Below are 57,671 nucleotides of genomic sequence, written 5' to 3'. Positions count from 1 at the left end.
CTCGAACGCGACGTCGTTGCGCACCTCCAGCCCGAGGGCGTCGCGGTAGAAGGCGAGGGCCTTGTCGTGGTCGTCGACGGCGATGAAGCACTGGGAAAGCTTGATGTCCATGCCCCCGACGCTACGAGGCGACGGCGGATCGCGCTTCTCCGATCCTGACCGGTTCGCGATCTCCGGCCCCGACGGGTTCGCCCCTCCTCGCTCCGGCCGCCGTGTCCCGTCCGGCCCCGGCCGGCTCCCCGCGCCTCGCCGGGGCCGCCCCGGCCGGCCTTGCCGGGTCCACCCCGCCGGGGGCGGCCCCGCCCGGTCCGCCGTGGCGGGACGGCCGGGTGAGGATCTTGGCCACGCAGGCCGGGATCGCGGCACCCGCCTCGTGGGCGCGGGCCCGGTAGGCGCTGGGGCTCTCGCCGACCAGCTCCGTGAAGCGTGAGCTGAACGAGCCCAGTGACGTACAGCCGACGGCGAAGCAGACGTCCGTGACGCTCAGGTCGCCCCGCCGCAGCAGCGCCTTGGCGCGTTCGACGCGGCGGGTCATCAGGTAGCCGTACGGCGTCTCGCCGAAGGCGGCGCGGAAGCTGCGGGAGAAGTGCCCCGGTGACATGAGGGCGACCGCGGCCAGCGCCGGGACGTCCAGGGGCCGGGCGTAGTCGCGGTCCATCGTGTCGCGGGCGCGGCGCAGCCGCGCCAGGTCTTCCAGGGTCACCCGTCCAGGGTCGCACGGGGGTCGGACACCGCCCCGTGGTCCGCTCGCCGGGCCCTGCCCGCCCGGCTGTTCGCCTTGCCTGTGCCTGGTGGGGTGTCTGTGAAGGAAGTGACCAAAGAGGCGACCCGTCGGCCGGGTGGCGAGGGGTATCGTCGGGCCCGCGGCCGGGGCACCGGATCGTGTCGCGGGCTCCGTCCGCCCGGCCATCCGGGCACGAGCCCGTTCCCGTTCCCGCTCCCGTCCGCCGGCCGGCCCGGCGCCGGCCGGCGGACCCGCCCGCACCCTGAACGCCGCACCCGTCCGCACGCCTCACCCGCGTCTTCCCTCGGCCGCCGTCCCCTGCCCGCTGCGGACCCACCGCGACCGGCGGGACGTGCCGGCGACGCCGCGCCCGCCGGCCGTCGGGGCCGAGGACGCGGGCGCGAGCGGACCCGTCTCACGGATGGAGAAACGATGAGCAAGGCCATGAGCCCGAGCACGAGCACGCCCCCGCCCGTACCGCACCCCGCCGACGTGCACGACACGATCCGGGTGCACGGCGCGCGGGAGAACAACCTCCAGGGCGTCGACATCGAGATCCCCAAGCGCAGGCTGACGGTGTTCACCGGGGTGTCCGGTTCGGGCAAGAGCTCGCTGGTGTTCGGCACGATCGCCGCCGAGTCGCAGCGGCTGATCAACGAGACGTACAGCGCCTTCGTTCAGGGCTTCATGCCGACCCTGGCCCGGCCCGAGGTGGACGTCCTGGAGGGGCTGACCACCGCGATCATCGTCGACCAGCAGCCGATGGGCGCCGACCCCCGGTCCACGGTGGGCACCGCCACCGACGTCAACGCGATGCTGCGGATCCTCTTCAGCCGGCTCGGACGGCCGTACGTGGGCCCGCCCGGCGCGTTCGCCTTCAACGTCGCCTCGGTGCGGGCGAGCGGCGCGATCACCGTCGACCGGGGCGTGAAGAAGGCCGAGAAGGTGACGTTCTCCCGCACCGGCGGCATGTGTCCGCGCTGCGAGGGGCGCGGCGACGTCACCGATCTCGACCTCACCCGGCTCTACGACGACAGCAAGTCGCTCGCCGAGGGGGCGCTCGACATCCCCGGCTACAAGCCGGGCGGCTGGAACCACCGGCTCTACGCCGAGTCCGGCCTCTTCCCCGCCGACAAACCGGTCCGCGAGTTCACCGAGAAGGAGCGGTACGACTTCCTCCACCGCGAGCCGGTGCGTATGAAGATCGCGGGGATCAACATGACCTACGAGGGGCTGATCCCCCGCATCCGGAAGTCCCTGCTGGCCAAGGACCGGGAGGCGATGCAGCCGCACATCCGCGAGTTCGTGGACCGGGCGGTCACCTTCACCACCTGTCCCGACTGCGACGGCACCCGGCTCAACGCGGCCGCCCGGTCGGCGAAGATCCAGGGCGTCGGGATCGCCGACGCCTGCGCGATGCAGGTCAGCGACCTGGCCGCGTGGGTGCGCGGGCTGGACGAGCCGTCCGTGGCGCCGCTTCTCGCCAAACTCCGGCAGGCGCTCGACTCGTTCGTGGAAATCGGGCTCGGCTACCTCTCCATGGACCGGCCGACGGGCACACTGTCGGGCGGCGAGGCGCAGCGCGTCAAGATGGTGCGCCACCTCGGCTCGTCGCTGACCGACGTCACCTACGTCTTCGACGAGCCGACCACCGGGCTGCACCCGCACGACATCGCGCGGATGAACGACCTGCTGCTGCGGCTGCGGGACAAGGGCAACACGGTGCTCGTGGTGGAGCACAAGCCCGAGGTGATCGCGATCGCCGACCACGTCGTCGACCTCGGACCCGGCGCGGGCGCGGCGGGCGGCACGATCTGCTTCGAGGGCACGGTGGAAGGGCTGCGGGCCGCCGGCACCCTCACCGGCCGCCACCTCGACGACCGCGTCACCCTCAAGAAGACCGTGCGCGAACCGGCCGGCACCCTGCCGGTCCGCGGCGCGACGGCGCACAACCTGCGGGGGGTCGACGTCGACATCCCGCTCGGGGTGCTGGTCGCCGTCACCGGCGTGGCGGGCTCGGGCAAGAGCTCGCTGGTGCACGGGTCGATCCCGGCCGGCGCGGGCGTCGTCTCGGTCGACCAGGCCCCGATCCGCGGCTCCCGGCGGAGCAACCCGGCGACGTACACCGGGCTGCTCGACCCGGTCCGCAAGGCGTTCGCCAAGGCCAACGGCGTCAAACCGGCTCTGTTCAGCGCCAATTCGGAGGGTGCCTGCCCCGCCTGCGGCGGCGTCGGCGTCGTCTTCACCGACCTGGCGATGATGGCCGGCACCGCCGCCACCTGCGAGGAGTGCGAGGGCAAGCGCTTCGACGCGTCGGTGCTCGAGTACCGCCTCGGCGGCCGGGACATCAGCGAGGTGCTGGCGATGCCGGTGTCCGAGGCCGAGGAGTTCTTCGCCACGGGCGAGGCCCGTACCCCCGCCGCCCACCGGATCCTGCGTCGCCTCAGCGACGTCGGCCTCGGCTACCTCACCCTCGGCCAGCCGCTCACCACGCTCTCCGGCGGCGAACGCCAGCGGCTCAAACTCGCCACACACCTGACGGAGAAGGGCGGCGGTCCGTCCGTCTGCATTCTGGACGAGCCGACCGCCGGCCTCCACCTCGCCGACGTCGAGCAACTCCTCGGCCTGCTCGACCGGCTCGTCGACTCCGGCACCTCCGTCATCGTCGTCGAACACCACCAGGCCGTCATGGCCCACGCCGACTGGATCATCGACCTGGGCCCCGGGGCCGGCCACGACGGCGGCCGGATCGTCTTCGAGGGCACGCCCGCGGACCTCGTCGCGGCCCGCTCCACGCTGACGGGGGAGCACCTGGCGGAGTACGTGGGGGCCTGACGGGGACCGGGCCCTGCCGGGGCGGGGCCCGGTCCCCGCCCCGGGCGCGTGCCGTTGACGCGGGGGTCGGCGCGGCGCGCTGGGCCCGGCGTCCGTCGCGGTGAAGCCGCGGGCGGCGGGGCGGAACGGGCGCGGGCGGTCGCCGAAGCCGCGCCGCGCCACGCGTCGGCGATCGCCATGCGTCGGCGATCGCCATGCGGCGCGTCGCAGGGCGGTGGGGCGGCGAAGCTGCGGGGCGGCCCGGAGAGGGGAGGAGCCGGACCGCCGTCGCCCGGGGTCGGCGCCGTCCGGGCCGCCCCGCCACCCCGCCGCCCTGGAGCGCCGCCCGGCCGGGAACCGGTCAGGACAGGGCGACCAGCTCCCGGTAGTCGTCGCTCCACAGATCCTCGTCGGCGCCCGGCAGGAGCAGGACGCGGTCGGGGCGGAGGGCGTCGATGGCGCCCTCGTCGTGGGTGACCATGACGACCGCGCCCGGGTAGGAGCCGACCGCGGCCAGGACCTCGCCGCGGGACGCGGGGTCGAGGTTGTTGGTGGGCTCGTCGAGCAGCAGCACGTTGGCGCCGGAGTGGACCAGTCCGGCCAGCGCCAGGCGGGTCTTCTCCCCGCCCGACAGCACGCCGACGGGCTTGTCGGCGTCGTCCCCGGTGAAGAGGAACGCCCCGAGCACGCCCCGGAGTTCGCCGTCCGTCAGGTGCGGCGCGGCCGTGGCGAGGTGGCGGAGGACGGTGTGGCCGGGGTCGAGGGTGTCGTGCTCCTGGGCGAAGTAGCCCAGCCGCAGCCCGTGTCCGCGCACGACCCGGCCCGCGTCGGGCGCCACCTCGCCGGCCAGGACGCGCAGCAGCGTCGTCTTGCCCGCGCCGTTGGGCCCGAGGACCACCAGGCGGCTGCCCCGGTCCACGGCGAGGTCCACCCCGTCGAGGACGGGACGGCCGGCGTACGCCTTGGCCAGGCTGACCGCGCCGAGCGGCACCCGGCCGCACGGCTCGGGTACGGGCAGCCGGATACGGGCGGTCTTCTCCGCCCGCCGGGCCGGCTCGAGGGCGGCGAGCATGCGGTCGGCGCGCCGGCTCATGCTCCGGGCGGTCACGGCGGTGGCGGACCGGGCCTTCATCCGGTCCGCCTGCGCGTGCAGGGCGGCGGCCTTCCGCTCGGCGTTCGCCCGCTCGCGGGCACGGCGCCGCTCGTCGCTCGCCCGCTGTGCCAGGTACGTGGTCCAGCCGGTGTTGTGGATGTCGATCGTCGCCCGGCCGGGGTCCAGGTGGAACACCCGGTTGACGACGTCGGCCAGCAGCCCGGTGTCGTGGCTGATCACCACGAGCCCGCCCTGGTGGCCGCGGAGGAAACCGCGCAGCCAGACCGCGGAGTCGGCGTCGAGGTGGTTGGTGGGTTCGTCGAGCAGCAGGGTGCCGTCGTGGCCGGCGAACAGGATGCGGGCCAGTTCCACCCGGCGCCGCTGCCCGCCCGACAGTGTGCCGACCGGCCGGCCGAGCACCTCGTCGGGCAGACCGAGCCCGGCCGCCACCCGGGCGGCCTCCGCCTCGGCCGCGTACCCGCCGCCGGCCTGGAAGGCCGCCTCGGCGCGGGCGTACGCCGCCATGGCCCGGTCCAGCGCGGCGGGCCCGGCGGCCTCGGACATCGCCGCCCCCGCGCTCCGCAGCGCGCGCAGGGCGTGGTCGAGACCGCGCGCCGACAGGATCCGGTCGGTGACGGTCACGTCGGGGCCGGTCGCTCGGGAGTCCTGGGCGAGGAAGCCGACCGGGCCGGTGGCCACCACGCTCCCGGCGGCGGGCCGGGCCCGCCCCGCCAGGACGGTCATCAGGGTGGTCTTTCCCGCGCCGTTGCGGCCGACCAGGCCGACGCGGTCGCCGGGGGAGACGGTGAAGGAGATGTCGGACAGCAGGAGCCGCGCGGCGGCACGCAGCTCGACACCGCGAACGGTGATCATAAGGTAACGCTCCGAATAAGCTCAAGGACACACTTCTGGCGTGGAAGCGGGTCCTCGGCTAGGAGATTCGGGGCGTAGACATGCCCTCACGGTAACCGACGCCTCCGCGGGGGCGCATGCGGTTTTCCGAGCGGTCGCTCCGGTGGTGAGCGGCTGGTGAGCGGCTCGAGTCCGGTCAGTGGCCGGCGGCCACCGCGTCTCCAGGCGTCCCCGGGCGTCCTGGGGCGCCTCCGGCATCCCGGGGCGGATGGCGTGGACGGCCACCTTCGGCCGAGGCGGGGGCCGCGCATGCCGCCCTGTGGGAAGAGGCGGCAGGCGATGCGAAGGGGGAGTTCACCGGAGCGGGCCGGGGTGCTGACGGTGGCGTGGCCGCTGTCGGGGAAGTTCCGGAAGCCGACCGCCGCGTCGAGGGCCGAAGTGAGCCCGAACCGGTTCGGCTTCCGCAGGAAGTGCGCGCGTCACCTCGTGTCGTGCTCCTGTGGCCACTGGCCGGTGACCTTGCCGTCGGGCGTCAGGGTGAACCGGGTTTTGTCCATCACCGCCGTGGCACTGGCTCGCGTGCCGTACGCCTTCAGGGTGAGGTCCTCTGCTTTGCCCATGTATATGTGCGCCTCAGCGGCGTCGCTCCACGAGTTGACCCGCACCTGCACTCCCCAGTTGTTCACTTGAGGCTTCTCGCGCCACGGCCCCCAACTGCTCTGCGGCAGCAGCCCTGTGCCCCGGCCCGAGAACACGTACCAGCTCGCGAGGCCGAGCATGATCGCGGCGGCTACGAGCGCAAACACGGTCGGCCGGTGACGGATGCGGGAAAAGTGAGCCACCTGATGGGTTCCTTCACAGTCCGGAGAGGGCTTCGCCGCAGTCCAAGACGGTCCCCGGCCCGGCCGCGTTCCCGACCGTCGGGAGCAACCGGCTGAACACTCACCTCCCCGGGCCGGATGTCGCGGGGCCGGGAACTCCCCGGCCGACTCCGGAGGAGCGGCGGTGCGTCCTCGCCCCGGCCGTCGGCGGGCAGGCCGGAAGCATGCCTCGGCCGGGCTGTCTGCCACGCCGGCACATCCAGCCGCCGGCACCGGCGGGGTGGGACGCGATGCGCGTCTCCGAGGCGGGGCCCTGACGCCGCTCGGACGCCGCGGCACCTGGAGCTTGCGGCCACCGCGCGCCGCGTCGGCGTACCCGTCGGGGCGCGTGGGCGCGTGGGCGCGTGGACGGGTGGACGCGCGGGCGCCGGGGCTTCGTGTCGCAGCTCCGGGTGTCGGGCCGGTGGGGCGTCGGGATGCCGGGATGCCGGGATGTCGTACGGAGCTACGGACGAAGGGCAACCAACAGGTCGACGACGTACGTCTCCTCGATCGCGCCCTCGGGGAAGGCCGCACTCAACACCTCGCGTTCGACGGCGAAGAAGGCGCCCCGGGCCTCCTCGTCCAGGACGAGGAACGCCGAGCGGCTGCCGATGTTGGCCAGATGCGTGTCGAGGGAGACGACCCGGCTCCAGCGCAGCAGGCGACGCGCGACCCGCAGGCCCGTCAGGCCGGCCAGCCGGACGGCGTCATCGTCGCCGTGGCGGGTGGGGGAGGAGGCCGCATTCCTCCCGCAGCAGCGAGCGACGCGTTCGTGCTGCGCACGGATCCACGGCACGTCGAAGGCCGTGGTGTTCCACCAGACCGCCAGCGCCCCGCCCGGCCGCAGCACGCGCAGCGCCTCGGGGACGGAACGGGCCGGATCGGTCCACTGCCAGGACTGCGCGTACGTGACGAGGTCGAGGGAGGAGCCGGCGAGGGGCAGGGCGTTGCCGTCGCCCTGTACGACCGGTACGTCGGGCGTCGTCTCCCTGCACCGGCGGGCCATGGCCCCACCGGGCTCGACGGCGATCACCTCGGCACCCTTGTCGCGCAACAGCGCGGTGGCGATCCCGGTGCCCGCCCCGACGTCGGCGACCCGAGCGCCGGCCAGGCGGCGACCGGAGAGTTCTTGCACGGTGTCCAGGAGCGAGGGGGGGTAGGAGGGCCGGGCCGCCGCGTACTGGTCGGCGGCCGTGTCGAAGGAGCGGGCGCGGGGGTCGGCGGTCATTGCCTCATCATCCGCTGCGTGCCGGGTACATGGGTCTCGGCTCAGCCGCCGTGGGGCGCCCCCCTGCCGTCAGCACGGCATGTGATTGCCGCTGACGGGCGGTGCGTCCCACGGGGAGGGGTCGGCCGCGCGAGGCTGTCGGGGTCGATGCCGCCGGGAGTCGTGGGGGCGGACGGGGCGGTGTTCGGGGGTGACCACGACCAGCTCAACGCCGCACCCGATCCGGAGTCATGAGACAAGCTTCAGGCGGCCTACGCGGTTGTGGCGATGCCGCCGTCTACGGGGATCACGGCGCCTGTCAGGTATGCGCCTGCCCGGCTGGCGAGGAACACGGCGACACCCGCCATGTCGTCGTCGCGGCCGATCCGGCGTAGTGGGGCCGACGCCGCGATCGCCTCGCCGAACTCGTCGAGGGTTGCAGCCATCATCGTCGACGGGAACGGTCCCGGTGCCACGGCGTTCACGGTGACGTGCTGCGGTCCCAGTTCCTTGGCGAGCACTCTGGTGAGTTGATGCAGTGCGGCCTTGCTGCTGGAGTACGAGTAGTTGGGCCGCTGGGGGATGTGAATGGCGGCGATGCTGCCGATGTTGATGATCCGCGAGGGATCGTCGGCGGTGCCCGCCCTGCGAAGTGCGGGCAGCAGCGCTTGGACCAGCCAGAACGGCGACTTCAGGTTGAGGTCGACGACCGTGTCCCAGGCCGCGTCCGGGAACGTCGCCAGCGGCTCGTCCCACATGGCGCCCGCGTTGTTGACGAGGATGTCGAGACGTTCCGAGTCGGCGGTGACGAGATCGGACAGTCGCCGACACTCGTCGTGGCGGGACAGGTCGGCGGGAATGGCCCGCACCTCACCGAATGTGGAAAGCTGTTCCTGTGCCTGAGCGCACGCTTCTGCGTTGCGTGAGCTGATGACTACGCGGCTGCCCGCCTGGAGAAGGCCACGCGCGATCATCATTCCGATGCCTCGGGTGCCACCGGTGACGAGCGCGCGTTTTCCGCGCAGATCGAAAAGTGCTGCATGCGTTGTTAATTGGTTGTCCACCACTTGCCGCCATTCTCGTCGGTCGTGCGGGGTGAAGCGTCGACGCGTTGGGTGTTCGGTTCAGATGTCTCAACGCTATGACCTTGGAGTGCACTCCAAGCAAGCGGATCCCGGTGCCGACGGATCGCGTCCGCAACCGCTTCAAGCGGGGATCGCGAGGCGGACGGTCGCCCAAGTCCGGCAAGGACGACTACAAGCAGCGGCACGCGGTCGAGTGCGGGATCAACCGCCTCAAGCGCCACCGGACTGTAGCCACGAGGTATGACAAGCTCGTGGTCCGCTACGAGGCGACCGTGCTGGTCGCGGTCCTCAACGAGCGGCTGTGACCAGCACTTCCACAACAGGCGCTGGGCCCCGACAGGCGCCGGAACCTGCCCGTGAACGCACTCCGCCTTGCCTCCGAGCGCACGGAGCGCGGCCCCGGCCCGATGCCCGGTACAGGGCAGACCGCACCGGCGCGGCGCACGGACACAAGACCAGGCACCGGGCCGAGCACCATCCCCATCGCCCCCTGGCCCCCTGGCCGCCTTGGCCCGCGGCCACCACAGGGGGGCACGGAACTAGCCGCCCGGGCGCGCGGTACGGACGCCCGCCCGCCGGACGCACGCCGAGCTCCCCGTTCCCGGTAGGCCGCATCTTCGGCGAACGGGGTAAGCGCCTGGCGACAGACGACGCGACGGTGACGCCCGGCGGTGTTCGGGCCGGTGGGCGGAGCCGGGCGCGGAACGGCAGGCAACACGGAGGACGGGTGATCGTCGATGAGCTTCCTGGACCGGATTCCCCGGCAGGGCCGTACCGAGGAACGGGGGCGGGGCCCGGCGCCGGGTCCGGTGCCGGACCGCGGGGAGGAGCCGGTGAGCGCCCTGGTGTCCCGGGCGTCCGACCAACTCGCCGAGCTGGTACGGGCGGAGATGCGGCTGGCGCGGGCGGAGATGCTGGAGAAGGGCCGGGGTTTCGGGAAGGGCGGCGGTCTCCTCGGCGGCGCCGGCCTGGTCGGGTTCGTGGCGTTCCAGGGCCTGGCCGCGACCGCCGTGGCCGCCCTCTCCCTGGCCTTGCCGGTGTGGGTGGCGGCGTTGATCGTCACCGTGGTACTGGGCGTGTGCGCCGGGGTGTTGGCCCTCATGGGCCGGCAGCGGATTCGTGAGGCTGCGCCGCCGGTTCCCGGGCAGGCGATCGAAGGTGTCAAGAAGGACACCGCGATGATCAAGGAGAGGAGCATCCGATGAGCGCGAGCTCCGAGGACGGGCGTACGGCTCAGACCACCGAGGACCTGCGGGCCCAGGCGGAGGGCGCCCGTGAGCAACTGGGCCACACGGTGGACGCCCTCGCCCGCAAGGCCGACGTGAAGGCCCAGGCGAAGCGGAAGGCGACCGCCGTCAAGGACGCGGCCGGGCAGGCCACGGAACAGGCGCTGGACAAGGGCTCGGAGGTCGTCCGGCAGGTACGGGACCGGGTGCCGGAGCCCGTCCGCGCCCAGGCGGCCACCGCCCGCGCCGGACTGGCGCACCGGACCACGGCGGTCGTCGAGACGGTACGCCGGCGGGCGCCCGAGCCGGTCCTGGCGACGGCCCGGCGGGTCACCGGCGTGCTGCGCGTCGGACGCGGGCCCCTGCTGGCGGCGGGTGCCGTCGTCCTCGTCGTGGGGGTGGCGCGGCGCGCGAGGAGCCCTCGGTGAAGGCGGTGAAGATCGCCTACAAACCGGTCGGGCTCGCCCTCGGCCTGGCCGGCGGCCTGCTCGCCGGGGCGGCCTTCCGCCGCACCTGGAAGCTGCTGGGGCACGACGACGAGGCCCCCGACGCGACCGACGAGGACCGCACCTGGGGCGAGGTCCTGATCGCCGCCGCCGTACAGGGCGCGGTCTTCTCCGTCGTCAGGGCGGCCGTCGACCGCGCCGGCGCCACCGCCACCCGCCGGCTGACGGGCACTTGGCCCGACTGACCCGCCGGCCCGACCGACCCGCTCCGCCCCCCGCCGGGCCCTCCCGGCGGGGGCGGCGCCCCGCCGCCGCACCCTTCGGCCGGCCCCCGTCGGGGAGCGCCGGCCGCTTGTCGTCTCAAGGCGGCTTTTCTCAGGACAGTTTGCCGCCGTAGTCGGGCAGCTTGAAGCCCTTCTCGTAATAGCCGCCCTCGAAGTCGGTGGAGCGGTTGCCGATGTTGGCGGTGATGCGGTAGCCGTCCTCGGTGAGCTCCTGGCGGCAGCGTTCCTTGCCGTCGCCCTTGCCCTCGCCGTGCTCACGGGTGCAGACCGCGTCCACCGGGTAGCCGGCCGCCGCGACATCCTTCCGGGCGGACGACGAGGAGGTACGGGCGGTGACGAAGAGGACGGCGACGTTGTGCTCGTGTGCCCACTCGGCCACGCGCAGCACGGGCTCGTTGGCGCGCCCCGGGTGGTAGTACGTCTCCAGCGCGGTGTTGTCGATGTCCAGCACGACGGCCGGCTTCCCGCCGTGTCCCGCCGCCCGCTCCCGCAGCCAAGGGATCACCGGGGCGACGGCCTTGCGCACGTCGGCCTGCCAGGTGGCGTAACCGGGGACGCTCGCGTCCGGGCCCGGCTGGGCGGCACCGGCGGTGCCCGGCGCCGCGAACGGCAGCGCCAGCGCGGCCAGCGCGGCGAGGGCGGCGGTACGGAACCGCGCGGCGGGCGCGGCGGGCGCGGCGGGCGCGGCGGGGACGGTGGGTGAGGTGGACGTGGGGGGCATCGAACGTGTTCCTTCCGGTGACCAGTGTGACCATCGGACAGGTCAGCAGCACCGGGGGACGCCCAGGCGAATGAACGGTGTCCCGGGCGTGAAGACCGGATGGGCGGACGTCTTGAGGTGCGCACGATCGAAGAGGCAGATCCCAGAAGGCCCGGCTGAAGAGTCCCCTCTCCTGAGGGAAGAGCCGCTTGGGAAGAGGCCCCTGTGCAGAGGCCCGTCCCAAGCAGCGCCACCGAAGAGGACCCCGCCACCCAAGACCCCCTCGTACTGGCCCGCCCGCCCCACCGCACCCACACGCGCCGGCAGACGGCGACCACCCCGCCTTGAACAGACGGACCTCCGGGTATCAGCCCGGTATGAAGAGCCCCGTCGGAGACGTGATCCCCACCCGGGAGCGCCGGGTCCGCACCCTCCCACGACAGACGTCCGGCTCGGCCGGCTCGACCGGCCTGACCGGCTCGGCCAGCTCATCCGGCTTGACCGGTCCGTCGCGCTCGACCGTCCCGGACCGTACCGGCGTCCGCGACTGGCGGAAACGGACGCCCTCGCGCCTCCACCACAGCCGGCCCACGGAACCCGGTTACGTCCGCGTCCGGCACGGGCGCGGTTTCCGTTACCGCGACGCGGAGGGCGCGCCGCTGCGCGATCCCGACGCGCTCGCCCGGATCCGCGACCTCGTGATCCCGCCCGCCTGGCGGGACGTGTGGATCTGCGCCCGGCCCGACGGGCACCTCCAAGCGGTCGGCACGGACGCCGCGGGCCGCCGCCAGTACCTGTACCACCCGGCGTTCCGCGCCGAGCAGGAACGGGCCAAGCACGACCACGTCCTGGACGTCGCCGAGGCCCTGCCCGCCCTGCGGGAGACCGTCGAGGAGCACCTGGCCGACCGCGGCCTCACCCGGCGCCGCGTCCTGGCCACCGCCGTCCGCCTGCTCGACCTCGGTTTCTTCCGCGTCGGCAGCGACCGTTACGCCGAACGGCACAACAGCTACGGCCTGACCACCCTGCTCCGCGAGCACACCCGCCGACGGCGTGGCGGGGTCGTCTTCACCTACACCGGCAAGCACGGCAGGGAGATCGTCCTGTCCGTCGCCGACCCCGACGCCTGCCGCACCCTGACCGCCTTGCTCCGCCGCCGCGACGAAGGCGACCGGCTGCTCGCCTACTGGGAGCGGCGCGCCTGGCACGAGGTGAGCGGCGACGACGTCAACGCCTACCTCAAGGAGCAGGCCGGACTCGACATCACCGCCAAGGACTTCCGCACCTGGCACGCCACCGTCATGGCCGCCGTGGCCTTGGCCGTCTCCCAGGGTGCCGTCCGCAGCGAGACCGCCCGGCGCCGCGCCATCGCCCGCGCGGCACGTGAGGTCGCCGGCTACCTCGGCAACACCCCCGCCGTGTGCCGCGCCTCGTACATCAACCCGCGGGTGATCGAGCTCTACGAAGAGGGCATCACCATCGCCCCCGCCCTCCCGCGGCTCGGCGACGGCGCGCACCCCGGCGCCCCGGCCACCCACGGCCCCACCGAACACGCCGTCCTCCGCCTGCTCCGCACGGGCCGCCCGCCGGAGACCGGCTGACGGGAGACCGGCTGACGCCGGGGCCGCGGCTACGGTCTGCGGCCGTGCCTGGGCCGCCCGGGTGGCGTGCGCGGGCGGGGCGGGGGCGCTGTGCGTAGGCCGTGCCGCAGGGGTTACTCGCCAGGCGAACACGGGTGGTCGGGAGGCGTCGAAGCCGGCGCAGCGGGCAGGCGCTTGATCGTCACGGAACCACCGGTGCCCCGGACGGGCCCGGACGCCGCCGGCGTCCGCCGTGTCGGCGCCGGTGGCCGTGGACCGAGAACCGCCCCGGAACGGAGGACGTCATGCAGGCAGACGACGGCGCCCGGAAGCAGGCCGCGCGGGACCCGCGGGAGGCGCGGGGCGAGCGAGGCGAACGGAGCGGACGACGGCCGGACGAAGGCGCGGCGCCGCGCGCCCGGCCCGCGCCCATCGGCAAGGGCGACACGGCGAACGTGGCCGGCAGCGACGTGCAACAGCCGGAGATCGCCGAGGGACCGGTCGAAGGGCTGCAGCCCGGCGAGGAAGTGCGGCGCGGCCCCTGGCACCCGCCCGTCGAGGTCGACCCGCCGCCCGGTTACGGCCGCCCGCCCGGGGAACGCGCCGGGAAGGCGCGGCACGGGCAGCGCGAACGGCAGCGGCCGGGGCGGGAAGGCGCCCCTGGCTCGAACACCGCCACGAACCCCGGCAAGAGCACCACCGGCAAGAGCACCACCGGCGAGAACGCCACAGGCGAGAACGCCACAGGCGAGAACGCCACCGAAGGGAAGGAGCTCCCGTGACCACCCCTCACGACCCCGGCGTCTCCCCCGAAGACGAGGGCATCCCGGACCTCCAGGACGGTACGCCGGAGCAGCAGCGCTCGAGCGACCCCCAGCGGATGCCCGTACCGGGGGACACCCCCACCGCCGTCACCGAGGAGCGCCCGACCGCCGAGGAGTTGCGCGAGGGCCGGCCGCTGGACGAGCGGCTGCACGAGGAGGAGCCCGAGGCGGACCCCGCCCGGCTCGCCGAGCCCGACCGGCCCGCCCGCGACGACCCCGAACCCGACGAGCCGGCCCCCGGCGCGGAAGCCGCCGTGGAGGAACCCGCCGGGCTCCTCTACGACGAGCCCGACCCGGACCGTCCGCGCGACCAGGACGTCTACGCCCAGGAGGGCACCACCGACGGCCTCTCCGCCGAGGAGGAAGCCGTGCGGATCAGGGACGACGAGGAGTTGTGACGCGCCGTCGGTGCGGCCTCTCCCGGAGACCGCACCGGCTCCGGCCCCCTCCTCCCTCCCCCCGCCGAGCGGACCCCGTCCCCGCCCTCGCCCCTGTCTCCCGACACCCGGACCCCGAGCCGTCCCACCGGCTCGGGGTCTTCGACGTTTCCGGGCCGCCTCGCGGCGCTTCCGTACGGTTCCGCGCCGGCACTCCCCGCCGTGTGACCGGCATCTCATGGCGGCCCTGCGGGCGCGTTGACGTGTGGTCATACAGAAGGCGCATGAGAGATGCGGCCGACGCGTTTGCGGGACCGGCGCTCACTGTATGTAAATGCCATCCAGGCGGTCGCCGGACGCGACCGGACCAGCCGGCCGCTTCCCCGTATTACGGGCCCTGACCGTATCCCGGGCCCTGACCCCGACGGCCGGCCGGCCATCGACGAAACGGACTTGGAACGCCTCGGATGAGCGCCACTCGGACAACGGAAACCCCCACCCCCCACCGACGCGACGGGAACGGCATGTCCATCCCGCTGCTCGCGCTGGGCACGTTCGCGCTCGGCGTGGACGCCTACGTGATGGCCGGGCTGCTGCCCCTGGTCTCGGACGACCTGCGCGTCTCCGCGTCCTCGGCCGGGCAGATGGTCACCGTCTTCACCCTCTGCTACGCGCTGGGCGGTCCGCTCTTCGCCACCCTCCTCGCCGCGCGGCCGGCGAAGACCGTGCTCGGCGTGGCGCTGGTGGTCTTCACCGTCGGCAACGCGGTCACCGCCCTCGCCCCGACCCTGACCGTCCTGCTGATCGCCCGCGCGGTGGCGGGTGTCGGCGCGGGCGTGTACTCGCCCATCGCCGCCGCCACGGCGGCGGGCCTCACCGCCCCGGATCGGCGGGGCCGCGCGCTGGCCACCGTCATGGGCGGGCTGAGCGTCGGCACCGTCATCGGCGTCCCCGCCGGCATGCTCCTCGCCTCGCACCTGGGGTGGCGCGACACCCTGTGGCTGATCACCGGCCTGGGCGTGGTCGCCCTGATCGGCGTCACCCGCCTGCCGAAGGTCGAGGTGGGCGCTCCGCCGCCGCTCGGCGAGCGGGTACGGGCCCTCGCCGACGGCCGGGTCGCCGGCATCGTCACCGTCTCGCTGCTCGGCGGCGTCGCCAGCCTCGGCCTGTACACCTACCTCGCCGAGTTCCTGAAGGACGCCGCCCACACGGACGGGACCATGTGGGCCATGTGGGCCTGGGGCGCGGGCGGGATCGTCGGCAGCCTCCTCATCGGACGCGTCGTGGACCGCACCCGCCGTCCCTTCGCCGCGGTCACCTGGATCCTGGTCCTCATCACGGGCGCCCAGTCGCTCCTGCCCGCCGCCGCGCACACCGCCGCCGCCCTGGCGGTCGTCCCCCTCGTGGTCTGGGGCGCGGCCGGCTGGGCCGTCCAGGTGCCCCAGCAGCACCAGCTCATCGCGGCCCAGCCGCGGCAGGCCACGGTCGCCGTGTCGCTCAACAGCTCGGCCGTCTACCTTGGCAGCGGCCTCGGCTCCGCGCTCGGCGGCGTCGTCCTGGGCCTCGGCACCTCCCCGGGCGCCCTGCCGTACTGCACGGGCGCCCTCACCCTGCTCGCCCTCGTCCTGCACCTGACCGTGGTGCGCGGCGCCGTCCGACGCGGGGAGCAGTCATCCAACCCGTCCTGAGCTGGGAAAACATCCCGGAGCGGGGACAGTCGCCGGAGTCGGCGCCGACTAGCATGACCCCCATGGACATCGGTCTCCGTCACCTGCGGTACTTCCTGACCCTGGCCGAGGAACAGCACTTCACCTGGGCCGCCGACCGTCTCGGTGTCTCGCAGCCCACGCTCAGCCGGCACATCCGGCGCCTGGAGGACGAACTGGGCCGGACGCTGCTGGACCGCAGCACCCGCCACCCCCGCCTCACGGCGGAGGGGAACCGGCTGCGGGCCGACCTCCAACTCCTGCTGCCCCGGCTCGAGACGGCGCTCCGGCCCGCCGAGCCGCCGTCCTCGCTGCGCCTCGGCTACGCCTGGGGCTTCCCCCTCCGGCGCGGCCGCCAGGCCCAGGCCACGCTGGAGCAGCGGCACCTCGTCCAGGTGCGGACCGTGCGCCGGGACGACCCCGCCGCCGGGCTGCGCGACGGATCCGTCGACGCGGCGCTGCTCTGGGGGACCGTCCGCGACCCCCGGCTGGTCACCACCGAGATCCTGCGCGAGCCGTACCTCGCGGCGATCGCCCGGACCTCCACCCTGGCCACGCGCGAGCGGGTCACCTGGCGGGACCTCGGGCGCCGCTGCCTCGTCGTCGACACCGTCAGCGGCACCCTCACGCCCGGGGACTGGCCGGCCGACGCCACCCCCGAGATCGGCGAGGAGACCGCCAACATCGAGGAGTACCTGCACGCCGTCGCCGCCCGGCGCGGCGTCGGTGTGCTCCCGGTGTCGGTGGCCGCCCAGCACCCGGACCCGGACATCCTGTACCTGCCGCTGACGGGCGCCCCGCAGGCCGTCCTCACCTACGCGTACCCCCGCGCCGACCCGCACCCTTACGCCGCCGTCTTCGGGCGCGTCCTGCGGCAGGGCCGGACCGGCGAGCCCACCGGAGGGCGGACCGGCGGGCGGGCCGGGTGCGCGACGGACGCGCCGGCCGGCGACCGGGGCGGGACGGCGGGAAGCCGCGTGGGGTGAGCCGGCCGCCGCCGTGGGGCGACGACGGACACCGCAGGGGGGACGCCCGTCGCGCCCGCCGCCGTCGCCCGGGCCGGGGTGCTGGTGACGGCGGGGGGCGTCCGCCAAGCTGGTGCCTTCCGGACCGGATCCACGGAAAGGCCTGCCGTGTACCTCGCCGACCCCGACCGCTACGCCACCATGCCCTACCGCCGCGCGGGCCGCAGCGGGCTGAAGCTCCCCGCCGTCTCCCTCGGCCTCTGGCACAACTTCGGCACCGACCGCGACCTCGACACCCAGCGGGCCCTCGTCACCCACGCCTTCGACCACGGCGTCACCCACTTCGACCTGGCCGACAACTACGGGCCGCCGCCCGGAGCGGCCGAGACCGCCTTCGGCCGCGTACTCGACGGCGGGCTGCGCGCGCACCGCGACGAGATGGTCGTCTCCACCAAGGCCGGCTACCTGATGTGGCCCGGTCCCTACGGGGAATGGGGGTCCCGCAAGCACCTGCTCGCCTCGCTCGACCGGAGCCTGCGCCGCATGCGCCTGGACTACGTGGACGTCTTCTACTCCCACCGGCCGGACCCCGGTACCCCGCTGGAGGAGACGATGGGAGCCCTGGACACGGCCGTCCGGCAGGGCAAGGCCCTCTACGCCGGCGTCTCCAACTACTCGCCCGAGCAGACCCGGGAGGCCGCCCGCATCCTCCGCGACCTGGGCACCCCGCTCCTCCTCCACCAGCCCCGGTACTCGCTCCTCGACCGGGCCCCCGAGGACGAGCTGCTGGACACGCTGGACGAGCTCGGAGTCGGCCCGGTCGTCTACTCACCCCTCGCCCAGGGCCTGCTGACCGACCGCTACCTCGACGGGATCCCGCCCGGTTCGCGGGCGGCCGGCGCCAGCCCGTTCCTCACCTCCGCCGACGTCACGCCCGACCTCGTCGCCCGACTGCGGGCGTTGAACGGCATCGCGGCCAAGCGCGGCCAGACGCTCGCGCAACTGGCGCTGTCATGGGTGCTGCGGTCCACCGTGACCTCCGTGATCGTCGGGGCCAGCAGCACGGCACAGCTCGACGACAGCCTGGCCGCCACCCGCAACCTCACCTTCGGCGAGGAGGAACTGGCCCTCGTCGACGCGGCGCTGGAACCCGCCTCCTAGCGGCGGCGCCGGCGCCGGGGGCCGCCCGACCGCGCACCCCCGGCGCCCCGCCGCTCACCGCACCACGCCGCCCCCCTCCGCGTCGGCCGGGGTCCGCCGCCCCGGCACGCGCACGTCCTGGTACTGGGCGCGCTGCATCTCGTACAGCTCGCGGAAGACGCCTGCCGACGGGCGGTGCAGCAGGTCCTCGAAGGTGCCGGACTCGACCAGCTCGCCCTTGTCCAGGACGTGGATCAGGTCCGCGTGCCGGACGGACGCGAGGCGGTGGGTGATCAGGACGACCGTCTGCCCGCCGTCCGCCAGCTTGCGGATCCGCTCGAAGACCTCCAGCTCCGCCCGGGCGTCGAGGGCGGAGGTCGGTTCGTCGACGATCAGGACGTCCGCGTCGCGGTAGCGGGCGCGGGCGATGCCGAGCCGCTGCCACTGACCGCCGGAGATCTGGTGCCCGCCCCGGTACCCCTTCGACAGCAATGTGTCCCAGCCGCGCGGCAACTCGGCCACCACCGCGTCGGCGCCGGTGTACGCGGCGGCCTCCTCCACCGCCGCCTGGTCGACCGGCAGCCCCGGGCGGCCGACGGCGATGTTCATCCGGACGGTGAACGGCCAGCGGTGGAAGTCCTGTCCGACCATGCCGATCCGCGACCACAGCCGGTCGCGATCCAGTGAGCGGACGTCCACGCCGTCCCACCGGACCGTCCCCGCGTCCGGCCGGTACAGGCCCGCGAGCAGCTTGGCCACGGTGGACTTGCCCGACCCGTTCTCCCCGACCAGGGCCACGATCCGGCCGGCCGGGACGTCGAGCGTGACGTCCTTGAGGGCGGGCCGTTTCCGCCCGGCCTCTTCCCCCTCTTCCCCAGCTTCCCCCGCTTCCCTCGCCTCCGCCGTCTCCTCCGCCTCGTCCTCGGGGTAGTGGAAGGTGACGTTCTCGAAGCGGATCAGCGACACCTCGTCCGGCACCGGCGCGCCGCCGGACGGGATCGTGTACTTCCGCGCCTCCGTGAAGAGGCGCTCCAGGTCCCCGACGTAAGCCGACTCCTCGTACAGGTTGTTGACCTGGAGGACGAGGGCGGTCAGGCTCTGCCCGCCGCCGCGGATGGCCAGGACGGCCGTGCCCGCGACGGACAGCGCCATCACGCCGGTGGCCAGCAGCGCGCCGAGCGACGCGTACGTCAGGGCCGCGGCCAGCCCGGTCAGGGCGGAGGCGGTCAGCCGGACCCGGGCCCGGCCCGCCGCCAGCCGCGACTGCTCGGCCTCCGACGCCTCCGCCATGGCGCGGAAATGACGCAGCAGGAACGGGCCGACGTCGTGGACGCGGATCTCCGCGGCCGGACCCGTGCGCATCAGCGTCTGCGTCAGCAGCCGCCCGGCCCGCGCGTGCTGCATCCAGCGCAGGTAACTGGCGTACCGGGCGCGGGCGCTGCGCAGCGAGGCCCAGGAGCGGGGAACGGTCATCAGGATCAGCAACGGCAGCAGCACCGGGTGCAGAACGGTGAGGACGCCCGCGGCGGCGGCGAAGCTCACCAGCGAGCCGATCACCCCCGTACACACCTTGACCATGCGGCGGGCGGCACCGGCCCCGTACTGGGCGGAATCCATCAGCCGGTTGAAGCGGGCGTCCTCGATCGCCGCCAGTTCCACCCGCGCGACCCGCGCCAGGTACATCTCGGTGGCCACCCGTTCCACCTTGGGCTCCAGCCGGCCGGTCCCGGCGGTGGAGGCGGCGTCGGCCAGCGCGCCGACGGCCCCGGTGACCGCCACCCCGATCATGGCGGGGACCGCGGCCTGCACCCGGTGGCCGATCGTCCCCTCGGCGAGGACGGTGGCCAGCACGCTGTTCACCGCGATCAGCGCCACGGCCTGGCCGGCACCGCGGACCAGTTCGGCGAGGCCCACGGTCCACAGCGCGCGGCGGTCGGCGCGCAGGGCGAGGCGCGCGGTGAAGGCCACCATGCGGGGCAGTTGGAGCGCCATCGTCCACAGCGACATCTCGAAGTAGGCGTCGTGGTGGTCCGCCCAGCGCGCGTTGTGGAGCAGCGGACCGCCGAACAGCAGCCGCTCGGACGCCGACCCCTCGTCCGCCTCCGTTTTCTCGCCCTGTTCCCTTCCCTTGGTCTTCACGCCTCGCCTCCCGTCGTCGTGGTCCAGCCGTGGAGGGACAACAGCGCCCCGGCGTTGAACGCGGCGAGCAGCGCCGCCGTATGGGGCGTCCGGTCCTCGGGCGGCCGGGCCGGATCGGCCCACACCAACGCCGGCCGGCCGCCGGCCTCCCGGGGCCGGAGCCGCCCGGCCCACCGCTGGGCGGTGAACACCACCGCGAGCCGGCCCGGGCCGCCCGCGGTGCGGCGGTGGACCAGGTGGCAGAACTCCAGGTCGCCCGGATCCACCCCGACGCCGGTCTGCCGCCGGACCTCGCGCAGGGCACGCGCGGTGACCGGTTCACCGTGCCGCAGCACGCCGGTGGGCGGGAGGAGCGGGCCGGCGCCGCCCGCCGCCCCCGGCCGGCGGACGAGCAGCACGCGCCCGTCCTCCCGCTGTAGCAGCACCATCACGTCGACCGGACACGGACCGGGTTCCGTTCCGCTCGCGCCCGCCTCGGTGCCGTCGCTCATGCCTGCCTCCTCGCGGTGCCGGCGGACCGGCGGACCCGCCGTCCGGAGCTCCTCGGCGGACTCTTCACAGGCCGGGATTCGAACGGCAAGGGCGCCTCCGTGGTGAGCGAGTGACGTTCGTTGCGGTGATGCACCGCGCCTCCTCATTGACGGGCCGGATCGGACGGGTGCTCGGAAAAACGACCCCCGACCGGTGACGTCACGGGCTCCCAAGTGCGTTTGGCCGAGCGGAAGTTCGAGCCACCGTCAAGGGACCGGCAATGCCGGGGCGGGCGGCCCGGCACCCGGTGTGCGATTCACCCGGGCGTGTCCCGTCACCCGATCCGGGCCTTGCGTTGCGGACGGGAACGCCGCCGCCGACACCCCCGGGAACGTTCCCCCCTCACCCCCGCCCGCCCGCCACCGAGCACGGCGCGGACCGGGCTTTGCAACCGGCCGGGTGAACGCCGCGCGGGGAGGCGGAGGGCGGGTCCACCGCCGCTCGGAGTGTCGCGCGGGGGCCCGCGCACCCGCCGCGTCCGCGGGCCGGGCACCACCGGCGGGCCGGGCATCACCGGCGGGCCGGGCATCACCGGCGGGCCGGCGGCGGCGCTGCGGTGGACCGGAAGCGACGGCAGCGGCACCGCGTCCGGTCGGCACACCGACGGTCCGTCACGAGCCATAAGCCGGAACAGCGGGCCCGATACCCCCGCAGGGCAGGACACGCGCCCGGCAGCGCGGCGAGAATGACCCCGCGCGGTACTCGCGTGGAACCGCGCGACACCATCCGTGAGCGACGACGGGGTGACCGCGATGCCTCTTGAGGGCGAGTACGAGCCGAGTCCGGCGCGGTGGGTACGCGAACAGGTCGAGCTGTACGAGAGCTCGGGCGGCACACGGGGGACGACGCTCTGGGACACGGGCCTGCCCGTCGTCATCCTCACGACGCGCGGTGCGAAGAGCGGCAAGATCCGCAAGATTCCGCTGATGCGCGTGGAACACGAGGGGCGGTACGCGGCCGTGGCCTCGAAGGGCGGCTTCCCGCGTCACCCGGCCTGGTACTTCAACCTCAAGTCCGACCCGCGCGTGGAGCTCCAGGACGGTCCCGTACGGCGGGAGATGACGGCCCGCGAGGTCACCGGGGACGAGAAGGCCCGGTGGTGGGAGCGCGCGGTCGCCGCGTACCCGCCGTACGCCGAGTACCAGGAGAAGACCGCCCGCGTGATCCCGGTCTTCGTGCTGGACCCCGCGCCCGCGGCGGGGACGGCGGACGGCCCGGCGCCGCCGACGAGGACCTGACCCCCGCGGCCCGGGGCGCTGCCGCACACCGCCTGACCTCCCGTGCGGCGACCCCGCCCGCACCCGGCCGGGACACGACCCCCTGCGCGCACCCGGCCGGGACCGGCCCGAACGCTCCCGTACGGCCGCACTTGACCGGAGGGACGGAGGCGGGCGGGGGAGGGGCCGGCGCGCCGGGGACGTCCGTCGGGAAGAATCGCGTCCGTACGCATCGGACCGGTCCATGGCGGCCGGCCCGACGATGACGACGCAAGGAGCGCACATGTCCGCCCCCTCCGCCCCCTCCTTTCACGACGTGCGGATCGACGCCCTCACCGGCGGCCCCGCCGACCTCGCCCAGTACCGCGGCAAGGCCGTCCTGGTCGTCAATGTCGCCTCCCGGTGCGGGCTGACACCGCAGTACGCGGCCCTGGAGAAGCTCCACCAGCGGTACGCCGACCGGGGCTTCACCGTGCTGGGCGTGCCCTGCAACCAGTTCATGGGCCAGGAGCCCGGCAGCGCGGAGGAGATCGCCACCTTCTGCTCGGCCACCTACGGCGTGACGTTCCCGCTGACGGAGAAGACCGACGTCAACGGCACCGGCCGGCACCCGCTGTACGCCGGGCTCGTGGACACGCCGGACGCCGAAGGGCACACCGGCGACATCCGCTGGAACTTCGAGAAGTTCCTCGTCGCCCCCGACGGTACGGTGGCCGCCCGGTTCAGCCCGCGTACCGAGCCCGACGCCCCCGAGGTGACGGCCGCGATCGAGGCGGTTCTGCCGGCCTGACGTCGCGCTCGCCTCGCGCTCGCCTCGCGCTCGCCTCGCGCTCGCGTCCCGTTCGCCGCGCCCTCGTCGGTGACGTGACGGATCCGTGCGGCCGTCGGCGGCGGGCCGGGCGGTGCCCCGTATCGTTCCGGAGCGGTGTGGTCCCGGCCGGTCGGGACGATGGGGTGGCGGAGGGAGAGCGGGTATGTGGGGGAAAAGACGGGCGCCGGGGCTGCCGCGGGCGGTGCGGCTTCTGGTGGTGGCCCGGGCGGTCAACCGGCTCGGGGCCTTCTCGCTCTCCTTCCTCACCGTCCTCGTCAGCACCGAGTACGGGACGAGCGCCGCCACGGCCGGGCTCGTCACGGCGGGCTTCGGGCTCGCCTCGATCCCGTCGCGCCTGGCCGGTGGGCGGCTCGCGGACCGGATCGGCCGGCGGCGCACGATGGTGCTCGGCCTGACCGGCTGCGCCGTCACCCAGCTCGGCATCGCCGGCGCCACCTCCCTCACGGCGGTCGCCGTCTGGGCGGCGCTCCTCGGGCTGGTCTTCGAGCTGTACGAGCCGCCGAGCCAGGCCCTGATCGCCGACGCCGTGGGACCCGCCGACCGGGTGCGCGCCTTCGGCCTGCTCAACGCGGCGCTGGCCGCCGGCGGGATGGGCGCCGGGCTGCTCGCGGCCGGGCTGGGGCACTGGGGACTGCGGTGGTTGTTCGTCGTGGACGCGCTGACGTGTCTGGTGTGCGCGGCCGTCGTACAGATCGCCCTGCCCGCCGATCACCGGTCCGTCCGGCGCTCGCCCGGCGACGGCGCGTCCCCCGTCGGCGACCGGCCCGGCCCCGCGGGCGGCCCGGCGCCGGGCGCGTCGCGCACGCCGGGGAAGGCGGCAGTGCCGGAGGGGGCGGACGGTGCCGCCGTCCGCCCGTGGCGCGACACCGCGCTGCTGCTCATGCTGCTCTCCGGCACGGTCTTCGCGCTGGTCGCCTCGCAGATCCTGCTGGCGCTGCCGCTGGTCATGGTGCGGCACGGCCTGGAACCGGCCGACGCGGGGTTCCTCTTCACCGTCTCCGCCGTGACGGTCGTCGCCGTCCAGCCCGCGCTGCGGCTGCGCCGGTTCGCGGCCTTGTCGGCGCCGGCGGCGCTCGCGCTCGGGTACGTACTCGTCGGTGCCGGGGTCGCGGGTTACGCGTTCGCCCACACGCTGCCCGCGCACGCGGCGGCCACCGTGGTGTGGAGTCTGGGCGACGCGTTCCTGCTCGGCCGGGCGTTCGCCGTGGTCGCCGGGCTCGCGCCGCCCGGTGGCACCGGCCGTTATCTGGCCGTGTTCGGTCTCTGCTGGGGCATCGCCGCAGTGGCCGCGCCGGTCACCGGCACCCAGCTCCTGCAACGCGCCGGGGTGGCCCCGATGTGGCTGGGCATGGCGGCCCTCTGCCTGCTGCTGGCCGCCGCCCAGCCGTTCCTCGTCCGGCCGGCGGCCGAACCGCTCCCGGCGGCGCCGCCCGCGTCCGAGCCGGAGCCGTCCGCGACCGAGTCGGAGCCGTCCGCGACCGAGTCGAAGTCATCCGCGACCGAGTCGGCAGCGGTTCACTGCGAGCCCCCCGGCGCCAGTGGTTCGAAGAGAGATCGGAGCGACGGCCGGGGAATGTGAGGAAGCAGCCACCCCACACCCCTTGAGTGCTCGAACAGGTGTGGGGTTAACATGTGAGCGCCGCCTAGCTCGAAAGATACGCCTGTGACTGTCAATGACGACACGTTCGCCAACTGGAAGTACCGCGAGGAGATCGCGGAGTCGATGATCCCGATCATCGGGAAGCTGCACCGGGAGCGGGACGTCACGGTCCTGGTCCACAGCCGCTCCCTGGTGAACAAGTCGGTGGTCAGCATCCTCAAGACGCACCGCTTCGCCCGGCAGATCGCGGGGGAGGAGCTCGCGGTCACCGAGACGATGCCGTTCCTGCGGGCCCTCACCACGCTCGACCTCGGGCCGTCCCAGATCGACATCGGCATGCTCGCCGCCACCTACCGGGCCGACGACCGCGGCCTGTCGGTGGAGGAGTTCACCGCCGAGGCCGTCGCCGGGGCGCTGGGGGACAGCAAGATCGAGCGCCGTGAGCCGCGCGACGTCGTCCTCTACGGCTTCGGCCGCATCGGCCGTCTCCTCGCCCGGCTGCTCATCGAGAAGGCCGGCTCGGGCAACGGCCTGCGGCTGCGCGCCATCGTGGTCCGCAAGGGCGCGGGCCAGGACATCGTGAAGCGCGCCTCGCTGCTGCGCCGCGACTCCATCCACGGGCAGTTCCAGGGCACGATCACCGTGGACGAGGCGAACAGCCGGATCATCGCCAACGGCAACGAGATCCAGGTGATCTACTCCGACGACCCGACGGCCGTCGACTACACGGCGTACGGGATCAAGGACGCCATCCTCATCGACAACACCGGCAAGTGGCGCGACCGTGAGGGGCTTTCGAAGCACCTCCGGCCGGGCATCGCCAAGGTCGTGCTGACCGCTCCGGGCAAGGGCGACGTCCCCAACGTCGTCCATGGCGTCAACCACGACATGATCAAGCCGGACGAGCAGATCATCTCCTGCGCGTCCTGCACCACCAACGCGATCGTCCCGCCGCTGAAGGCGATGGCGGACGAGTACGGCGTGCTGAACGGCCACGTGGAGACCGTCCACTCGTTCACCAACGACCAGAACCTGCTGGACAATTACCACAACTCCGACCGCCGCGGCCGCTCCGCGCCGCTGAACATGGTCATCACCGAGACGGGCGCCGCCTCCGCCGTCGCCAAGGCCTTGCCCGACCTCAAGGCGCGGATCACCGGCAGCTCCATCCGCGTCCCCGTGCCGGACGTCTCGATCGCCATCCTCAACCTGCGGCTGGCCCGCGAGACCACCCGCGAGGACGTCCTCGACTACCTCCGCAACGTCTCGCTGACCTCGCCGCTCAAGCGTCAGATCGACTTCATCAGCGCGCCCGACGCCGTCTCCAGCGACTTCATCGGCTCGCGCCACGCCTCGATCGTCGACGCCGGTGCCACCAAGGTCGAGGGCGACAACGCGATCCTCTACCTCTGGTACGACAACGAGTTCGGCTACTCCTGCCAGGTCGTGCGCGTCGTCCAGCACGTCTCCGGGGTGGAGTACCCGACGTACCCGGCGCCGGTGGCCTGACCCCGGCCGACCCGCTGAGGCGCGGGTCCGGAACGCGCTCTCGAGAACACAGGCCGCTCCCTCGCCGCTCACGGCGGGGGAGCGGCCTTTTCCGGTTTTTAGGCTTTCCGGCTTCTGACCGGTGACATGTGAACGGTGAAACCGTAATGTGAAATGGTACTCCCGGTACCAGCTCGCTCCAGGAGGAAGGCCGTGCCCGAACCCGCCACCACCCCCATCCGCACCATGAGCCATGACCTGCCGGTGTCCCCGGAGCTGGCGGCGTTCATGGGCGCGGGCTGGGCGCCCGCCCCGCCGCCCGGCAACGGCCGGTCACCTGTCGCGGACGCCGCGGCCGCGAGACGGGCCCGGCTGTCCGCCCGCTTCCCGGGCGAACGGCTGATCGTGCCCGCCGGCGAGCCGAAGGTGCGCTCCAACGACTGCGACTTCCGCTTCCGCCCGCACAGCGCCTACGCCTGGCTCACCGGCCTCACCGGCGAGGACCAGGCCGGCCACGTCCTCGTCCTGGAGCCGGACGGCCCGCACCGGCACCAGGCGGTGCTGCACGTCCGGCCGCGCCCGCCCCGCTCGGCCGGCTCCTCCGCGTTCTACCGCGACCGGCGCCACGGCGAGTTCTGGGTCGGCCGGTCCGCCGACCCCGCCGAGACCGAGCGCGCGACGGGCATCCGCTGCACACCCCTGGCCCCCGACGGTTCCCTCCCGCCCGGCCGCGTCGCCACCGCCGACGGCGAACTCGCGTCCGTTCTCAGCGAATTGCGGCTGGTCAAAGATGCCTGGGAGGTCGGGCAACTGCAACAGGCCGTCGACCACACCGCCGCCGGTTTCGAAGACGTCGTCCGGGCCCTCCCACGCGCCCTGGCGCACCCGCGCGGTGAGCGCTGGATCGAGGGAGTCTTCGGGCTGCGCGCCCGCGCCGAAGGCAACGGCACCGGCTACGAGACCATCGCCGCGTCCGGCGCGCACGCCTGCGTCCTGCACTGGACTCGCAACGACGGCCGGCTCGACCCGCGCGACCTGCTCCTCCTCGACGCCGGCGTGGAGACCGACACCCTCTACACCGCCGACATCACCCGCACCCTCCCCCTCTCCGGCCGTTTCTCGTCCGTCCAGCGGCAGGTCTACGACCTCGTCCTCGCCGCCCAGGAAGCGGGCATCGCCGCCCTCAAGCCCGGCGCGAGCTTCCGCGACTTCCACCGGGCCGGCATGCGCGTCATCGCCGAGGGCCTCACCGAGTGGGGCGTCCTCCGCACCCCCGACGGCGACCTCCACCGCCGCTACACCCTCTGCAGCAGCGGACACATGCTCGGCCTGGACGTCCACGACTGCGCCCAAGCCCGCGCCGACGCCTACCTCGACGGCGTCCTGGAGGAAGGCCAAGTCCTCACCGTCGAACCCGGCCTCTACCTCCAGCCCGACGACGAGACCCTGCCCCCCGCGCTGCGCGGCATCGGCGTCCGCATCGAGGACGACCTCGTCATCACCGCCGACGGCGCCCGGCTGATGTCGGCGGCGCTGCCGCGCACGCCGGACGCGATCGAGGCGTGGATGGGGGAACTCGCGGCGTCAGCGGGATAGCCGGGGGATGAGGGGTGCCGATCCGGCCGGTGACTGCTCGACGTCCGGCCCGCCGGTGTGGGGTGTTCCGGTACAGCCCTCGGCCGGCGCGGGCAGGGCGTCGACGCACGCGGCCGAGCAGGCGTTGACCAGCATCGGCAGCACGTCGCGCCCTGAAATGCACAAGGGAATCCAGACCTGACGGACCTGACGGACCGTCCCTTCCGTGATGTCCCGGTCGCAGACGCTGCACGTCCGGATGGCGGCACTGCCCCACACACCGGGGTCGAGATCCTTCAGGTCCGCGCCCCGGGCCGCGGCCGTGGCGGCCGACAGGGCCGGGAACGGCGGCCGGAACTTGACGTTGCCGTACAGGGCGCGTGTGCTCACGGTGCTGTGCCGTAGAGCGGGGCACCGGGTGAGCTCGTACGGGAACCAGTGCAGGCGGTAGGAGGTGTACGGGGAGAATCCCTCCAGGCTGCGCATGGCACCGATCTCCGGTGGGATGCGCACCAGGTTGCTGTCGTAGAGCACCCGGTGCCTGACCGAGGCGAGCTTGGCGATCGTCGGCGGGAGGGTGACGACCTGCCGTCGCTGCTCCGGAGTGAGCTCCATTAGCGGCGTGAAGACCTCACGCCGGTCCGCGGCGGCCCCCAAGGGGCGGACCCGGATGGACCCGTTCCAGCGCCTCCCAGCCGCTGTCGCGTTCCCGTTCGGCCGCTTCCGCGTGGCCGCCGCCGCGCAGGCCGAAGAGGCGCTTGGCGAAGAGGAGGTAGACCACCACGGCCAGGTTGACGATCAGGGTGCACACCTTCAACGGGCTGACCCGCTCGTGGAGTTCGTAGACCTCGGGCACCAGGAGCACGCTCGTGGCGATGAAGGTCAGGTACTCGGCCCAGCGGGCGGCGCGCCAGAGGCCGTAGGCCTCCACGCCCTCCAGGACCGCGTACCCGGCGATGACCAGGCCGATCAGCCACAGTGTGCGGTCGTGGGCGGCGAACGCCTTGTCCAGGTCGCCGAGCAGGCCGTGGCCGTGGATGCCGCTGGGGCCGCCGACGCCGTTCTGGAGGTCGTCCACGATCCGGTAGAAGGGGCCGCGCAGGCGGGTGCGTTCGTGGGCGAAGACGAAGACGGCGACGGCGAGGATCGCGAGGACGACGAAGTGCACCAGCCGGTCGAGTGCGATCAGGCGGAGGACGTAGCGGTCCCGCAACGGGCGGCCCCGGGGCGGCAGTTCGATGGAGTCGCGGTCCTCGGGGGTCTCGCGTCGCGGGCGGTCCGGCGGTGGGAGCGGCAGCCACGCGTCGCAGCGCAGGCAGCGGTGCCAGCGGTGGCCGTCGGGTGTCTCGCGTACCAGGAGCGCGTCCTCGGGGCGGACGCGCGCCGCGTCGGTGCCGATGAGGCGGTGGCCGTGCAGCGCGCACTCCAGCAGCTCGTAGCGGATTCCGCGCCGCCGCCGTACGCCCGGCGCGGGCTGTCGGTCCGGGGTGTCCGGCACTGATGTCCCCCTTCGCTTGGTCCGCACTGGATTATGGCGATCCGTCGTGCGCGGCACGCCGCGTTTGACGCCGCCGTTGCCCTAAGCGAGGGAGGAGTTGGGGGACGCCGGCGCGGCCGGGCCCTTGGCGAGGGCAGTGCAATGTGAAATATTACCGCCGTGTCCTCGAACGGCTCTTCGGATGTCATCGTCGTCGGCGCGGGCGTCGTCGGCGCCGCCTGCGCCCGTTACGCCGCCCGCGCCGGCCTCTCCGTCACCGTCGTCGACCGCGGACCCGTGGCCGGCGGGACCACGGGGGCCGGTGAGGGCAATCTCCTGGTCTCCGACAAGGAGCCCGGACCGGAACTCGAACTCGCTCTGTGCTCGGCCGAGTTGTGGCGGCGACTGGTCGACGGGCTGCCGGCCGCCGTCGAGTACGAGGCCAAGGGAGGCCTGGTCGTCGCCTCCACCCCCGCCGGAGCCGACGCGCTACGAACCTTCGCCGCGCGCCAGACGGCGGCGGGCGTCACCGCCCACGCCGTCCCGGCGGACCGGCTGCGCGACCTGGAACCCCACCTCGCCCCCGGCCACGCGGGCGGCGTCCACTACCCGCAGGACGCCCAGGTCCAGCCCGCCCTCGCCGCCGCCCACCTGCTCCGCGCCCGGGGCGTGCGGGTACGGACCGGTGAACCGGTCACCGCCGTCCTCACCGGCCGGGGCGGCGCGGTGCGCGGCGTCCGGACGCCCGCCGGCGACCTCCACGCCCCGTACGTGGTGAACGCCGCCGGCACCTGGGGCGGCGAGGTGGCCCGGCTCGCCGGGGCGCACCTGCCCGTCCTGCCGCGCCGCGGCTTCGTGCTCGTCACCGAACCGCTGCCGCGCGTCGTCCGGCACAAGGTCTACGCGGCCGACTACGTCGCCGACGTCGCCAGCGGCTCGGCCGCCCTCCAGACCTCCGCCGTGGTCGAGGGCACCCCGGCGGGCCCGGTACTTGTCGGGGCCAGCCGGGAACGCGTCGGCTTCGACCGCACCCTGTCGACGGAGGCGCTGCGCCGCCTCGCGGCGGGGGCCGCCGCGCTGTTCCCGGTGCTCGCCGGGGTACGGGTCCTGCGGGCGTACGCCGGGTTCCGCCCGTACCTGCCCGACCACCTGCCGGCGATCGGCCCCGACCCGCGCGTGCCCGGCCTGCTGCACGCCTGCGGCCACGAGGGCGCGGGCATCGGACTCGCCCCGGCCACGGGTGCGTTGATCGCCGCCCTGCTGACGGGCGGCCGGCCCCCGGTCGACCCGCGGCCGTTCGCGCCCGGCCGCTTCGCGGCGGTGACGGCGTGACAGCGGCGGCGGGTGGGACCTCGGCGGGCGTGCGGAGGGGTGGGGGAGCGGCCCGGCCGGGCGCGGTCCGGATCGGCCGCGGTGACGGCGTGGGAGCGGCGGCGGGCAGGATCCCGGCGGGCGTGCGGAGGGGTGGGGGAGCGGCCCGGCCGCGCGCGGTCCGGATCGGCCGTGGTGCTTCGCCGACTCCGCCGGTACGCGGGGGACCTCGCGTCCGTTCCCACGACTGTGCGGACGCGCCCGGACCGCCCACCTCCCGGCCGCGACACGCGGGTGCCGTGAACGCCGGAACCCCGACCGCCGCCGCTCGGCCGTGCCAGGGGAAGCGGCGGCGCCGCCGTGCCCGCTCCGGCCGCATCCCACGTCACGGTGCCCCACGTCACGGTGCCCCACGTCACCGTGCCCCACGTCACCGTGCCCCACGTCACCGTGCCCTGCGCCTCACCGAGCCTCGCGCTTCACCGAACTCCGGACCCCACCGAGCCCCGCACCTCACCGAGCCCCGCACCTCACCGAGCCCCGCACCTCACCGCGCCCCGAACCCCACCGAGCCCCGCACCTCACCGCGCCCCGGACCCCACCGAGCCCCGAACCCCGCCGAACTCCGAACCCTGCCGAACTCCGAACCCTGCCGAGCCCCGAGCCCCGCCGAGCCCCGGACCCCGCCGAGCCCCGAGCCCCACCGAGCCCCGACTCCCGAACCCCACCGAATCCCGCCCCTCAACCTCACGAAGCGAGAACCCCCGACCCAGAAGGAGTCCCGCATGCCGCGCCGCCGCGCCCCCGGCGTTCCGTCCGACGCCGCCGCGTTCGAGATCAGCTTCGACGGGCGTCCGCTCCGCGCCCTGCCCGGGCAGACGATCGCCGCCGTGCTGTGGAGTGCCGGCGTGCTCGCCTGGCGGACGACCCGTGGCGGCGGGCGGCCGCGGGGCGTGTTCTGCGGCATCGGGCAGTGTCACGACTGCCTCGCCACCGTCAACGGGGAGCCCAACCGGCGGGCCTGCCTGGTGCCGGCCCGGCCCGGGGACGCCGTCACGACCCAGGAGGGACACGGCCGTGCCGGGTTCGCCGTCTGAGCCGCGGGCTCCGTACGACCTCGCCGTGATCGGCGCGGGACCCGCAGGGACGGCCGGTGCCGTCGCCGCGTCGGAGTTGGGGCTGTCCGTCGTGCTCCTCGACGCCGCCGACCGGCCCGGCGGCCAGTTCTTCCGCTCCCGGGGCGCGGAACCGGCCGGTTCCGGGCGTGACCGGGACCGGGGCCCGGGCCGGGCGGCCTTCGCCGCGCTGTGCGCCCGGTCGGCGGCGGCCGACCGTCTCGACCACCGCGCCGCGCACTACGTCTGGGCCGTGACCCGGGACGGCGGCGAAGCGTGGAACGTCCACGCCGTGACCGGCCCCGACGGCGACGGCGGCGAGCCGGTCCGCGTCCGGGCCCGCGCGGTGCTCCTGGCGACCGGCGCCCAGGAGCGCCAACTCCCCTTCCCCGACTGGACCCTGCCCGGTGTGGTGGGCGCGGGCGGCGCCCAGGCGATGCTCAAATCCGGCGGGGTCCTGCCGGGCGCGCGGGTCGTCGTCGCGGGCAGCGGGCCGCTGCTGCTCGCCGTCGCCTCCTCGCTGGCCGCCGCCGGGGCGCGGGTCCCGGCCGTCGTCGAGGCGTCCGGCTACCTCGGCTACACCCGCCATCCGCGAGCCCTGGCCGTCAACCCGCACAAGGCGCTCGAAGCGGCGTCCCACGGCGCGGTGTTGCTCCGCCACCGGGTGCCCCTGCGCACCCGGAGCGCGGTCACCCGGGTGCACGGCACCGACCGCGTCGAGGCCGTCACGGTCACCCGGCTCGACCGCGACTGGCGGCCCGTCCCGGGTACCGGCCGCCGGGTCGCCTGCGACGCGCTCGCCGTCGGCCACGGCCTGGAACCGCGGATCGAACTCGCCACCGGCCTCGGCTGCGCCACCCGGCGCACCCCGGACGGCGCCCACGCCCTCGTCGTGGACGGCCTTCAGGAGACCACCGTGCCCGGCCTCTGGGCGGCGGGGGAGACCGCCGGCATCGGTGGCTGGCAACTGGCCTGGGCCGAGGGCGAGATGGCGGGCCTCGCGGTCGTGGCCCGGCTGTCGGGACGGGCCGGCACCGCCACCGCCGGGCGCCTGCGCGAGCTGCGCCGCCGCCGTGACCGGCTGCGGTCCTTCGCCGACGCGATGGCCGCCGCCCACGCTCCGGGAGCGGGCTGGACGGACTGGCTCACCGACGACACGGACGTGTGCCGCTGCGAGGAGGTCACCGCCGGCCGCGTCCGCGAAGCGGTCGCCGGCCTCGGCGCCCATGACACGCGGACCGTCAAACTCCTCACCCGCGCGGGCATGGGCTGGTGCCAGGGACGTGTCTGCGGCACCGCCGTGGCCTGCCTCGCCGCCGCGGGCGGCGGCGGTGCGGGGCGAGGGACCGTACCGCCGGCCCCCGTGCACCGGCCGCTCGCCGTACCGGTCCCGCTGGGGGTGCTGGCCGCGCTCCACGAGGGGGAGCCCGACGGCCCCGCCGCGTCCGGAGAGCCGGAACCGCCGCCCGCCGCCGGGAGGCGTGCCGGTCGGGAACCTTCCGTGCCGCGCGGGCCCGCCGGACCGGAGTGCTCCGTGCCGTACGCGCCTGCCGGACCGGAGCCCTCCGTGCCATGCGCGCCCACCGGGCGGGAGTCCCCTGGCAGCGGTGCGCCGGACGGCCCGGGGCTCGGTGGGCCGCCCGGGCCCGGCGCGACCGGCGGCCATGGTCAGGCCCGTTGAGGTGCGCCGGGCGAGCGGCGTCCGTCCGCCTGTTGCAGGCTCTGCCGGGCTCGCCGGCCAGGCGGGAGGAGAACCTGCTCGGCCTGCCGGCCGTCGTGGAGGCGGGCACCGCCGTGCTGCGCGGCGGCGCCGAGCGGGTGCCGGCCGAGGCGCCGAACGTGCGGGGGAGGCGACTGCGGCGCCGAGCGTGCGGGAGGCGACCACAACGCGACCGCCCGTACCGGTCTCACCAGCCGGCGGGAACCTTCCCGGCCGCGGGTCCCGGCGCGGCCGGCGGCCGGAAACCGCGTGTGACCCCATCGCGCCCGCCGGCCGCGCGCCGCACGTGCCGGGTGTGCCCACCGGCCGGAACGTCGGCTGTCGGCCGCCACCGTCGGGCCGCAGCCCGGCGGTCCGGGGCCGGCCGACGGACAGGGGGCGCGCGAAGGCCGACCAACTGGCGTTCCCCTCAGCCCACTTGTGAGCTCCCCCCACCTCTCAATAAAATGTCACATCATACAGAAGGGCATCGGCATGACCGCCACCTCCTGGAACCCCGCCCGTCCCTGGCGCGGCATCATGGTCGCCACCGCGCTCCCGTTCCGCGACCCCCACGACGAGAACAACGCCGACGACCGCGACGACGACCGCCACCACGGCGACGGCAACGGCCACGGCGACCTCCGCGTCGACCACGACGCCTACGCCGTCCACGTCCGCCGGCTGCTGGACGCCGGGTGCGACGGCGTCGTCCCCAACGGCTCGCTCGGCGAGTACCAGACGCTCACCGACGACGAACGGGCCCGCGTCGTGCGGACCGCAGTCGAGGCGGCGGGGGACGGGGCCCGGGTGATGCCCGGCGTCTCGGCGTACGGCGCGGCCGAGGCGCGGCGCTGGGCGGAGCAGGCCGCCGAGGCCGGCTGCGGGTCCGTCCTGCTGCTGCCGCCGAACGCGTACCGCGCCGACGAGCGTGCCGTCCGCGCCCATTACGCGGAGGTCGCCCGGGCCGGGCTGCCGGTGGTCGCCTACAACAACCCCTTCGACACCAAGGTCGACCTGACCCCGGAGCTGCTGGCCGCCCTCCACCGCGACGGGTCGATCGTCGCCGTCAAGGAGTTCTCCGGCGACGTCCGGCGGGCCTACGAGATCGCGGAACTCGCCCCCGGCCTGGACCTGTTGGCGGGGGCCGACGACGTGCTGCTGGAGCTGGTGACCGCCGGGGCCGTCGGCTGGATCGCGGGGTACCCCAACGCCTTCCCCGTCACCTGCGCCGCCCTCTACCGGGCCGTCGCCGACGGTGACCTCGACACGGCCCTGCCGCTGTACCGCTCCCTGCACCCGCTGCTGCGCTGGGATTCCCGGACGGAGTTCGTGCAGGCCATCAAGGTGTCCATGGACGTCGTCGGCTTCGGTGGGGGCCCGAGTCGGCCGCCGCGGCTGCCGCTCGTCCCGGAGGCGGAGGCGCGGGTGCGCGCCGCCACCGAGAAGGCCGTCGCCGACGGGCACCACTGACACCCACCGTCACGCACCCACCGTCACGCACTCCCCGTCACGCACCCATCGTCACGCACTCCCCGTCACGCACCCATCGTCACGAAAGGACGTCCGTGCGCACCCGTCGCGTCTTCCACGCCGTCGACTCGCATACCGAGGGCATGCCCACCCGTGTCGTCACCGGCGGCGTCGGGGTGATCCCGGGCGCCACCATGGCCGAGCGGCGGCGGTACCTCACCGAGCACCTGGACCACCTCCGCACCCTCCTGATGTACGAGCCGCGCGGCCACGCGTCGATGAGCGGCGCGATCCTCCAGCCCCCGACCCGCCCCGACGCGGACCACGGTGTCCTGTTCATCGAGGTCTCCGGGGCGCTGCCGATGTGCGGGCACGGCACCATCGGCGTCGCCACCGTCCTCGTCGAGACCGGGATGGTCCCCGTCACCGAACCCGTCACCACCGTCCGGCTCGACACCCCCGCCGGTCTCGTCACCGTCGACGTCCGGGTGGAGGACGGCGCCGCCCAGGCGGTCACGCTCACCAACGTGCCGTCCTTCTGCGTCGCCCTGGACCGGAAGGCGGACGTTCCCGGGTACGGCACGGTCACCTACGACCTCGCCTTCGGCGGCAACTTCTACGCCTTCGTCGAACTCGGCGCGCTGGGCCTGCCGTTCGACCGGGGCCGCAAGGACGACCTGCTGGCGGCCGGGCTCGCCGTCATGGACGCCGTCAACGCCGCGCCCGACCGGCCCGCGCACCCCGAACACCCGGGGATACAGGGGCTCAAGCACGTCTACCTGGCCGCGCCCGGCTCCGACGCGTACCACTCGCGGCACGCGATGGCCATCCACCCGGGCTGGTTCGACCGGTCGCCCTGCGGCACCGGGACGTCCGCCCGGATGGCCCAGTTGCACGCCCGCGGCGCCCTCCCGCTCGGCCGCGACTTCGTCAACGAGTCCTTCATCGGCACCCGGTTCACCGGCCGCCTCGTGGCGGAGACGCAGGTCGGCGGAGTCCCGGCGGTCGTCCCCGCCATCACCGGCCGCGCCTGGATCACCGGCACCGCCCAGTTCTTCCTCGACCCGGACGACCCCTTCCCCGGAGGCTTCCTCCTGTGACTCCCGCCGCTTCCCTCACCTACACCTCCTGCAACCCGGCCGACCCGGCCGACGTCCTCACCGAGTTCACGGCACCCGGCCCGCGCGCCGCCGCCGGCGCCACGGCCCGGGCCCGCGCCGCGCAGCGGGGGTGGCGGACCGCCGGTGCCGCCGCCCGCTCGGCGGCACTCTCGGCGGTCGCCGGGGCGGTCGAGGCCGCCGCCGGCGAACTGGCCGCCCTCGCCGTACGGGAGGTGGGCAAACCCGCCACCGAGGCCCGCGCCGAAGTGGCCCGTACCGTCGCGATCTGGCGGTACCACGCCCAGGCGCCCTACGAGCCCACCGGCGCCGTCCACGAACCGGCCGCCGGCCCGGGGCTGCTGCTGACCCGCCGCCGCCCGCACGGCGTCGCGGGCCTCGTCACGCCCTGGAACTTCCCGTTCGCCATCCCGAGCTGGAAAGCCGCGCCCGCCCTCGCGGCCGGCAACACCGTCGTCCTCAAGCCCGCGCCCGAAGCCACCGTCTGCGCGCTGCGCCTCGCCGAACTCGTCCACCGCGCCCTGCCGGACGGGGTGTTCACGGTCGTGCCGGGCGGTGCGGGCGAGGGCGCCGCCGTGCTGGACACGGCCGACGTGGTCTCCTTCACCGGCTCGACCGCCGTCGGCGCCCGCGTCGTCGCCGCCGCGACCGCCCGCGGCGTCCCGGTGCAGGCCGAGACGGGCGGGCTGAACGCCGCGATCGTCCTCCCGGACGCCGACATCGGACGGGCCGCCGCGGACATCGCCGCCGCGATCGCCGGGTACGCCGGGCAGAAGTGCACCGCCACCAGCCGGGTGATCGCCGTGGGCGCCGCCCTCGAACCCCTCCGCGAGGCCCTGGCCGAAGCGCTGCGCGCGCTCCCGGCCGGCGACCCGGCCGACCCCGCCACCGTCTGCGGCCCGGTGATCTCCGCGCGCGCCCGCGACCGGGTGACGGAGGCGGCGGACGGCCTGTCCGTCCTCGCCGCCGGGCCGGTGCCCGAGGGGCCCGGGTGGTACGCGGCCCCGACGCTGGTCGAGAAGGCCGAACCGGGGCACCGGCTGCTCACCGAGGAGGTGTTCGGCCCCATCGCGGCCCTGCTGCCCGCGGCCGGCCTCACCGAGGCCGTACGGATCGCCGACTCCGTCCCCCACGGGCTCGTCACCTCGGTACATACGGCGGACCTGGACGCAGCCCTGCACGGAGTCGACGCGCTCCGCACCGGTATGGTCCGCGTCAACGCGCCCACCACCGGTGTGGACTTCCACCTCCCCTTCGGCGGCACCGGGGCCTCCGGCCACGGACCGCGCGAACAGGGCCGCGCCGCCCTGGAGTTCTACACCGCCGAGCGCACGTACACCCTGCTGCCCCATCACGCCGGATGACCCGGAACGGCAATGTGACATTGTACGCTGGTGGTCCAGTCCATCGGGGCGCGAAAGGGACACCATGGGCCACCTTCAGCAGCGCAACCTCATCACCGCCCGGGAGCGCTTGCGCGACCAGGTCGCCCACGCCCTGCGCGCCGCGCTGATCTCCGGAGAGCTGCGCCCCGGCGAGGTCTACTCCGCGCCCGGGCTCGCCGAGGACTTCGGCATCTCCGCGACACCCGTCCGCGAGGCCATGCTCGACCTGGCCCGGGAGGGGCTGGTCGAGCCGGTCCGCAACAAGGGCTTCCGGGTCACCGAGGTCAACGAGCGCGACCTGGACCAGTACACCGAGATCCGCACGCTGATCGAGGTGCCCATGGTCGGCCGGATCACCCGGACCGCCGCCCGCGCGGACCTGGAGGCCCTCCGCCCGGTCGCCGAGGAGATCGTGCGCGCGGCCCGCGACCACGACCTCATCGGCTACCTGGAGGCGGACCGGCGGTTCCACCTCACCCTCCTCGGCCTGTCCGGCAACGAGCGGCTGGTCGAGACCGTCGGCGACCTCCGCAAGCGCTCCCGCCTCTACGGCCTCACCGCCCTCGACGAGCGCGACGAGCTCATCCCGTCCGCCGAAGAACACCTCGAACTCCTGGACCTGATGCTCGCCGGCGACGCCGAGGGCGCCGAGGCGTGCATGAACCGCCACCTCGGCCACGTCCGCTCCCTGTGGGCCGCGAACGCGGAAGCCGCGGAACGGCCGGCACTCCGCAGGGCGGCCGGCGCGCGCCGCTGACGCGGCCGTGCGGTACCGCTCCCCGCGGCTCCGGATCCCCGCGGCTCCGGATCCCCCCGGGGACGCGAGCCGCCGCGCGGGCGTCCGGCCCCTGCCCGCCGCGCGGCCGACGCCGGCGGCCGCGCGAGGCAGGGGCCGCGCGAGGCGGCGGCCGTCATGCGGGAGCCCTCGGTCGGCCGGCGCGCATGGCCGCGGGCGGTCGCCCTTCGGGGCGCCCTCCGTGTTCGGGCCCTGTCGCTGGGGAGTGCCGCTGTCGGCAGGTGCGTGCGGCTGCGGGGGGTCGCTCCCCGAGGCACCCGTCGTGTACGGGCCCTGTCGCCGGGCGGGAGCCGTCGTAAGGGAGTCCGGTGGCCGGCCGGCGTGCGCGGCTCATGGGGGCGGACCCGTGTGGCGGCCCCTCGTGTAGCGACCGCCCCGCAGGGCAGGAGCCGTCGGGGCGGACGGGTGACGGGCGCCCTTCGGCGGGGCGCCGCTGCCGCGCCCGGGCCGGCGCCGCCGGCACCGTGAGAGGTCGATGGCGGGGACGGGAGGTACGGCGACGTGGGTGGTCTGGTGCCCGCGCTGGTCGCGCTGCTCGCGGCGGCCGGCAACGCCCTGGGGACGGTGCTCCAGCGGATCGCCGCGCGGACCGTACCTGAGGGGGACGCGTTCAGCGTGCGGCTGGTGCGGCACCTCATGCGCAGCCCGGCGTGGCTGGGCGGCATCGCCGTCATCGTGGGCGCCGCGGCCTGCCAGGCGCTGGCGCTGACCCTCGGCTCACTGTCGCTCGTCCAGCCGATCCTGGTCCTGGAACTTCCCCTCACCCTGCTTCTCGCCTGCGCCTTCGCCCGGCGGCGGCTGCCGGCGGCCGGGTGGGCGGCGTCGCTGACGGTCGCCGCGGGGCTCGGGCTGGGGCTGGCGGCGGCGGCCCCGGGCGGGGGCGCCGACCAGGCGCCCGGCGCCCGGTGGGCCGCGACCCTGGCGGGCGGCGGGGCGGCCGTGGCGCTCTGCGCGGCGGGTGCCCTGACCCGTCCGCGAGGCCGGGCGCGGGCCGCGCTGTTCGCCTCGGCCTCGGCGATCGCGTACGCGCTGACCGCGACCCTGATGAAGGCGGCCACCGGCACCTTCGACGAGCACGGCGCCGGGGCCTTCTTCACGGCCTGGCAGACGTACGCCTTCGTGGCCGCCGGGGCCTGCGCCCTCTTCCTGCTGGCCAACGCCATGGAGTCGGGGCCGCTGGTGGCCTCCCAGCCCGCGCTCACCCTGGGCGAGGCGCTGGTCAGCCTGGCACTCGGAGGGCTCGTCTACGGAGAGCGGGTGCGGACGGGGTGGTGGCTCGTCCCGGAGGGCGTCGGGGCGGCGCTCGTCACCTGGGGGATCCTGCTGCTGCCCGGGGCCGACCCGGAGGCCCGGGATCCGGCGGGGGAGCGGGCCCCGGGGGAGTGACCGACGGCCGCCGTCCGCCCCGGCCGGTGCGACGGGCACCGGCCGGGGCGGGCGACGGCGGGTGGGGCCGGCCCGTGGGAGACGGGCAGGTCCGGGCCGTCCCCACCGGGGTTTCACCCTGTCAGTCCGAGCGCTTCACCACGCCCGCGGCACGACCTCCACGCCCATCGGCTGGAGGGCCAGCGCCGGACGCGGCCTGATGCGCTCGGGCGCGACGAGCTCCAGCCGGAAGCGGCGCCAGATGTCGGCGACGATGTGCACGGTTTCCGTCGTGGCCACGGCCGCGCCGATGCACACCCGGGGGCCGAGGCCGAAGGGGAAGTAGGAGCCGCGGGGAACGCTGGGGGCGCCGGGGAGCCAGCGTTCGGGGCGGAATTCCTCGGCGGCCTCCCAGTGGCGGGGGTCGCGGTGGTTGACCCACTGGCTGACGGTCACCGTCGTGCCGGCGGGCACGATGTGGCCGCTGAACTCCATGTCCTCCATGGCGTCCCGGCTCGTGATCCAGACAGGCGAGTAGAGGCGCAGCGCCTCGCGGACCACGGCGTGGGTGTAGGGGAGGGCTTCCATCCGGGCCAGACCGGCCGGGGCGGAGGCGAAGGCGGCCTGTGCCTCCGCGCGGACCCGCTCGGCGGCCTCGGGGTGGCGGGCGAGCAGGACACTGGTCCACACGACGGAGTCGTTGGTCGTCTCGAACCCGGCCATGATCAAAGTGGCGAGCTCGTCGCGCAGCTCGTCCGGCGTCGGCTTGGGGTCCCCGTGGACGAGGGCGTGCAGGACGGGAGCCCGGTCGGGGTCCGCGGCCGCGGGCGAGGAGGCCAGGGCGCGCAGCGTGCGGTCGACCCGGGCCATCGAGCGCCGGATGCGCAGCTTGCGCGGGGTCGGTACCCACTCCGGCAGCAGCACGGGCGAGGTCGACAGGTCCATGATGGGCGCGACCAGCCGGGCGACCTCCGCGGTGTCCTCGTCGCCGAACTCGTCCCCGAACATGAGGGACGTCACCAGCCGCAGGGTGAGGACCGAGACGTCGTCCTGGAGTGTGCGCGGGGTGCCGGTCCGCCAGCCGGCGAGCATGCGCTCGCCCTGGGCGTCGACGATCTCGGCGGCCCGTGTGGTCAGCACCCGGCCGAAGGCGGGCTGCATCCGGTGCCGCTTCGCCTGCCAGTCGGCTCCGTCGCTGTTCATCATCGAACGGGGAAAACCCTGCCGCCGCGAACCGCGTCGTGTGTCCGCGCTCGCCTTGGAAAATTTGGAATTCCGGTCGACCAGCATTCGCTCGACATCGCCCGGCGAGGTCAGCAGTACATTGTTCGCGCCGAGTCGTACGACGTCTCCGTACGTCCGGGAACACGAGGTGAGAAAACCCAGCGGGTCGCTGCTGAACGCGTGGAGATTTCCGAGGTATTTATCCCCGCCGGGTCCTGGTATTCCGACGGGTGGGGAGGCGGCGGTCGTCACGGGGACCTCGCAGGAATCGCGCGTGTGGGAAGAGGCTGCCGACGGCGCAGGCGGCCGCAGTCGCTGCTGCGGCCGCCTGCCTTCATTTCGCCGTGCCGGCCTAGTAGTAGGCGTACGGCAGGGTGAGACGGTCCTTGCGGGTAATCCGGGCGAACAGCGCCCCGGTCAGGATCATCTTGCGCATGGCGGATACCTCCCCTCACTCATCTCGGAATTTCTCGGCGCCTCGTCACGGTGTGGCCATCACCGCTTCGCGACGATGTCGACGTTAGGCATATGCCTGGGCATTGGCAAGAGTTGACGGTGGCGTCACCGTGTGGTTGGGAATCCGCCCCTCCTCTTCGGGAGTCCTATTTCGGTGCGCGATTTCCCTTTCGGGCAATGTGGCGCCCGGCCGATGGCGACCGCGGAGTGTCGCCCTTCGCACTGTCGGTGGCGAACGCACTCCCGCGCGGGGCCGCCCACGATGCTTCCTCGCGGCCGACTGTGTCATGTCCGCCCACCGGGCCTGTGGCAGCCGTTTCAACAGGTTGTCGTACTATGTCCGACGTCGCTCTGTACGTCCTCGGCCGTCTCGCCGCCACATCCGTGTGTCCGCTCCCGGGGGCCGTCGCGGCTTCGAAAACCCCGCGAAGTGCCTGAAAAGCGGGGAAAGCGCGGAAAGTCCCGGCCGTCCCAGGTCACCTCCTGGCGGCACCGGCAGAACGGAAGAACATCACGTGGATGTGAGCGCGGCCAATCGCAAGGGCCTCAGTCTCTTCGCCCTGATCATGATCGGCCTGGGATCCATCTTCGGCTCCGGCTGGCTCTTCGGGGCCGGCCAGGCGGCCCAGGTCGCCGGACCCGCCGCGCTGGTCGCCTGGGTCATCGGCGCGATCTTCATCGGCATGATCGCCATGTCGTACGCCGAGGTCGGCGCGGCCTACCCGCTGCCCGGCGCCATGGCCCGGTTCGGTTCCATCTCGCACGGCCCGGTGCTGGGCTTCGTCACCGGCTGGGCGGTGTGGATCGCGACGGCCTCGCTGATCCCGATCGAATCCATCGCCGGCACCCAGTACATGGCGTCCTGGAACTTCGGCTGGGCCCGCGGCCTGGTCGCGGACGGCCATCTGACGACCACGGGCATCGGCATGGCCCTGCTCCTGACCGTCGCCCTGTGGCTGGCCTGCTACTGGTCCGTCGCCCTGCTGGCCCGCGCGAACAACCTGCTCACGCTGGTCAAGTTCGCCATCCCGGTCATCGCCATCGCCGCGCTCGTCGCCTCCGGCTTCCACACCGGCAACTTCACCGCCCACGGCGGCTTCGCCCCCAACGGCTGGTCCGCGGTGCTCACCGCCGTCTCCGCCTCCGGCGTCGTCTTCGCCTTCAACGGCTTCCAGGCCGTCGTCAACCTCGGCGGCAACGCCAAGAACCCCGGCCGGGCCATCCCGCTCGCCCTCGTCGGCGCGCTCTCCCTCGGCCTGGTCATCTACCTGGCCCTCCAGGTCGCCTTCCTCGGCTCGGTCCCGCCGGAGCGGCTCGCGGAGGCCGGCGGCTGGCACGGCGTGAACTTCGCCTCGCCCTTCGCCGACCTCGCCAAACTGCTGATGCTGCACTGGGTCGTCACCCTGCTCCAGTTCGGCGCGTTCATCTCGCCGTCCGGCGCCAACATCGGCAACGTCGCCTCGTCCGCGTACCTGGCGCAGAACCTCGCCGAGACCGGTTTCTTCCCCAAGAAGATCGCCGAGGTGCACCCGCGCTACGGCGTCGCCCGCCCCGCCATGTGGCTCAACCTGGCCTTCTCCGTCCTCCTGCTGCTCACCATCGGGCACAGTTGGGAGGCCCTGGCCAGCGTCGTCTCCGCCGCGATGGTCGTCTCGTACCTCATGGGCCCGATCGCCGTCGGCGTCTTCCGGAAGACCAAGCCCGAGCTGCCGCGCCCGTTCCGGCTGCCCGCCGCCGCCGTGCTCTGCCCGCTGACGTTCGCGTTCGCCGCCTGCGCCCTGTACTGGTCCAAGTGGCCCAACACCGGCAAGGTCGCCCTCCTCACCCTGGTCTCGCTGCCCATCGCCGCGATCGTGCTGCGCCGCAAGGGCGAGCAGAATCTGGCCAGGCAGTTCGCCCCCGCCTGGTGGATGGCCGCCTTCCTGCTCTGGACCGGCCTGGTCTCCGCGCTCGGCAGCCCCGAGTTCGGCGGCCACGGGCTGATCCCCGGCGGCCTCGACACCGCGCTGGTCGGCCTCTCCGCCCTCGGCTTCTACTTCTGGGCCGTCCGCGCCGGCGTCCGCGCCCACCGGGACGGGCTGCCCGGGCCCGACCCCGTCCTCGACGGCGGGCGCACCGGGCGCGACACCTCCGAGGACCCGAACCTCCCCGGGCCGCGCACGGCCGAGCCGTCGGCGGCGGCCGTCTCCTGACGCCGGTTCCCCGCCTTCACGTCACAGGACCCCGCCGCTCCGGGCACGGAGCGGCGGGGTCCTGTCGTGGGGCCCTGCCGTGGAGTCCTGTCACCGGGGCCTGTGACGAAAACGGAGGGGCAGGGCCCTGTGAGCGAGGCGGCCCGTTCGGGATATCTTGATGTCGAGCAATGTTGCAAACGTGGAGCGGAGCACCCGGTGACTGACTCGACCATCATCTATACGCACACCGACGAGGCGCCGGCGCTGGCGACCCACTCGTTCCTGCCCGTGGTCAAGGCGTACGCCTCGACGGCCGGCGTCACCGTGGAGAGCCGCGACATCTCCCTGGCCGGCCGCATCATCGCCAGCTTCCCCGAGTACCTGGACGAGAGCCGGCGCATCCCCGACGCCCTCGCCGAGCTCGGCGCGCTGGCCAAGACCCCCGGCGCCAACATCATCAAGCTGCCGAACATCTCGGCGTCCATCCCGCAGCTCAAGGCCGCCGTCGCCGAGCTCCAGGAGCAGGGCTACACCCTGCCGGACTACCCGGACGACCCGAAGACCGACGAGGAGCGCGAGATCCGCGCCCGCTACGACAAGGTCAAGGGCAGCGCCGTCAACCCGGTCCTGCGCGAGGGCAACTCCGACCGCCGCGCCCCCGCGTCGGTCAAGAACTACGCCAAGGCCCACCCGCACCGCATGGGCGCCTGGAGCTCCGACTCCAAGACGAACGTCGCCACCATGGGCGTCGACGACTTCCGGTCCACCGAGAAGTCCGCCGTCATCGCCGAGGACGGCACCCTGCGCATCGAGCTCTCCGGTGACGACGGCACCACCACCGTCCTCCGCGAGTCCGTGCCGGTGCTCGCGGGCGAGGTCGTCGACGCCTCCGTGATGCGCGTCGCCGCGCTGCGCGAGTTCCTCACCGCGCAGGTCGCCCGCGCCAAGGCCGAGGGCGTGCTGTTCTCCGTGCACCTCAAGGCCACCATGATGAAGGTCTCCGACCCCATCGTCTTCGGCCACGTCGTGCGCGCCTTCTTCCCGAAGACCTTCGCCGAGCACGGCGAGGCGCTGGCCGCCGCCGGCCTGTCCCCCAACGACGGCCTCGGCGGCATCTACAAGGGCCTGGAGGCCCTGCCCGAGGGCGCCAAGATCAAGCAGTCCTTCGACGCCGAGCTCGCCGAGGGCCCCGCCCTGGCGATGGTCGACTCCGACCGCGGCATCACCAACCTGCACGTCCCCAGCGACGTCATCGTCGACGCCTCCATGCCGGCCATGATCCGCACCTCCGGCCACATGTGGGGCCCGGACGGCAAGGAGGCCGACACCCTCGCCGTCCTCCCGGACAGCAGCTACGCCGGCGTCTACCAGGCCGTCATCGAGGACTGCCGCGCCCACGGCGCCTTCGACCCGTCGACCATGGGCTCCGTTCCCAACGTCGGCCTCATGGCGCAGAAGGCCGAGGAGTACGGCAGCCACGACAAGACCTTCGAGGTCCCCGTCACCGGCACTGTGCGCGTCCTCGACGCCGCCGGCAACGTCGTCCTGGAGCAGGCCGTCGGCGCGGGCGACATCTTCCGCATGTGCCAGACCAAGGACGCCCCCATCAAGGACTGGGTGAAGCTGGCCGTCAGCCGCGCCCGCGCCACCGGCGACCCGGCCGTCTTCTGGCTCGACGAGACCCGCGCTCACGACGCGCAGCTCATCGCCAAGGTCAAGGCGTACCTGCCCGAGCACGACACCGAGGGCCTGGACATCCGCATCCTCGCCCCCGTCGAGGCCACCAAGCTCTCCCTGGAGCGCCTCCGCCGCGGCGAGAACACCATCTCCGTCACCGGCAACGTGCTGCGCGACTACCTGACCGACCTCTTCCCCATCCTGGAGCTGGGCACCAGCGCCAAGATGCTGTCGGTCGTCCCGCTGATGAACGGCGGCGGCCTCTTCGAGACCGGCGCCGGCGGTTCCGCGCCCAAGCACGTGCAGCAGCTCGTCAAGGAGAACTACCTGCGCTGGGACTCGCTCGGCGAGTTCTTCGCCCTCGTGCCGTCCTTCGAGCACTACGCGAAGACCACCGGCAACGCCCGCGCGCAGATCCTCGCCGACACGCTCGACCGCGCCACCGCGACCTTCCTGGAGGAGGACAAGTCGCCGAGCCGTCGCCTCGGGGGCATCGACAACCGCGGCAGCCACTTCTACCTCGCCATGTACTGGGCGCGGGAGCTGGCCGCCCAGACGGAGGACGCGGCGCTCGCCGAGGCGTTCTCCGGGCTCGCCAAGGCGCTCACCGAGCAGGAGGGCACCATCGTCGAGGAGCTGAACGCCGTGCAGGGGCAGCCGGTCGACATCGGTGGGTACTACCAGCCTGACGCCGAGAAGGCCGCCGCGGTGATGCGGCCGTCGGCGACGTTCAACCAGGCGCTCGCCCAGCTCGGCTGAGGTCGCCGTCGGGGGCGCCCAGGTCCCTCCCCTTCGCGGGTTCCCGGGGGCCGCGCCCCCGGACCGCGGCTTCGCCGCTCGTCCTCGGACGCCGGACAGGCTGACATCAGCCTGTCCGGCGTTGGGGCGAGGGTGAGGCCGGGACACCCCCGGCCGGTTCACCGACCCCGCGGCGCCCACATGATGACGGCCATGCCGGCCAGACAGACGACCGCGCCCACCACGTCGTAGCGGTCGGGCCGGTATCCGTCCGCCACCGCTCCCCAGACGAGCGAACCGGCCACGAAGACCCCGCCGTACGCGGCGAGGATCCGCCCGAAGTGCGCGTCTGGCTGGAGCGTGGCCACGAAGCCGTAGAGTCCCAGGGCGACGGCTCCGGCGCCCGCCCAGAGCCAGCCGCGATGCTCCCGCACCCCCTGCCACACCAGCCAGGCGCCCCCGATCTCGAACAGGGCGGCGAGGACGAACAGGGCGGCGGAGCGGGCGACGAGCATGCGAGGGGGCTTCCTGAGGGGACGGGCGGGAGGCACGTCCCACGACCGTAACCCCTCAGGCCTCCGCCCCCGGCACCGCCCGCCGCCCGGCCGCCAGCGTCGCCGGCGCGTACCCGAACTCGGCCGGGACCTCCACACCCAGCGCCCGGGCCAGCGGCACCATCACGGCGAGGTGGTGGACGGCGTGGTGGGCGACGAACACCAGCTCCCGGCCCACCGTGGACGGCGTCCGCGCCACCGAGCCGTCCGGCGCCACCACGCTCACCACCTCCACCGGACGCCGCAGGTCACCCGGTGTGACGGTCCGGACGAGCCTCCGGACGTGGGCGAGGCGGGCCAGCGCCGCCGCCCGGTCCGTCTCGACCGGTCCGCCCCGGGTGCGCCGGTCGTAGTCGACGGTACCGCTGCCGGCGCCCGCGAGGATGGCCGTGTAGTGGTCCACGCAGTGCCGGACGTGCCCGGCGATGGGGCTCGCCCCGCGCGGGCGGTGCAGGTACTGGTCGTCGGTGAGTATGCCGACCAACTCGCCGACCTGACCGAGCGGTTCGGCGGCGCACGTGGTGACGGAGGCCGTGCCGGCGGAAACCGTGGTGCCAGGCGCGGCGCCGGCGGTGGTGGGGTCGTCCAATGGTCGTCTTCGCCTTCCTCGCGGTGCCCTCGGCTCGCTCCCCCGTGACGTCCACGGTAGCGTTCCGCGACCGGCGGAAGGGCGGCTTCGGCCGTTCCCACGACGCCCCCGCCCGCCGCCGCCCGTGCCGCGCTCCCGGTCACGGCCCTCGGCCCGGGAAGCGTCAGGGCCGTGACGGGCTGTCACCCCATCGGGTGAGCCGCCTCGCGCGGGAAGAGCGGCCGGTCGGCCCCGAAGGCGCCGCCCGGGGCGAAGAAGCGGGCCACGGCCTCCTCGTCCACGTCGGCCAGGCGGGCGGGGTGCCAGCGCGGGGAGCGGTCCTTGTCGACGACCTGGGCCCGGATGCCCTCGACCAGGTCGGGCGAGGACAGCGCCGCGCACGAGACCCGGAATTCCCGCTCCAGCACCGCCTCCAGCGAACCGAGGCCGCGCGCCGCGCGCAGGGCGGCGAGGGTGACCTTGAGCGAGGTGGGGGAGCGGCCGAGGAGGGTGTCGGCGGCCTCCTTGGCGGCCGGGGAGCCGTGGGACGCCAGCCGTTCGACGATCTCCTCGACGGTCGGCGCGGCGTAGCAGGCGTCGATCCACTCGCGGTCCTCGGCGAGCCGGCCGGGCGGGGCCGGGCGGACGTGGCGGGGCAGCACCTCGTCCACCGGGTCCGTCGCGAGCTCCGCCGCCAGGGCGGGCAGCGACGCGGCGGGTACGAAGTGGTCGGCGAGCCCGCACAGCAGGGCGTCCGCCGCGCCGGCCGTGGTGCCGGTGAGCCCGAGGTGGGTGCCGAGCTCTCCGGGCGCGCGCGAGAGCAGGAACGTCCCGCCGACGTCGGGGACGAAGCCGATGCCGGTCTCCGGCATGGCGACCCGCGAGCGTTCGGTGACGATCCGGACGCTTCCGTGCGCCGAGACGCCGACGCCGCCGCCCATGACGATGCCGTCCATGAGGGCGACGTACGGTTTGGGGTAGCTGGCGATACGGGCGTTGAGCCGGTACTCGTCCCGCCAGAACGCCGCCGACGCGGTGCCGCCGCCGGCCCGTACGTCGTCGTGGATCGCGCGGATGTCGCCGCCGGCGCAGAGGCCGCGGTCGCCGGCGCCGTCGAGGACGACCGTCCGGACGGCCGGATCCCGCTCCCAGGCCGTCAGGGCCGCGTCGATCCGGCGGACCATCGGGTGGGTGAGGGCGTTGAGGGCCCGGGGCCGGTTCAGGGTGACGCGGCCGGCGTGGCCCTCGGTCCGCACGAGGACGTGGTCGTCGGTGGTCACGGCGTGGTCGTCGGTGGTCATCGGGCGGCTCCGGGCAGCCCGCGTACCGAAGACGGAGACGGAGATGGGGACGGGGGCGGGGGTGAGGCCGGGGTCGGGGTCGGGGTCGGGTGCATGCTCTCGCTCGTTCCTTCCAGGCTCCGGGGGCCGGGCCGGACGGTGAACGGCGGTGGGTGGCTTCCCCCGTGCACCCGCGCGGTCCCCCTTCGGCGCGTACCTTCCGGCACATCCTGCCCTGCCGGTCACTCCGAAAGCATCCGTCACAGACGAAAAAGAGCGGGGCGCCGTCCGCGTGGTGGCGGCCACACGGACGGCGCCCCGCGATCAGGGGGGGTGCGGTCAGGGGACGGTCATCGGGTGACGCCGTACGGCCCGGTGGACCAGCAGCCGTTCGGCGAGCTGCCCGAAGAGCAGGCCGAACCCGGCCCAGAACGCCCCCTGAACGGCGAGCGCGGCGAGCCGGAACCGCCACAGCACGTCGGCCGGGAAGTCGTCCGGCACCTCGTCCACCGGGGGCAGGAACGCGTACGCCAGCCCGACGGCGACGAGCAGCGCGGCGCCGGCGGCCACCGTGGCGTGCCAGCCGCCCAGCCGGGGAACCAGCAGGCGGCGCAGGACGACCGCGCCGACGCACAGCAGCACACTGAGCACGATCATCAGGAAGTACAGCGCCGTGCGCCGGTCGATGGTGTCCGGGTCGCCCACCGAGGGCGGGCTGGCGGGGTACTTGAGGAACGGGACGACGTACAGGGCCAGGAGCGCGCCGCCGGCCACCAGTACGGCCGTGGCGCGCGGCCCGAACCGGCCGACGCGGCCCAGCGCGACGCAGAGCGCCAGCGCGGCGATGCCGCCGAGCGCCACGCCGTAGACCAGGACCGCGGTGGCGAGGCCGGCCGTCGACTGCAGGGTACGGCCGACGGGTTCGCCGCCGCCGTGCCCGTGCTCGTGGGCCGTCTCGTAGGCGATGGCCGCGTCCACGGGGGGCTCGCCCAGCAGATAGGCCACGGCCAGGGCGAGCAGGCCCGCGCCGAGCCCGGCGAGCAACCCGCGGACGAGCAGCGCCCGGACGGGGACGGGAGTCACGGTGCGCGTCCTCCCGCCGGTCAGTGGCACGGGAAGCCGAGCAGGTGGCGTCCGTCGTGGACCCACTCGTGCACGTTCTCGCCGGAGAGCAGCGAGGTGGCGCCCTGTTCCGCGCCGACGAAGTAGAGCAGGGCCAGCGTGAGCAGGCCGACGAGGACGGCCCAAGGGGCGATGTCCTTCAGGGATATCGGAGTGACGGCCGGGGTCTCGGCGGACGTGCCGGACGGGGTGAGAGCGGATGATGCCATGGCGGAACCTCCTGGGGAGTGTCGCGTCCCGTTCCTCGGATGCCGGACGACGAGGGGCGGGTCTGACTCCCCGGGCGCCGCGCGGAACGCCCCGGAACACAGTGGCGCGACCGTGCCGGATTCCCACCGGCTTCCGTCACCCTTCGTCGTGTCGTCGTGACCGTACCGTTTGAGCCACCCCCGCGCCATGGACGAGGGGAGGCGCACCCGCGCGCCGCCGGGCGCGAAATGCCTGGCCGCGCCGGGTGCGTGGGGACGGAGAGACGGGAAGGACGGATGTGGTGACGGTTCGGGTGACGCTGGTCGCGCCGGTGGGGACCGCGGCCCTGCGGGCGGCACGGTTCGACGACGACGCGCCGGAGGAAGCGGAGTTGCGGGAGGTTCGTACCCGGGCGGGTGTTCTCGCCGGTCTGTCCGGATCAGGAGGGTTCCGGCGGGTGTACACCGGGCCGGAGGCGCGCTGCCGGGCGACGGCCGAGGCCCTGGGGCTGCACTCCGTGCCGTCACCGGAGTTGGGTGATCCGGACGTGGGGGAGTGGCGGGGCCGGACACTGGCGGAGGTCGCGGCCGCCGATCCCGCCGGGGTCGCCGCCTGGCTGACGGACCCTGACGCGGCCCCGCCCGGCGGAGAACCGCTGCGCTCCCTGCTCTCCCGCACCGGCGGCTGGCTGGCGTCACAGGCGGAGGAGGGCGGCCGGGTGCTCGCGGTCGTCGCGCCGGCCGTGGTCCGGGCCGCGGTGGTCAGCGCGCTGGGCCTGCCGGCGGACGTCTTCTGGCGGCTGGACGTACCGCCGCTGTCGCGCACCGACCTCACCGGGCGGGCGGGGCGGTGGAACTGGCGCTGCGCGGCGGCCGGGTGAGGACCACCCGCCCGAACAGGCCGTCGCCGGAGGCCGCCAGGCCGTCCGGGCGGTCGGCGGGACGTCGGAGAGCGTTCACCGGAAATTGGCAGAAAGCCGTGGTTGATGGCACTCAGTGCCACTGTCACAGTCGTGGTGCGGCCCGACGCTGCGGCGGCCCGGCGAACGCGCCCCTCCGGCGTGCCCGCCGGCCCGCGGCACGCACCGCCCGTACCCCGCCCCGGCGCCCGGCACCCCGCCCGCGCACCGCGGACCGGGACGGGCCGCGCACGATCGCTCGGCAGCACTGCGGCGGGACCGACGGGCCGGAGCCCGTGCCCCGCCGGTGGAACGGACGCACCTTCGAGGCGACACCGGGAGACGGTCATGGTTGAGGCAGGGACGGCGGCGGTCGAGACGGCCCGGGAGCTGGCGCGGCGGTGGGCGGAGGACCCGCGCTGGAAGGGCGTGGAGCGCACCTACGCGGCGGAGGACGTCGTACGGCTGGCGGGGAGCGTCCGCGAGGAGCACACCCTGGCCCGGCGAGGCGCGGAGCGGCTCTGGCGCGAGCTGCACGAACGCGACTACGTGCACGCGCTCGGCGCGCTGACCGGCGGTCAGGCGGTGCAGCAGGTACGGGCGGGGCTGCGGGCGATCTACCTGTCCGGCTGGCAGGTGGCCGCCGACGCCAACCTGGCCGGCCAGACCTACCCCGACCAGAGCCTGTACCCGGCCAACTCGGTGCCGGCGGTGGTCCGGAGGATCAACAACGCGCTGCTGCGGGCGGACCAGATCGCCACCGCGGAGGGCGACACCTCGGTGGACTGGCTGGCGCCCATCGTGGCCGACGCCGAGGCGGGCTTCGGCGGCCCGCTCAACGCCTTCGAGCTGACCAAGGCGATGATCGCGGCGGGCGCGGCGGGCATCCACTACGAGGACCAGTTGGCCTCGGAGAAGAAGTGCGGCCACCTGGGCGGCAAGGTGCTGGTGCCCACCGGGCAGCACATCCGCACGCTCAACGCGGCCCGCCTGGCGGCGGACATCGCCGGCGTCCCGACGCTGATCGTCGCCCGCACCGACGCGCTGGCCGCCAACCTGCTCACCAGCGACGTCGACGAGCGCGACGCCCGCTTCTGCACCGGCGAGCGCACGGCCGAGGGCTTCCACCGCGTCGAGCCCGGCATGGCCCCCGTCATCGCCCGTGGCCTGGCCTACGCCCCCTACGCCGACCTGATCTGGGTCGAGACCGGCACCCCGGACCTGGCCCAGGCCAAGGAGTTCGCCGAGGCGATCCACGCCGAGTACCCGGACAAGATGCTCGCCTACAACTGCTCGCCGTCCTTCAACTGGAAGGCCGCGCTCGGCGACGCCGAGATCGCCGAGTTCCAGCGCGAACTCGGCGCCATGGGATACCGGTTCCAGTTCATCACCCTGGCCGGGTTCCACTCCCTCAACCACGCCATGTTCGAGCTCGCGCGCGGCTACGCCGAGCACGGCATGACGGCGTATGTGGAGTTGCAGGAGCGGGAGTTCGCCGCGCAGGAGCACGGCTTCACCGCCGTCCGGCACCAGCGCGAGGTGGGCACCGGCTACTTCGACCTGGTCTCCACGGCCGTCAACCCCGCCTCCTCCACCACCGCGCTGACCGGCTCCACCGAGGAGGAGCAGTTCCACTAGCCGACGGCCGGGCAGCCGCTCCGGCGGGAGCCGTTCCGAACGGAACGGCTCCCGCCGGAGCGGTTTCCCCGGAACGCCTCCAGGGCAGTTCCCCTGCGGGCCCGGCGCGGGGGACGCCACCGTTCCCCCGCTGAGGACACCCGGACCCCTTCCCGTTCCCCCGCCGCCCGTGCCGCGGTGGCGTCCGCGCCGCCCGGCCGGAAACCCCGGCGGCCCGCGCGGCGGGGGAACGGACGGGTGCCGCCGCGGCCGCCGTCCACCCGCTCGCCCCCGCCCGCTCGCCCACCCCGGCGACGGACCGCCCCGCACCACCCCGGCAGCACCCGGGCCGCTCACACCACCCCCAGGAGACCGCCATGGCCACCCCCGCCCCCGCCCTCTCCAGTCGTGTCCGCACCCTGAGCGTCCTCGGCGGCCGGACCACCCCGTACGACGACGTCCTGACCCCCGACGCCCTCGAGTTCCTCGCCCGCCTCGACGACGCCTTCGCCGCCCGCCGCTCCGCGCTGCTCGCCGAACGCCGCCACCGGGCCGCCCTGCTGGCCCGCGGCGGTGCCCTCGACTTCGTCCCCGCCACCTCGGCCGTGCGCGCCGACCGCTCCTGGCGCGTCGCCCCGCCCGCGCCCGGGCTCATCGACCGGCGCACCGAGCTCACCGGGCCCCCCGACCCCGCCGGCGCGGCCGCGGCCGTCGCCTCCGGCGCCCGGGTGTGGACCGCGGACTTCTCCGACGCCACCGCCCCCACCTGGCGCAACGTCATGGAGGGCCAGCGGACGCTGCGCGCGGTGACCGAGGGCCGGATCGGTCCCGGGCCGGCCGCCGGGCCCACCCTCGTCGTCCGCCCCCGGGGCTGGCACCTCACCGAACGGCACCTGGTCGTCGACGGGCGCCCCGTCCCCGCCTCCCTCGTCGACCTCGGCCTGTACGTCTTCCACTGCGGCCGGCTCCAGACCGCCGCCGGCCGCGGCCCCTACTTCTCGCTGCCGCAGGTGGAGAACCACCTGGAGGCGCGGCTCTGGAACGACGTGTTCGTCCTCGCCCAGGACCTGCTCGGCCTCCCGCGCGGCACGGTCCGCGCCACCGTCACCGTCGAATCCCTCACCGCCGCCTTCGAGATGGAGGAGATCCTCCACGAACTCCGCGACCACGCGGCGGGGCTGGCCGTCGACTGCGCCGGCTACCTGAGCAGCGTCGTCCGGACCTTCCCGCACCGGCGCGACCACCTCCTCCCCGACCGCGCCAAGATCACCGCGACGGCGCCGTTCCTCCGCGCCCGCACCGAACTGCTCGTCCGCACCTGCCACCGCAGGGGCGCCCACGCCATCGGCGGCACGGCCGTCCGCGCCGTCCCCGTGCTCGGCCGGGACCGCCAGGCCGACGAGGCCGCCCTGGCCCGGGTCCGGCTCGACGCGGAACGGGAGGCCGAGGCCGGCTTCGACGGCACCCGCGTCGCCCACCCCGGCCTGCTCCCCGTCGTCCACACGGCCTTCGACGCCGTCCTCGGCGACCGCCCGCACCAACGGGAACGCACCCGCGAGGACGTCCACGTCACCGCCGCCGACCTGCTCGCCGTGCACCGCACCAGCGGACGCCCCACCGAACAGGGCGTTCGCGCCGCCCTCGGCACCGCCCTGCACTGCCTCGACGCCTGGCTGCGCGGCCGCGGCCGCGTCGTCCACCAGGGCCGACTGGAGGACGCCGGCTCCGCCGAGCTCGCCCGCTGCCAGCTCTGGCAATGGCTCCACCACGGATCCGTCCCCCGCGCCCGGGTGATCCGCATGCTCGACGAGGAGAGCTCCGCCCTCGCCGCCGGCGACCCCGGCTCCCGCTGGGCCGACGCCCGCGACGTCCTCCTCCGCTCGGCCCTCGGCGACGAGCTGCCCGCCTCCTTCGCGACGGACGCCTACGCCCGCTACCTCGTGGGGCGGGCCTGACGCCCACTCACCCCCGGCGCCCCAGCCGGGGGCACACGCACGCCACCTCGCCGCACACGTGGTGCCGCAGCGGATCGCGGCGCGGCGCCACGCCGTTGCGGAGCTCGGCGGCGTACGCGCCGGGCGGTTCACGGTAGGGGGAGCTGGTCTTGCAGTCGGGGCAGGCCCACCGGCCGAAGATGCCTTTTACGGCTTTGCCGCAGCCGGTGCACTCGTGCTCGGTGATCTCGGGCAGCATCTGTCTTTCGCCTCTGTTCGGAAGGGGCGGATCCGTTCGGATGGGCGGGTGGTGGCAACGCTACCGGCAGGGTGGCGCGGGGGCGCCGGGTGGGTGCCCCCTCCGGGGGGAGTTTGAGGACGAGCGGCGAAGCCGCGATCAAGGGGGTCTGGGGGCTTGCCCCCAGGAATCGGCGGAGGGGAGGGGCCGGGGCACAGCCCGCCGCAGGCGCCCCCTCAGCCCTCCTCCGGCAGCCGCACCGCGATCAGGCAGATGTCGTCCTGCCCGGTCACGGAGGGCTCCGCCAGCAACGTGTCGCAGAACGCGTTCAGATCGGCCCGGGCCAGCCCCGAAGCCGTCCGCGCCAGCCGCGCCAGCCCCTCGTCGATGTCCTCGTCCGGCCGCTCCACCAGTCCGTCGGTGTAGAGCAGCAGCGTCCCGCCGGGCGGCAGCGCGGCGAACGCGCTGATGCGCCACTCGTCGGGGACGGGCAGGCCGAGCAGGGGAGAGGTGGCGTCCTCCAGGAAGCGGGTGCCGCCGTCCGGGGCGACGACCAGGGGCGGCGGGTGCCCGGCGACGCAGTAGTGCGCCTGCCGGCCGCCGTCCGGCGCGTGTTCGACGCGGACGAGGGCGCAGGTGGCGGTGCCTTCCTCCGGGTCGAGGACCTGGGTGGCCCGGTCGAGCCGCCGGATGATGTCGCCGGGGGGTTCCTCCCGGTCGGCGGCGAGGCCGCGCAGCATGTTCCGCATCCGGCTCATCGTGACGGCGGCCTCGATGTCGTGCCCCGCCACGTCCCCGATGACGAGCACCGGCGCGCCGTCCCCGAGCACGAACGAGTCGTACCAGTCGCCTCCGACGTCCGCCGCCGCCGGGCTGGGCAGGTAACGGGCGGTGATCACGAGGTCGTCGTAGCGCGGCGGTTCGGTCAGCAGACTGTGCTGGAGGGCCAGGGCCACCCGCTGGGTGCGCTGGAACTCGATGATGTTGCGCAGCGGGTCGTGGGCCTGCTCCAGGAGTTCGCGGAGCAGCGCCTCGTCGGTCGCGTCGATCGGGTCGCGGTCGCCGCAGGCGAAGGCGTCCACGATCGCGGCGAGCGTGCCGTCGATGACGACGGGCACGACCACCATGCTGTGCGCGCGCACCTCGCGCAGCCACGCCATGCTGTCCGGCGGGGCGGTGCCGGACGGGATGCGGTCCGGGTCGAACGACTCGTGCACCACCCGGCGTTCGCGCACCGCGCGGGCGAACGCGCTGTCCGGGGCGATGTGTTCCTCGCCCAGTCGGGCGGGGTGCGGGGGGAGGCCCTCCCGCGAGTGGGCCGCGATGCGCTCGACGACCGGCGGGGCGTCGTGCGTCAACTGGTCGGTGGGGTCCCGGAACAGGTAGATGCCGCACTTGTCGGCGAGGGCCGGGACGATGACGTCGCCGAGCGCCGCGAAGGCCGACCGGGGCTTGGTCGACTCCGCCAGCACGGCGGCGCCCCGCGCCAGCACGTCCTTGCGGCGCTCCTCCCGCCACCGGTCCTCGATGTCCGTACAGGTACCCACCCACTCCACGACCCGGCCGTCCTCGCGGACCGGCACCGCCCGCACGTCGAAGTGGCGGTACGTGCCGTCCACCGTCCGCAGCCGGTACACGTACCGGAACTCGTCCGGCACCTGCTCCAGGGCGCGCTGCCAGGCCGCCTCCATGGGCTCCCGGTCCTCCGGGTGGAGGGCGTCGAGCCAGCCGTCCCCGCGGAACTGCTCCCAGGTCTGGCCGGTCACCCGCTCCCAGCCGGGACTGGGCTCGATCGTGCCGCCCTTGGCGGCCGTCACCCACATCATCTGTGTGTTGGCGGTCACCAGGTTCTCGAACCGGCGCAGGGCGCGCAGCCGTTCCTCCGACACCCGGCGGATCCGCTCGGTCGCCCGGATCTGCTCGGTGACGTCCATCGCCACGACCAGCACGCCGCGCTCCCGCTCCGACGAGCCGACGGCCGACAGGCTGAAGGTGTAGTAGCGCGTCCCCTCGTCCTCCGGCGAGGTGCCCTGGGTGGGCGCGGCGGCCAGCGACACCGGTTGCCCGGTGCGCAGGACGTCGTCGAAGAGGGCGAGGTAGCCGCGCTGCCGCAGGCCGGCGAAGACCTCGGTGACGGGGACGCCGAGCGGCCGGTCGCCGAAGAGGTCGCGGTAGACGGCGTTCATGTACACGAGGCGGTGGTGCGGGCCCCGGGTGACCGCCATGGCGACGGGCGCGGGGTCGAACATCCGCCAGTCGGGGGCCGGGGGCGGCGGCGCTGTGCTCTCCGGCATGGTCCTCGGTCCTTCCGTCGTGCGGTGACGCCGTGCGGTGACGCCGATGCGAAGGTGACGCCGACCGGCTCGCGCTCCGGCGCCGTGCGCCGGCCCGGCGCGCCCGGCCTTCCCCGCCGATGACACCACCACCCGCCCGGTCCGCCGGGGAGGCGGGCCGGTGCGCGGGTACGGCACCACTCAGCCGAGCGGTTGCTCCGCCCAGATGACCTTGCCGTCCGGCGTGTACCGGGTGCCCCACCGCTCCGCCAACTGGGCCACCAGGAACAGGCCCCGGCCGCCCTCGTCCTCCGCCGCCGCGTACCGCAGGTGCGGCGAGGTGCTGCTGGTGTCGGACACCTCGCAGATCAGCGTCCGGTCGCGGAGCAGCCGCACCCGGATCGGCCCGGAGGCGTGCCGGATCGCGTTGGTGATCAGCTCGCTGAGGATCAGTTCGGTGGTGAACACCGCCTCCTCCAGCCCCCACGCCATGAGCTGCCGGGTCACGTCGGCCCGGGCGCGGCCCACCACCGCGGGGTCGGAGGGCAGCTCCCACTCGGCGATCCGGTCCCGCTCCAGGATCCGCGTGCGCGCCACCAGCAGGGCGATGTCGTCGCTCTGCCGGGCCGGCAGCAGCGCCTCCAGCAGCGCCTCGCAGGTCTCGTGCGGGGTCCGGCCGGGCTGCTCGGCCAGGGTGTCGTGGAGGACGGTGAGCCCGGCGTCGATGTCGCGCTTGCGGTCCTCGACCAGCCCGTCCGTGTAGAGCACCAGGTTGCTGCCCTCCGGCAGCCGCAGCTCCGCCGCCTCGAACGGCAGCCCGCCCAGCCCCAGCGGCGGGCCGGCCGGCAGCTCCGGGAAGTCCACCGTGCCGTCCGGGGCGACCAGCGCGGGCAGCGGGTGCCCGGCGCGGGCCAGCGAGCAGACGCCCGACACCGGGTCGTACACCGCGTACAGGCAGGTGGCGCCCGCGATGGACGGTTCGTCGGCGTCCCCGGCGGCTTCCTGGTCGATCCGGGCGACCAGCTCGTCGAGGTGGCCCAGGAGCTCGTCCGGCGGCGGGTCGAGCGCGGAGAAGTTGAGGACGGCCGTCCGCAGCCGGCCCATGGTGGCCGCGGCGTGCAGCCCGTGCCCGACCACGTCCCCGACCACCAGCGCCACCCGGGCGCCGGGCAGCGGGATGACGTCGAACCAGTCGCCGCCCACCCCCGCCTGCGCGGGCAGGTAACGGAAGGCGACGTCGAGCGCCGTCTGTTCGGGCAGTCCGCGCGGCAGCAGGCTGTGCTGGAGGGCGACGGCCATGTCGTGCTCGCGCGTGAAGCGGCGGGCGTTGTCGATGCAGACCGCCGCCCGCGCCGCCAGTTCCTCGGCCAGCGACAGATCGTCCTCCTCGAAGGGCCCGCTGTCGCTCGTGCGCCAGAAGTTGGCGATGCCCAGCAGGACGCCGCGCGCCTTCAGCGGCACGGTGATCAGCGACCGGAAGCCGTACTCCAGGACCGCCTGGGTGCGCTCGTAGTCCTGCGTCCGCCAGCCGGTCGAGGACGCCAGGTCGGGGACGAGCACGGGCCGGCCGCTGACGAAGCCGGTGGCCTGCGGGGTGGGCCCGGCGAAGGTGACCAGGTCGCCCGCCGGGTACAGCGGATGGTCGTCCCGCGGCCCGGTGAGCGCCACCCGGCGCAGTTCGGCGGGCTCGCCGCCCATCACCATGCGGGGCTCCTCGCCGTG

At 74.5% G+C, this 57,671-nt stretch carries 50 protein-coding genes (2 of these 50 only partly in view); 29 read left to right on the top strand and 21 right to left on the bottom strand.

All coding sequences use genetic code 11. The features are described 5' to 3' along the window. A protein-coding gene (locus ACZ6X9_RS08685) for a VOC family protein (protein ID WP_469777207.1) crosses the window boundary here: on the bottom strand, positions 1-111 show its start. It extends 309 nt beyond the left edge of the window; the window shows 111 of its 420 coding nt (coding positions 1-111); it begins with the start codon at positions 109-111; its stop codon lies off the left edge, out of view. Positions 112-121: 10 nt separating this feature from the next. Continuing rightward, complete coding sequence (locus tag ACZ6X9_RS08680) at positions 122-703, bottom strand: helix-turn-helix transcriptional regulator (protein WP_469777206.1); 582 nt, start codon at positions 701-703, stop codon at positions 122-124. Between the two features lie 453 nt (positions 704-1,156). On the opposite strand from ACZ6X9_RS08680, the gene ACZ6X9_RS08675 reads away from it, so the two are divergent. Beyond that, positions 1,157-3,559 carry an ATP-binding cassette domain-containing protein gene (locus ACZ6X9_RS08675; RefSeq protein ID WP_469777205.1) on the top strand — a complete coding sequence of 801 codons (2,403 nt, stop codon included), beginning with the start codon at positions 1,157-1,159 and terminating at the stop codon, positions 3,557-3,559. A gap of 340 nt (positions 3,560-3,899) precedes the next feature. On the opposite strand, the gene ACZ6X9_RS08670 is transcribed toward ACZ6X9_RS08675, so the two are convergent. From ACZ6X9_RS08670 to ACZ6X9_RS08655, 4 genes are all read right to left on the bottom strand, one after another. Continuing rightward, positions 3,900-5,504 carry an ABC-F family ATP-binding cassette domain-containing protein gene (locus tag ACZ6X9_RS08670; RefSeq protein ID WP_469777204.1) on the bottom strand — a complete coding sequence of 535 codons (1,605 nt, stop codon included), beginning with the start codon at positions 5,502-5,504 and terminating at the stop codon, positions 3,900-3,902. 458 nt (positions 5,505-5,962) lie between these two features. Continuing rightward, entirely contained in the window at positions 5,963-6,289 is a 327-nt protein-coding gene (locus ACZ6X9_RS08665; RefSeq protein ID WP_469777203.1) for a hypothetical protein, read from the bottom strand. Between the two features lie 520 nt (positions 6,290-6,809). Beyond that, complete coding sequence (locus ACZ6X9_RS08660; protein WP_469777202.1) at positions 6,810-7,574, bottom strand: class I SAM-dependent methyltransferase; 765 nt, start codon at positions 7,572-7,574, stop codon at positions 6,810-6,812. Positions 7,575-7,825: 251 nt separating this feature from the next. Next, a complete protein-coding gene (locus tag ACZ6X9_RS08655) occupies positions 7,826-8,620 on the bottom strand; it encodes an SDR family oxidoreductase (RefSeq protein ID WP_469777201.1) in 795 nt (264 codons plus the stop codon). Between the two features lie 80 nt (positions 8,621-8,700). Here ACZ6X9_RS08655 and ACZ6X9_RS08650 point away from each other — a divergent pair, with 80 nt between their 5' ends. The 4 genes from ACZ6X9_RS08650 to ACZ6X9_RS08635 all read left to right on the top strand — a co-directional run bounded on the left by ACZ6X9_RS08650 (position 8,701) and on the right by ACZ6X9_RS08635 (position 10,555). After that, positions 8,701-8,943 (top strand): hypothetical protein, encoded by a 243-nt coding sequence (locus ACZ6X9_RS08650; protein WP_469777200.1) that lies wholly within the window; start codon positions 8,701-8,703, stop codon positions 8,941-8,943. Between the two features lie 528 nt (positions 8,944-9,471). After that, positions 9,472-9,843: a phage holin family protein gene (locus ACZ6X9_RS08645; protein WP_469777659.1), complete on the top strand. Its 372-nt coding sequence runs from the start codon at positions 9,472-9,474 to the stop codon at positions 9,841-9,843. Further along, positions 9,840-10,292 carry a DUF3618 domain-containing protein gene (locus ACZ6X9_RS08640; RefSeq protein ID WP_469777199.1) on the top strand — a complete coding sequence of 151 codons (453 nt, stop codon included), beginning with the start codon at positions 9,840-9,842 and terminating at the stop codon, positions 10,290-10,292. The genes ACZ6X9_RS08645 and ACZ6X9_RS08640 overlap by 4 nt, the downstream gene beginning before the upstream one ends. Continuing rightward, positions 10,289-10,555, top strand: a complete 267-nt coding sequence (locus ACZ6X9_RS08635; RefSeq protein ID WP_469777198.1) for a DUF4235 domain-containing protein — start codon at positions 10,289-10,291, stop codon at positions 10,553-10,555. Before ACZ6X9_RS08640 ends, ACZ6X9_RS08635 begins: the two co-directional genes overlap by 4 nt. Positions 10,556-10,685: 130 nt before the next feature. On the opposite strand, the gene ACZ6X9_RS08630 is transcribed toward ACZ6X9_RS08635, so the two are convergent. Next, positions 10,686-11,315, bottom strand: coding sequence for an HAD family acid phosphatase (locus ACZ6X9_RS08630; RefSeq protein WP_469777197.1), 630 nt, complete (start codon positions 11,313-11,315; stop codon positions 10,686-10,688). A 356-nt stretch (positions 11,316-11,671) separates the two neighbouring features. On the opposite strand from ACZ6X9_RS08630, the gene ACZ6X9_RS08625 reads away from it, so the two are divergent. The 6 genes from ACZ6X9_RS08625 to ACZ6X9_RS08600 all read left to right on the top strand — a co-directional run bounded on the left by ACZ6X9_RS08625 (position 11,672) and on the right by ACZ6X9_RS08600 (position 17,907). Then, positions 11,672-12,895 (top strand): DNA topoisomerase IB, encoded by a 1,224-nt coding sequence (locus ACZ6X9_RS08625; RefSeq protein WP_469777196.1) that lies wholly within the window; start codon positions 11,672-11,674, stop codon positions 12,893-12,895. Between the two features lie 284 nt (positions 12,896-13,179). Then, on the top strand, positions 13,180-13,656 hold the full coding sequence (locus tag ACZ6X9_RS08620; RefSeq protein WP_469777195.1) for a hypothetical protein: 477 nt from the start codon (positions 13,180-13,182) through the stop codon (positions 13,654-13,656). Next, on the top strand, positions 13,653-14,096 hold the full coding sequence (locus tag ACZ6X9_RS08615; protein ID WP_469777194.1) for a DUF5709 domain-containing protein: 444 nt from the start codon (positions 13,653-13,655) through the stop codon (positions 14,094-14,096). Before ACZ6X9_RS08620 ends, ACZ6X9_RS08615 begins: the two co-directional genes overlap by 4 nt. 503 nt (positions 14,097-14,599) lie before the next feature. Beyond that, positions 14,600-15,763, top strand: a complete 1,164-nt coding sequence (locus tag ACZ6X9_RS08610; RefSeq protein ID WP_469777193.1) for an MFS transporter — start codon at positions 14,600-14,602, stop codon at positions 15,761-15,763. A gap of 62 nt (positions 15,764-15,825) precedes the next feature. Next, a complete protein-coding gene (locus ACZ6X9_RS08605; RefSeq protein ID WP_469777192.1) occupies positions 15,826-16,767 on the top strand; it encodes a LysR family transcriptional regulator in 942 nt (313 codons plus the stop codon). Between the two features lie 147 nt (positions 16,768-16,914). Further along, complete coding sequence (locus ACZ6X9_RS08600; protein WP_469777191.1) at positions 16,915-17,907, top strand: aldo/keto reductase; 993 nt, start codon at positions 16,915-16,917, stop codon at positions 17,905-17,907. A gap of 54 nt (positions 17,908-17,961) precedes the next feature. On the opposite strand, the gene ACZ6X9_RS08595 is transcribed toward ACZ6X9_RS08600, so the two are convergent. Continuing rightward, positions 17,962-20,025: an ABC transporter ATP-binding protein gene (locus ACZ6X9_RS08595; RefSeq protein WP_469777190.1), complete on the bottom strand. Its 2,064-nt coding sequence runs from the start codon at positions 20,023-20,025 to the stop codon at positions 17,962-17,964. Next, positions 20,022-20,516 (bottom strand): NUDIX domain-containing protein, encoded by a 495-nt coding sequence (locus ACZ6X9_RS08590; protein ID WP_469777189.1) that lies wholly within the window; start codon positions 20,514-20,516, stop codon positions 20,022-20,024. Before ACZ6X9_RS08590 ends, ACZ6X9_RS08595 begins: the two co-directional genes overlap by 4 nt. 792 nt (positions 20,517-21,308) lie before the next feature. Here ACZ6X9_RS08590 and ACZ6X9_RS08585 point away from each other — a divergent pair. From ACZ6X9_RS08585 to ACZ6X9_RS08565, 5 genes are all read left to right on the top strand, one after another. Then, positions 21,309-21,794, top strand: a complete 486-nt coding sequence (locus ACZ6X9_RS08585) for a nitroreductase family deazaflavin-dependent oxidoreductase (protein WP_469777188.1) — start codon at positions 21,309-21,311, stop codon at positions 21,792-21,794. A gap of 262 nt (positions 21,795-22,056) precedes the next feature. Then, positions 22,057-22,563 (top strand): glutathione peroxidase, encoded by a 507-nt coding sequence (locus tag ACZ6X9_RS08580; RefSeq protein WP_469777187.1) that lies wholly within the window; start codon positions 22,057-22,059, stop codon positions 22,561-22,563. A gap of 184 nt (positions 22,564-22,747) precedes the next feature. Beyond that, positions 22,748-24,184 carry an MFS transporter gene (locus ACZ6X9_RS08575; protein WP_469777186.1) on the top strand — a complete coding sequence of 479 codons (1,437 nt, stop codon included), beginning with the start codon at positions 22,748-22,750 and terminating at the stop codon, positions 24,182-24,184. A gap of 84 nt (positions 24,185-24,268) precedes the next feature. Continuing rightward, positions 24,269-25,714 carry a glyceraldehyde-3-phosphate dehydrogenase gene (locus ACZ6X9_RS08570; protein ID WP_469777185.1) on the top strand — a complete coding sequence of 482 codons (1,446 nt, stop codon included), beginning with the start codon at positions 24,269-24,271 and terminating at the stop codon, positions 25,712-25,714. Between the two features lie 192 nt (positions 25,715-25,906). Further along, positions 25,907-27,289 (top strand): aminopeptidase P family protein, encoded by a 1,383-nt coding sequence (locus ACZ6X9_RS08565; protein WP_469777184.1) that lies wholly within the window; start codon positions 25,907-25,909, stop codon positions 27,287-27,289. Here the strand turns inward: ACZ6X9_RS08565 and ACZ6X9_RS08560 are convergent. Together ACZ6X9_RS08560 and ACZ6X9_RS08555 are read right to left on the bottom strand one after the other, a co-directional pair. Beyond that, entirely contained in the window at positions 27,278-27,883 is a 606-nt protein-coding gene (locus ACZ6X9_RS08560) for a leucine-rich repeat domain-containing protein (RefSeq protein WP_469777183.1), read from the bottom strand. The genes ACZ6X9_RS08565 and ACZ6X9_RS08560 overlap by 12 nt on opposite strands. Positions 27,884-27,899: 16 nt before the next feature. Next, entirely contained in the window at positions 27,900-28,766 is an 867-nt protein-coding gene (locus ACZ6X9_RS08555) for a DUF2127 domain-containing protein (protein ID WP_469777182.1), read from the bottom strand. 159 nt (positions 28,767-28,925) lie between these two features. Between ACZ6X9_RS08555 and ACZ6X9_RS08550 the strand changes: the two genes are divergently transcribed. The 8 genes from ACZ6X9_RS08550 to ACZ6X9_RS08515 all read left to right on the top strand — a co-directional run bounded on the left by ACZ6X9_RS08550 (position 28,926) and on the right by ACZ6X9_RS08515 (position 39,028). After that, positions 28,926-30,077: an NAD(P)/FAD-dependent oxidoreductase gene (locus tag ACZ6X9_RS08550; protein WP_469777181.1), complete on the top strand. Its 1,152-nt coding sequence runs from the start codon at positions 28,926-28,928 to the stop codon at positions 30,075-30,077. A gap of 764 nt (positions 30,078-30,841) precedes the next feature. After that, complete coding sequence (locus ACZ6X9_RS08545; protein WP_469777180.1) at positions 30,842-31,153, top strand: (2Fe-2S)-binding protein; 312 nt, start codon at positions 30,842-30,844, stop codon at positions 31,151-31,153. Beyond that, the gene (locus tag ACZ6X9_RS08540) at positions 31,134-32,852 is read left to right on the top strand and encodes an FAD-dependent oxidoreductase (RefSeq protein WP_469777179.1); all 1,719 of its coding nucleotides are present in this window, start codon (positions 31,134-31,136) and stop codon (positions 32,850-32,852) included. The genes ACZ6X9_RS08545 and ACZ6X9_RS08540 overlap by 20 nt, the downstream gene beginning before the upstream one ends. Before the next feature lie 513 nt (positions 32,853-33,365). Beyond that, entirely contained in the window at positions 33,366-34,343 is a 978-nt protein-coding gene (locus tag ACZ6X9_RS08535; RefSeq protein WP_469777178.1) for a dihydrodipicolinate synthase family protein, read from the top strand. A gap of 95 nt (positions 34,344-34,438) precedes the next feature. Beyond that, positions 34,439-35,443, top strand: coding sequence for a proline racemase family protein (locus ACZ6X9_RS08530; RefSeq protein ID WP_469777177.1), 1,005 nt, complete (start codon positions 34,439-34,441; stop codon positions 35,441-35,443). Continuing rightward, positions 35,440-36,825 carry an aldehyde dehydrogenase family protein gene (locus ACZ6X9_RS08525; RefSeq protein WP_469777176.1) on the top strand — a complete coding sequence of 462 codons (1,386 nt, stop codon included), beginning with the start codon at positions 35,440-35,442 and terminating at the stop codon, positions 36,823-36,825. The genes ACZ6X9_RS08530 and ACZ6X9_RS08525 overlap by 4 nt, the downstream gene beginning before the upstream one ends. Positions 36,826-36,889: 64 nt before the next feature. Further along, positions 36,890-37,603: a GntR family transcriptional regulator gene (locus ACZ6X9_RS08520; protein ID WP_469777175.1), complete on the top strand. Its 714-nt coding sequence runs from the start codon at positions 36,890-36,892 to the stop codon at positions 37,601-37,603. 540 nt (positions 37,604-38,143) lie between these two features. Continuing rightward, entirely contained in the window at positions 38,144-39,028 is an 885-nt protein-coding gene (locus ACZ6X9_RS08515) for a DMT family transporter (protein WP_469777174.1), read from the top strand. Positions 39,029-39,163: 135 nt separating this feature from the next. Here the strand turns inward: ACZ6X9_RS08515 and ACZ6X9_RS08510 are convergent, their stop codons facing one another. After that, complete coding sequence (locus ACZ6X9_RS08510) at positions 39,164-40,483, bottom strand: cytochrome P450 (protein WP_469777173.1); 1,320 nt, start codon at positions 40,481-40,483, stop codon at positions 39,164-39,166. 100 nt (positions 40,484-40,583) lie between these two features. Continuing rightward, positions 40,584-40,658, bottom strand: coding sequence for a cittilin family RiPP precursor (locus tag ACZ6X9_RS08505; protein ID WP_469777658.1), 75 nt, complete (start codon positions 40,656-40,658; stop codon positions 40,584-40,586). Between the two features lie 550 nt (positions 40,659-41,208). Here ACZ6X9_RS08505 and ACZ6X9_RS08500 point away from each other — a divergent pair. Both ACZ6X9_RS08500 and ACZ6X9_RS08495 read left to right on the top strand, forming a co-directional pair. Continuing rightward, positions 41,209-42,879, top strand: a complete 1,671-nt coding sequence (locus tag ACZ6X9_RS08500; RefSeq protein ID WP_469777172.1) for an APC family permease — start codon at positions 41,209-41,211, stop codon at positions 42,877-42,879. A gap of 198 nt (positions 42,880-43,077) precedes the next feature. Next, entirely contained in the window at positions 43,078-45,297 is a 2,220-nt protein-coding gene (locus ACZ6X9_RS08495) for an NADP-dependent isocitrate dehydrogenase (RefSeq protein WP_469777171.1), read from the top strand. 158 nt (positions 45,298-45,455) lie between these two features. Here ACZ6X9_RS08495 and ACZ6X9_RS08490 read toward each other — a convergent pair whose 3' ends face one another. The 5 genes from ACZ6X9_RS08490 to ACZ6X9_RS08470 all read right to left on the bottom strand — a co-directional run bounded on the left by ACZ6X9_RS08490 (position 45,456) and on the right by ACZ6X9_RS08470 (position 49,009). Beyond that, complete coding sequence (locus ACZ6X9_RS08490) at positions 45,456-45,791, bottom strand: YnfA family protein (RefSeq protein ID WP_469777170.1); 336 nt, start codon at positions 45,789-45,791, stop codon at positions 45,456-45,458. Between the two features lie 55 nt (positions 45,792-45,846). Then, positions 45,847-46,419, bottom strand: a complete 573-nt coding sequence (locus ACZ6X9_RS08485) for a DinB family protein (RefSeq protein WP_469777169.1) — start codon at positions 46,417-46,419, stop codon at positions 45,847-45,849. A gap of 182 nt (positions 46,420-46,601) precedes the next feature. After that, positions 46,602-47,699, bottom strand: a complete 1,098-nt coding sequence (locus tag ACZ6X9_RS08480) for an enoyl-CoA hydratase/isomerase family protein (protein ID WP_469777168.1) — start codon at positions 47,697-47,699, stop codon at positions 46,602-46,604. A gap of 318 nt (positions 47,700-48,017) precedes the next feature. After that, positions 48,018-48,761 carry a CbtA family protein gene (locus tag ACZ6X9_RS08475; RefSeq protein ID WP_469777167.1) on the bottom strand — a complete coding sequence of 248 codons (744 nt, stop codon included), beginning with the start codon at positions 48,759-48,761 and terminating at the stop codon, positions 48,018-48,020. A gap of 20 nt (positions 48,762-48,781) precedes the next feature. Next, positions 48,782-49,009, bottom strand: a complete 228-nt coding sequence (locus ACZ6X9_RS08470; protein ID WP_469777166.1) for a CbtB domain-containing protein — start codon at positions 49,007-49,009, stop codon at positions 48,782-48,784. Between the two features lie 281 nt (positions 49,010-49,290). On the opposite strand from ACZ6X9_RS08470, the gene ACZ6X9_RS08465 reads away from it, so the two are divergent. The 3 genes from ACZ6X9_RS08465 (at position 49,291) to ACZ6X9_RS08455 (ending at position 53,459) form a co-directional block, all read left to right on the top strand. After that, a complete protein-coding gene (locus ACZ6X9_RS08465; protein WP_469777165.1) occupies positions 49,291-49,869 on the top strand; it encodes a histidine phosphatase family protein in 579 nt (192 codons plus the stop codon). 366 nt (positions 49,870-50,235) lie between these two features. Continuing rightward, positions 50,236-51,525, top strand: coding sequence for an isocitrate lyase (gene aceA, locus ACZ6X9_RS08460; RefSeq protein ID WP_469777164.1), 1,290 nt, complete (start codon positions 50,236-50,238; stop codon positions 51,523-51,525). A gap of 356 nt (positions 51,526-51,881) precedes the next feature. Next, positions 51,882-53,459 carry a malate synthase gene (locus ACZ6X9_RS08455; RefSeq protein ID WP_469777163.1) on the top strand — a complete coding sequence of 526 codons (1,578 nt, stop codon included), beginning with the start codon at positions 51,882-51,884 and terminating at the stop codon, positions 53,457-53,459. A gap of 7 nt (positions 53,460-53,466) precedes the next feature. Here the strand turns inward: ACZ6X9_RS08455 and ACZ6X9_RS08450 are convergent, their stop codons facing one another. The 3 genes from ACZ6X9_RS08450 to ACZ6X9_RS08440 all read right to left on the bottom strand — a co-directional run. Beyond that, the gene (locus ACZ6X9_RS08450) at positions 53,467-53,697 is read right to left on the bottom strand and encodes a hypothetical protein (RefSeq protein ID WP_469777162.1); all 231 of its coding nucleotides are present in this window, start codon (positions 53,695-53,697) and stop codon (positions 53,467-53,469) included. Between the two features lie 215 nt (positions 53,698-53,912). After that, entirely contained in the window at positions 53,913-55,970 is a 2,058-nt protein-coding gene (locus ACZ6X9_RS08445; RefSeq protein WP_469777161.1) for a SpoIIE family protein phosphatase, read from the bottom strand. Between the two features lie 180 nt (positions 55,971-56,150). Further along, a protein-coding gene (locus ACZ6X9_RS08440; RefSeq protein ID WP_469777657.1) for a SpoIIE family protein phosphatase crosses the window boundary here: on the bottom strand, positions 56,151-57,671 show its 3' portion. The gene runs 1,083 nt beyond the window's last position; only the last 1,521 of its 2,604 coding nucleotides appear in the window; the start codon falls outside the window, past its right edge; the stop codon is at positions 56,151-56,153.

The organism is Streptomyces sp. NPDC052910 (assembly GCF_055585605.1).
This window is presented reverse-complemented; position numbering and strand designations above follow the sequence as displayed.

Coding starts and splice junctions, on each gene's coding strand:
- ACZ6X9_RS08675 (WP_469777205.1), top strand. CDS start 1,157: ATGAGCAAGGCCATGAGCCCGAGCACGAGCACGCCCCCGCCCGTACCG.
- ACZ6X9_RS08670 (WP_469777204.1), bottom strand. CDS start 5,504: ATGATCACCGTTCGCGGTGTCGAGCTGCGTGCCGCCGCGCGGCTCCTG.
- ACZ6X9_RS08660 (WP_469777202.1), bottom strand. CDS start 7,574: ATGACCGCCGACCCCCGCGCCCGCTCCTTCGACACGGCCGCCGACCAG.
- ACZ6X9_RS08640 (WP_469777199.1), top strand. CDS start 9,840: ATGAGCGCGAGCTCCGAGGACGGGCGTACGGCTCAGACCACCGAGGAC.
- ACZ6X9_RS08630 (WP_469777197.1), bottom strand. CDS start 11,315: ATGCCCCCCACGTCCACCTCACCCACCGTCCCCGCCGCGCCCGCCGCG.
- ACZ6X9_RS08625 (WP_469777196.1), top strand. CDS start 11,672: ATGAAGAGCCCCGTCGGAGACGTGATCCCCACCCGGGAGCGCCGGGTC.
- ACZ6X9_RS08620 (WP_469777195.1), top strand. CDS start 13,180: ATGCAGGCAGACGACGGCGCCCGGAAGCAGGCCGCGCGGGACCCGCGG.
- ACZ6X9_RS08610 (WP_469777193.1), top strand. CDS start 14,600: ATGTCCATCCCGCTGCTCGCGCTGGGCACGTTCGCGCTCGGCGTGGAC.
- ACZ6X9_RS08605 (WP_469777192.1), top strand. CDS start 15,826: ATGGACATCGGTCTCCGTCACCTGCGGTACTTCCTGACCCTGGCCGAG.
- ACZ6X9_RS08590 (WP_469777189.1), bottom strand. CDS start 20,516: ATGAGCGACGGCACCGAGGCGGGCGCGAGCGGAACGGAACCCGGTCCG.
- ACZ6X9_RS08585 (WP_469777188.1), top strand. CDS start 21,309: ATGCCTCTTGAGGGCGAGTACGAGCCGAGTCCGGCGCGGTGGGTACGC.
- ACZ6X9_RS08580 (WP_469777187.1), top strand. CDS start 22,057: ATGTCCGCCCCCTCCGCCCCCTCCTTTCACGACGTGCGGATCGACGCC.
- ACZ6X9_RS08575 (WP_469777186.1), top strand. CDS start 22,748: ATGTGGGGGAAAAGACGGGCGCCGGGGCTGCCGCGGGCGGTGCGGCTT.
- ACZ6X9_RS08560 (WP_469777183.1), bottom strand. CDS start 27,883: ATGGAGCTCACTCCGGAGCAGCGACGGCAGGTCGTCACCCTCCCGCCG.
- ACZ6X9_RS08545 (WP_469777180.1), top strand. CDS start 30,842: ATGCCGCGCCGCCGCGCCCCCGGCGTTCCGTCCGACGCCGCCGCGTTC.
- ACZ6X9_RS08535 (WP_469777178.1), top strand. CDS start 33,366: ATGACCGCCACCTCCTGGAACCCCGCCCGTCCCTGGCGCGGCATCATG.
- ACZ6X9_RS08520 (WP_469777175.1), top strand. CDS start 36,890: ATGGGCCACCTTCAGCAGCGCAACCTCATCACCGCCCGGGAGCGCTTG.
- ACZ6X9_RS08490 (WP_469777170.1), bottom strand. CDS start 45,791: ATGCTCGTCGCCCGCTCCGCCGCCCTGTTCGTCCTCGCCGCCCTGTTC.
- ACZ6X9_RS08480 (WP_469777168.1), bottom strand. CDS start 47,699: ATGACCACCGACGACCACGCCGTGACCACCGACGACCACGTCCTCGTG.
- ACZ6X9_RS08470 (WP_469777166.1), bottom strand. CDS start 49,009: ATGGCATCATCCGCTCTCACCCCGTCCGGCACGTCCGCCGAGACCCCG.
- aceA (WP_469777164.1), top strand. CDS start 50,236: ATGGTTGAGGCAGGGACGGCGGCGGTCGAGACGGCCCGGGAGCTGGCG.
- ACZ6X9_RS08455 (WP_469777163.1), top strand. CDS start 51,882: ATGGCCACCCCCGCCCCCGCCCTCTCCAGTCGTGTCCGCACCCTGAGC.
- ACZ6X9_RS08450 (WP_469777162.1), bottom strand. CDS start 53,697: ATGCTGCCCGAGATCACCGAGCACGAGTGCACCGGCTGCGGCAAAGCC.
- ACZ6X9_RS08445 (WP_469777161.1), bottom strand. CDS start 55,970: ATGCCGGAGAGCACAGCGCCGCCGCCCCCGGCCCCCGACTGGCGGATG.